38 protein-coding genes and 1 pseudogene (2 of these 39 only partly in view) are annotated in these 57,671 nt (G+C 62.4%); 21 read left to right on the top strand and 18 right to left on the bottom strand.

The window, feature by feature from the left end; genetic code table 11:
- Positions 1 to 1,074 carry the 5' portion of a Gfo/Idh/MocA family protein gene (locus ACILSR_RS03520; protein WP_395748343.1) on the bottom strand. 225 nt of this gene lie to the left of the window's left edge, so the window shows 1,074 of its 1,299 coding nt (coding positions 1-1,074); the start codon lies at positions 1,072 to 1,074; its stop codon lies beyond the left edge, outside the window.
- A 203-nt stretch (positions 1,075 to 1,277) separates the two neighbouring features.
- Here ACILSR_RS03520 and ACILSR_RS03515 point away from each other — a divergent pair, with 203 nt between their 5' ends.
- From ACILSR_RS03515 to ACILSR_RS03505, 3 genes are all read left to right on the top strand, one after another.
- The gene (locus tag ACILSR_RS03515) at positions 1,278 to 2,693 is read left to right on the top strand and encodes a dihydrolipoyl dehydrogenase family protein (RefSeq protein WP_395748342.1); all 1,416 of its coding nucleotides are present in this window, start codon (positions 1,278 to 1,280) and stop codon (positions 2,691 to 2,693) included.
- A gap of 161 nt (positions 2,694 to 2,854) precedes the next feature.
- A complete protein-coding gene (locus ACILSR_RS03510; protein ID WP_395748341.1) occupies positions 2,855 to 5,962 on the top strand; it encodes a PSD1 and planctomycete cytochrome C domain-containing protein in 3,108 nt (1,035 codons plus the stop codon).
- Between the two features lie 114 nt (positions 5,963 to 6,076).
- Positions 6,077 to 7,531: a DUF1501 domain-containing protein gene (locus ACILSR_RS03505; protein WP_395748340.1), complete on the top strand. Its 1,455-nt coding sequence runs from the start codon at positions 6,077 to 6,079 to the stop codon at positions 7,529 to 7,531.
- 474 nt (positions 7,532 to 8,005) lie between these two features.
- On the opposite strand, the gene ACILSR_RS03500 is transcribed toward ACILSR_RS03505, so the two are convergent.
- Positions 8,006 to 8,440, bottom strand: a complete 435-nt coding sequence (locus ACILSR_RS03500) for a hypothetical protein (protein WP_395748339.1) — start codon at positions 8,438 to 8,440, stop codon at positions 8,006 to 8,008.
- A 171-nt stretch (positions 8,441 to 8,611) separates the two neighbouring features.
- On the opposite strand from ACILSR_RS03500, the pseudogene ACILSR_RS03495 reads away from it, so the two are divergent.
- Positions 8,612 to 8,761, top strand: a pseudogene (locus ACILSR_RS03495) (DUF1501 domain-containing protein); the annotation flags it as partial.
- A gap of 257 nt (positions 8,762 to 9,018) precedes the next feature.
- Here ACILSR_RS03495 and ACILSR_RS03490 read toward each other — a convergent pair.
- Positions 9,019 to 9,864, bottom strand: a complete 846-nt coding sequence (locus tag ACILSR_RS03490) for a helix-turn-helix domain-containing protein (protein WP_395748338.1) — start codon at positions 9,862 to 9,864, stop codon at positions 9,019 to 9,021.
- A gap of 231 nt (positions 9,865 to 10,095) precedes the next feature.
- Between ACILSR_RS03490 and ACILSR_RS03485 the strand changes: the two genes are divergently transcribed.
- The 4 genes from ACILSR_RS03485 to hisH all read left to right on the top strand — a co-directional run bounded on the left by ACILSR_RS03485 (position 10,096) and on the right by hisH (position 16,208).
- Positions 10,096 to 13,212: a DUF1553 domain-containing protein gene (locus ACILSR_RS03485; RefSeq protein ID WP_395748337.1), complete on the top strand. Its 3,117-nt coding sequence runs from the start codon at positions 10,096 to 10,098 to the stop codon at positions 13,210 to 13,212.
- 213 nt (positions 13,213 to 13,425) lie between these two features.
- Positions 13,426 to 14,844: a DUF1501 domain-containing protein gene (locus tag ACILSR_RS03480; protein WP_395748336.1), complete on the top strand. Its 1,419-nt coding sequence runs from the start codon at positions 13,426 to 13,428 to the stop codon at positions 14,842 to 14,844.
- A gap of 141 nt (positions 14,845 to 14,985) precedes the next feature.
- Positions 14,986 to 15,588: an imidazoleglycerol-phosphate dehydratase HisB gene (hisB, locus tag ACILSR_RS03475; RefSeq protein ID WP_395748335.1), complete on the top strand. Its 603-nt coding sequence runs from the start codon at positions 14,986 to 14,988 to the stop codon at positions 15,586 to 15,588.
- Positions 15,588 to 16,208: an imidazole glycerol phosphate synthase subunit HisH gene (gene hisH, locus ACILSR_RS03470; RefSeq protein ID WP_395748334.1), complete on the top strand. Its 621-nt coding sequence runs from the start codon at positions 15,588 to 15,590 to the stop codon at positions 16,206 to 16,208. Before hisB ends, hisH begins: the two co-directional genes overlap by 1 nt.
- 349 nt (positions 16,209 to 16,557) lie before the next feature.
- Here hisH and ACILSR_RS03465 read toward each other — a convergent pair whose 3' ends face one another.
- From ACILSR_RS03465 to ACILSR_RS03435, 7 genes are all read right to left on the bottom strand, one after another.
- Entirely contained in the window at positions 16,558 to 18,435 is a 1,878-nt protein-coding gene (locus ACILSR_RS03465; protein ID WP_395748333.1) for a hypothetical protein, read from the bottom strand.
- A 612-nt stretch (positions 18,436 to 19,047) separates the two neighbouring features.
- Positions 19,048 to 19,548 carry an rRNA maturation RNase YbeY gene (gene ybeY / locus ACILSR_RS03460; RefSeq protein WP_395748332.1) on the bottom strand — a complete coding sequence of 167 codons (501 nt, stop codon included), beginning with the start codon at positions 19,546 to 19,548 and terminating at the stop codon, positions 19,048 to 19,050.
- Positions 19,514 to 21,241 (bottom strand): HD family phosphohydrolase, encoded by a 1,728-nt coding sequence (locus tag ACILSR_RS03455; RefSeq protein WP_395748331.1) that lies wholly within the window; start codon positions 21,239 to 21,241, stop codon positions 19,514 to 19,516. The genes ybeY and ACILSR_RS03455 overlap by 35 nt, the downstream gene beginning before the upstream one ends.
- Positions 21,242 to 21,275: 34 nt before the next feature.
- On the bottom strand, positions 21,276 to 22,301 hold the full coding sequence (locus ACILSR_RS03450) for a PhoH family protein (protein WP_395748330.1): 1,026 nt from the start codon (positions 22,299 to 22,301) through the stop codon (positions 21,276 to 21,278).
- Positions 22,301 to 22,762: a hypothetical protein gene (locus ACILSR_RS03445; RefSeq protein WP_395748329.1), complete on the bottom strand. Its 462-nt coding sequence runs from the start codon at positions 22,760 to 22,762 to the stop codon at positions 22,301 to 22,303. Before ACILSR_RS03445 ends, ACILSR_RS03450 begins: the two co-directional genes overlap by 1 nt.
- A gap of 30 nt (positions 22,763 to 22,792) precedes the next feature.
- A complete protein-coding gene (locus ACILSR_RS03440; protein WP_395748328.1) occupies positions 22,793 to 23,617 on the bottom strand; it encodes a hypothetical protein in 825 nt (274 codons plus the stop codon).
- Between the two features lie 171 nt (positions 23,618 to 23,788).
- Positions 23,789 to 25,246, bottom strand: coding sequence for a S1C family serine protease (locus tag ACILSR_RS03435; RefSeq protein ID WP_395748327.1), 1,458 nt, complete (start codon positions 25,244 to 25,246; stop codon positions 23,789 to 23,791).
- An 857-nt stretch (positions 25,247 to 26,103) separates the two neighbouring features.
- Here ACILSR_RS03435 and ACILSR_RS03430 point away from each other — a divergent pair.
- The 4 genes from ACILSR_RS03430 to ACILSR_RS03415 are packed head-to-tail and all read left to right on the top strand — an operon-like array spanning position 26,104 to position 32,535.
- A complete protein-coding gene (locus ACILSR_RS03430) occupies positions 26,104 to 29,577 on the top strand; it encodes a response regulator (protein WP_395748326.1) in 3,474 nt (1,157 codons plus the stop codon).
- On the top strand, positions 29,574 to 30,404 hold the full coding sequence (locus ACILSR_RS03425) for a CheR family methyltransferase (protein ID WP_395748325.1): 831 nt from the start codon (positions 29,574 to 29,576) through the stop codon (positions 30,402 to 30,404). The genes ACILSR_RS03430 and ACILSR_RS03425 overlap by 4 nt, the downstream gene beginning before the upstream one ends.
- A complete protein-coding gene (locus ACILSR_RS03420) occupies positions 30,401 to 31,018 on the top strand; it encodes a chemotaxis protein CheB (protein WP_395748324.1) in 618 nt (205 codons plus the stop codon). The genes ACILSR_RS03425 and ACILSR_RS03420 overlap by 4 nt, the downstream gene beginning before the upstream one ends.
- Complete coding sequence (locus ACILSR_RS03415; RefSeq protein WP_395748323.1) at positions 31,015 to 32,535, top strand: response regulator; 1,521 nt, start codon at positions 31,015 to 31,017, stop codon at positions 32,533 to 32,535. The genes ACILSR_RS03420 and ACILSR_RS03415 overlap by 4 nt, the downstream gene beginning before the upstream one ends.
- 367 nt (positions 32,536 to 32,902) lie before the next feature.
- Here the strand turns inward: ACILSR_RS03415 and ACILSR_RS03410 are convergent, their stop codons facing one another.
- The 3 genes from ACILSR_RS03410 to ACILSR_RS03400 form a co-directional block, all read right to left on the bottom strand.
- Positions 32,903 to 33,547 carry a hypothetical protein gene (locus tag ACILSR_RS03410; RefSeq protein WP_395748322.1) on the bottom strand — a complete coding sequence of 215 codons (645 nt, stop codon included), beginning with the start codon at positions 33,545 to 33,547 and terminating at the stop codon, positions 32,903 to 32,905.
- Entirely contained in the window at positions 33,501 to 34,841 is a 1,341-nt protein-coding gene (locus ACILSR_RS03405; protein WP_395748321.1) for a coproporphyrinogen-III oxidase family protein, read from the bottom strand. Before ACILSR_RS03405 ends, ACILSR_RS03410 begins: the two co-directional genes overlap by 47 nt.
- A gap of 371 nt (positions 34,842 to 35,212) precedes the next feature.
- Positions 35,213 to 35,650 (bottom strand): hypothetical protein, encoded by a 438-nt coding sequence (locus ACILSR_RS03400; RefSeq protein WP_395748320.1) that lies wholly within the window; start codon positions 35,648 to 35,650, stop codon positions 35,213 to 35,215.
- A gap of 330 nt (positions 35,651 to 35,980) precedes the next feature.
- Between ACILSR_RS03400 and ACILSR_RS03395 the strand changes: the two genes are divergently transcribed.
- Positions 35,981 to 41,221 carry a beta strand repeat-containing protein gene (locus ACILSR_RS03395; RefSeq protein WP_395748319.1) on the top strand — a complete coding sequence of 1,747 codons (5,241 nt, stop codon included), beginning with the start codon at positions 35,981 to 35,983 and terminating at the stop codon, positions 41,219 to 41,221.
- A 350-nt stretch (positions 41,222 to 41,571) separates the two neighbouring features.
- Here the strand turns inward: ACILSR_RS03395 and ACILSR_RS03390 are convergent, their stop codons facing one another.
- The 4 genes from ACILSR_RS03390 to ACILSR_RS03375 all read right to left on the bottom strand — a co-directional run bounded on the left by ACILSR_RS03390 (position 41,572) and on the right by ACILSR_RS03375 (position 47,593).
- Entirely contained in the window at positions 41,572 to 42,012 is a 441-nt protein-coding gene (locus tag ACILSR_RS03390; protein WP_395748318.1) for a hypothetical protein, read from the bottom strand.
- A gap of 493 nt (positions 42,013 to 42,505) precedes the next feature.
- Complete coding sequence (locus ACILSR_RS03385) at positions 42,506 to 45,061, bottom strand: protein kinase domain-containing protein (RefSeq protein ID WP_395748317.1); 2,556 nt, start codon at positions 45,059 to 45,061, stop codon at positions 42,506 to 42,508.
- A 166-nt stretch (positions 45,062 to 45,227) separates the two neighbouring features.
- Positions 45,228 to 46,898, bottom strand: coding sequence for an ArnT family glycosyltransferase (locus tag ACILSR_RS03380; protein ID WP_395748316.1), 1,671 nt, complete (start codon positions 46,896 to 46,898; stop codon positions 45,228 to 45,230).
- Positions 46,898 to 47,593 carry a PIG-L deacetylase family protein gene (locus ACILSR_RS03375; protein WP_395748315.1) on the bottom strand — a complete coding sequence of 232 codons (696 nt, stop codon included), beginning with the start codon at positions 47,591 to 47,593 and terminating at the stop codon, positions 46,898 to 46,900. Before ACILSR_RS03375 ends, ACILSR_RS03380 begins: the two co-directional genes overlap by 1 nt.
- Before the next feature lie 150 nt (positions 47,594 to 47,743).
- Here ACILSR_RS03375 and ACILSR_RS03370 point away from each other — a divergent pair, with 150 nt between their 5' ends.
- The 8 genes from ACILSR_RS03370 (at position 47,744) to ACILSR_RS03335 (ending at position 57,423) form a co-directional block, all read left to right on the top strand.
- Entirely contained in the window at positions 47,744 to 48,493 is a 750-nt protein-coding gene (locus ACILSR_RS03370; RefSeq protein ID WP_395748314.1) for a glycosyltransferase family 2 protein, read from the top strand.
- Positions 48,494 to 48,582: 89 nt separating this feature from the next.
- Entirely contained in the window at positions 48,583 to 49,104 is a 522-nt protein-coding gene (locus tag ACILSR_RS03365) for a hypothetical protein (protein ID WP_395748313.1), read from the top strand.
- Positions 49,105 to 49,153: 49 nt separating this feature from the next.
- Entirely contained in the window at positions 49,154 to 49,741 is a 588-nt protein-coding gene (locus ACILSR_RS03360) for a DUF4303 domain-containing protein (protein ID WP_395748312.1), read from the top strand.
- The gene (locus ACILSR_RS03355) at positions 49,738 to 50,130 is read left to right on the top strand and encodes a hypothetical protein (protein ID WP_395748311.1); all 393 of its coding nucleotides are present in this window, start codon (positions 49,738 to 49,740) and stop codon (positions 50,128 to 50,130) included. The genes ACILSR_RS03360 and ACILSR_RS03355 overlap by 4 nt, the downstream gene beginning before the upstream one ends.
- Before the next feature lie 14 nt (positions 50,131 to 50,144).
- Entirely contained in the window at positions 50,145 to 50,720 is a 576-nt protein-coding gene (locus ACILSR_RS03350) for a hypothetical protein (protein ID WP_395748310.1), read from the top strand.
- A 303-nt stretch (positions 50,721 to 51,023) separates the two neighbouring features.
- Positions 51,024 to 53,306, top strand: coding sequence for a PQQ-binding-like beta-propeller repeat protein (locus ACILSR_RS03345; protein ID WP_395748309.1), 2,283 nt, complete (start codon positions 51,024 to 51,026; stop codon positions 53,304 to 53,306).
- Positions 53,307 to 53,345: 39 nt separating this feature from the next.
- Positions 53,346 to 54,983 carry a PQQ-binding-like beta-propeller repeat protein gene (locus ACILSR_RS03340; RefSeq protein WP_395748308.1) on the top strand — a complete coding sequence of 546 codons (1,638 nt, stop codon included), beginning with the start codon at positions 53,346 to 53,348 and terminating at the stop codon, positions 54,981 to 54,983.
- A gap of 145 nt (positions 54,984 to 55,128) precedes the next feature.
- Positions 55,129 to 57,423, top strand: a complete 2,295-nt coding sequence (locus ACILSR_RS03335) for a PVC-type heme-binding CxxCH protein (protein WP_395748307.1) — start codon at positions 55,129 to 55,131, stop codon at positions 57,421 to 57,423.
- Between the two features lie 3 nt (positions 57,424 to 57,426).
- On the opposite strand, the gene glgA is transcribed toward ACILSR_RS03335, so the two are convergent.
- Positions 57,427 to 57,671, bottom strand: the 3' end of a protein-coding gene (gene glgA / locus ACILSR_RS03330; RefSeq protein WP_395748306.1) for a glycogen synthase. The gene runs 958 nt beyond the window's last position; the window shows 245 of its 1,203 coding nt (coding positions 959-1,203); its start codon lies beyond the right edge, outside the window; its stop codon occupies positions 57,427 to 57,429.

Below are 57,671 nucleotides of genomic sequence, written 5' to 3'. Positions count from 1 at the left end.
CGTGTGCTCAAGGCTGGCGATCAGCTTGATCGGCATCGTGCCCTCCTTGTTCGCAGGATCGCGCAGGATGGCGTCATCACTCGCTTTGATGTTGCCCCGCAGCACATGCACCCACCCATTTTCTCCGATGAAGCGCGTGCCGTGGCCGATGTCCATGTTCTTCTCGTTCACAAAAGTGATCGGTGCCGCGTTTGCATACTCAAAGCGCATCTTCCACGTCAGCACGGCATCGCAGCCGCCTTTGTCAGGGTACGTCGCCTCGCCTTCAACACTGATCGGCCCCGTCTCATCCGTGCCATTGCCCCATTGCGCGATGTCCAGGTGATGAATGCCCCAGCATGAGATCATGCCGAGGGAGAAATTCGTGATGTTCTCGTGGTTGTCCCGCTTGAGCTTTTCCACATTGAAGGCCGTCATCGGCGCAGGCCCCACCCAGCGCTCCCAGTCCACATGCTCCGGCACCGACTGCTCAGCGAAATCAGGCCCGATCTTCCCACCCGGCACCCCCACCTGGATCTCCTTCAGCTTCCCCAGCCGGCCGTTCTGCGCCAGCTCGCAGGCCCAGCGAAATTTCAGATCACTGCGCTGCTGCGTGCCGAACTGAAACACCACGCCCGTCTTCTTCACCGCCGCGCGCACATGCTTTGACTCCTGCATGGACATGCCCATCGGCTTCTCATGGTAGATGTGCTTCCCATTCAGAATCGCATCCGTCGCCGGAATGCTGTGCCAGTGCACGGGCAGAGCCATGAGCACTGCGTCGATGGACTTGTCCCGGTTCAGCTCACGGAAATCGCTCATCACTTTCAAGTCCGCGCTGCCGTAGCGCTCCGCCACCGCCTGCTGCGCGCGCTCGATGTTCTTCTTGTTCACATCACACACGGCCGTCACGCGCACATCCTCGTGATTCAGAAAGGCCTTCATGTCATGCGTGCCCTGAGAGCCCGCGCCGATGACCCCCAGCGTGATCTTGTTCGACGGTGCCGTCTGCGACCGCAGCACGTGCGCAGGCACAAACATCGGGGCGACACCCGTGGCGATGATCTGGGAGAGAAAGGAGCGACGAGTCTTCATGGAGTGGTTGGGAAAAGGCTGGAATCACGAATGCTACGAAATCCGCCCCTAGGTTTTGAAGGACAAAGTTTGGGCGAAATCAGACAAATCAAAATCCCCTTCTGCGTTCTGAAATTTTTTCAGCCCTCATTATTTTGCCCTGAAAATTCCGTTCTGACGTCCCCAGCCTTGCGTATACCCTCATCACTCTCCACACCTCCACCATGTCAGAACACTCTTTCGACTTCATCGTCATCGGCGGCGGCAGTGGTGGCTACGCAGCAGCCCGAACCGCCCACAGCGCCGGCCTCCGCGTCGCAGTCATCGACGGTGCCTCCGAGCTAGGCGGCCTCTGCATCCTGCGCGGTTGCATGCCCAGCAAGACCCTCATCGAATCCGCCAACCGCCAGCTCCACATCCGCCACGCCGAAGAGTTCGGCCTCAAGGCCACCTCCCACGGCGTTGACATCCGCACCATCCGCGACCGCAAGCGCACGCTCATCGCCGATTTCGCCGGTTACCGCCAGGGCCAGCTCGAAGACGGCCGCTTCGTCCTCCATCGCGGCTACGCCCGCTTCATCGACGCCCACACCATCGAGGTCACCCCACGCGATGGCTCATCATCCTTCCAAATCACCGCCCGCAGCTTCTGCATCGCCACCGGTTCCGAAGTCATGGTGCCCAATGTGCCCGGCCTCGCCGAAACCGGCTACTGGACCAGCGATGATGTGCTGGATGCGGACACACTGCCCAAAACCATCGCCGTCCTCGGCGGCGGAGCCATCGCTCTCGAAATGGCGCATTATCTTGAGGCCATGGGCTGCGGCGTCACCCTCTTGCAGCGCAACACCCAGCTACTCACCGGTCAGGACCGCGAGTGCAGCGATGTTCTGGTGAAGGCCTACTCCGAGCGTGGGATGAAAATGCATCTCGGCACACACCTGAGCAGCATTTCCAAGCACGAAGGCCGCAAGCGCATCTCCTTCACCCAGGACGGCCACACACACGCCATCCTCGTCGATGAAATCCTCCTCGCCATGGGCCGTGTGCCTGCGACGAAGGGCCTGAATCTCGAAGCCGCAAAAGTAGCGACCCACAAAAGCAAGGTCGTCGTCAATGACCGCATGCAGACCTCCCAGCCCCACATCTTTGCAGCGGGCGATGTCTGCAGCCCGCTCGATGTCGTGCACATCGCGATCCAACAGGGTGAGATCTCCGCGCGCAATGCCGCGAAACTTCTCCAGGACAAACCAGCCGACGAAACGATCGACTACCGCCTCACGCTCTTCGGCGTTTTCTCACACCCGCAGATGGCCGTCGTCGGTGCCACCACCGAAAAGCTCAAGTCGGAAAACATCCCCTACCTCGAAGCCAGCTACCCCTTCAATGACCACGGCAAATCCATGGTCATGGGAGAGACCGCCGGCTTTGTGAAGATGCTCGCCCACAAGGAAACCGGCGAAATCCTCGGTGCCTGCGTTGTCGGCCCCGAAGCGACTGAGTTGATCCATGAAGTCGTCATCGCCATGAACTTCCACTCCACCGTGCAGCAGTTCATGGCCATCCCGCATTATCACCCGACCCTCAGCGAAATCTGGACCTACCCCGCTGAGGAGATCGCGGATCAAATCACAGGCTGAGTCAAGAGGTCGAGGTGGTCAAGAGTCGGGCCGCAGGTTCCTTGACCGCTTCTTGACCACTCCTTGACGACCACTTGACCTCCCCTGAGCAGCATAGGACATCACAATCCCAAGAAAAGGCAGGTGGCGACGGACGTTTGCATAGACATTCACGTCCCACCATGCGTCACGCCTTTCTCATCCTCCTGGTCGTCCCCGCCCTGCATGCCGCGGAGTCCGCTAAACTCAAATACAACCGCGATGTGCGGCCCATCCTCAATGAGAAGTGCTTCCACTGCCACGGCACGGACGCCAGCCACCGCAAAGGAGACCTGCGCCTGGACCTGCGCGAAAGCGCCATCAAACCCGCGAAATCCGGAGACATCGCCCTCGTCCCCGGAAAGCCGGACTTGAGCCAGCTCATCTCCCGTGTGGAACTCCCGCACGACGATGACGACGTCATGCCGCCGGACAAAGACGGCAAGCCACTCACCGCCGAAGAAAAAGCCATCCTGCGCCAGTGGATCAGCGAAGGCGCGGAATATCAGGGGCACTGGGCCTTCATCAAACCCGAGCGCTCCCCCGTTCCGGAAATCAAGGATGCGGCCTTCACCATCCGCAATCCCATCGACTCCTTCATCGCCGAGCGCCTGAAGGAGGAAAAGCTCTCCCCGTCTCCCGAGGCCGACCGCGCCACGCTGCTGCGTCGCGTCACGCTCGATCTCACCGGCCTTCCGCCCACGCTGGAGGAGATCGCCGCTTTTGAAAAAGACACATCTCCGCAAGCCTACGAAAAGGTGGTGGACCGCCTCCTGAAATCCGAGCACTACGGCGAGCGCATGGCCATGCAATGGCTGGACTTCGCCCGTTTCGCGGACAGCCACGGCTTTCAGACCGACAGCAGCCGCGCCATGTGGCCCTGGCGGGACTGGGTCATCAAGGCCTACAACGAGAACAAGCCTTTCGATCAGTTCACAGTGGAGCAGATCGGCGGCGATCTCCTGCCCAATGCCGCGCGCGATCAGATCGTGGCCACCGGATTTAACCGCAACCACCGCATCAATGGCGAAGGCGGCATCATCGCGGAGGAATGGCGCATCGAAAACATCATCGACCGCGTGGAGACCACCAGCTTCACGTGGCTGGGCCTCACGCTGGGCTGCTGCCGCTGCCATGACCACAAGTATGACCCCTTCTCGCAGAAGGACTTTTATTCGCTCTTCGCCTTCTTTAACAACGTCACCGAGAGCGGCACCATCCAGGGCGCATCCAACCGCAGCGGCGGCAACTCCGAACCCGCCATCTCCGTACCGGATCCGGAGGAGGAGAAGCAGATGGCTCAGCTGCGCAAAAAGATCGACGCCGCTCAGGCCAAGGTCACCGAGACGCAGCTCCAGCTCCCCAATCTTGTGGCCAGTTGGGAGGCCGAAATGGAAAACCCCGCCGCTGAGAAGAAGCCCATGTGGGAGCTGCTGCCCATAGCGGAGGCCAAGTCCCAGGGCAAAGCCTCCCTGCGCAAGCTGCCGGACGCCTCATGGATCGCCGGAGGGCGCAATCCTGACTCAGACACCTACACCCTCACGGCACCGCTGGCAGAGGGCAGCTTCACCGGCCTGCTGCTGGAGGCGCTGCCAGACCCCACGCTGCCAAATCAAAGCCTGGGCCGCGCGCCCAATGGCAACTTTGTGCTCACCGGCATCGAGGCCACGCTCAGCGCCCCCAGCCTCAAGCAGCCGGTGAAAATCACCTTCGCCCGCGCCGAAGCGGACTACGCGCAAAAGGGTTACGATGTGAAACTGCTTCTGGACAAGGATCCGAAGAACGGCTGGGCCATCGATGGCAATGACCCGACGAAGCGCGTGGAGCGCAATGCCATGTTCCTGGTGGAAAAAGCGGTGCCTGTGCCCGCCGGTGCCACGCTGAGCATACGGCTGCTGCAGCAGTCCCGCTTTGCCGGACACAATGTCGGACGCTTCCGCCTTTCCACCACCGATGCCGAGCCCGCGCTGGCCAGCCTGGACGGAACCGGAGGCCCGCCTGCCGCCGTGCTGGCGGTGATGAAGACGCCCACGGAAAACCGCACGCCGCAGCAGCGCAGCGAGCTGGAAAAATACTACCGCGCCAGCGTGGACAGCCCCCTGCGCGATGCCGACTACGCACTCGCTGCCGCCAAGGCCGAGATGGAGAAATATGAGCGCACCGTCCCCTCCGTGATGGTGATGAAGGAAGGTCCCGTGCGCGATGCCTTTGTGCTGAAACGCGGCGAGTATGACAAGCCCGGAGACAAGGTCAGCATGACCACCCCCGCCGTGCTGCCGCCCATGCCGAAGGGTGCGCCGCAAAACCGCCTCGGCCTGGCGCAGTGGATTGTCTCGCCTGAAAATCCCCTCACCGCCCGTGTGTGGGTGAACCGCGCGTGGGAGAAATTCTTTGGCGTGGGCTTGTGCAAATCTTCTGAGAACCTCGGCACGCAGTCGGAGTATCCCGTCCATCCTGAGCTGCTCGACTGGCTGGCCACCGAATTCATCCGCTGCGGCTGGGACATGAAGGCCATGCAAAAGCTCATGGTCATGAGCGCCACGTACCGCCAGTCGTCCAGGCTTACTCCCGCGCTGCTGGAAAAAGATCCTGAGAACCGCCTGCTCGCACGCGGCCCGCGTTTCCGCCTGCCCGGTGAAGTGGTGCGAGATCAGGCGCTGGCCATCGCCGGACTGCTGGTGCCAAAGATCGGCGGCCCCAGTGTGAAGCCTTACATGCCCGAAGGCGTGTGGGACGAAACCAGCAAATACGGCGACCTGCGCGGTTACAAGGCGGACACCGGGGAGGGGCTCTACCGCCGCAGCTTTTACACCATCTGGAAGCGCACCGCCGCGCCGCCCACCATGCTGATCTTTGACGCGCCCACGCGCGAGATCTGCACCGTGAAACGCAGCCGCACCAACACGCCGCTGCAGGCGCTCTCATTGCTCAATGAAGTCACCTTCGTGGAAGCCGCGCGCGGCCTCGCACAGCAGATGCTCCAGCACGGCGGCGCCACGCCCGAGCAGCGCATCTCCTACGGCTACCAGCGCGCCACGGGCAAGGCCATCGAACCCGCCGCGCTCAAGCAGCTCACCGCCGGCGTAAAGCAGCGCCTCGCTGAATTCCAGGCCAAACCCGCCGACGCCACCGCCCTCATCGCTCAAGGCGCCACGAAGGCCGATGCTTCGCTGAACGCCGCGGAGCTGGCAGCTTATACCACGACTGCATCCGTCCTTTTGAATCTCGACCGCGTCATCACCCGCGATTGATCGGACAGAAATAGAACAGAAAAATTCACACTCAGAAGTCTGGAAAAATTTTTCTACCCCTAATTTTTTTACCCTCAATTCCCTCTCTCATTGAAGGTCAGCCCCCTCTCCGCCATGCACCAGCACTTCCCCTCTTCTTCGCTGCACATTCAGGACCGCCTCAACCGCCGCATCTTCCTCAAGAGCAGCACCAGCGCCATCGGCGCGGCGGCGCTCGGCTCCCTCCTCCACGACGAAGCTGCCGCAGCCTCCCCCACGCGTTACTTCCCCAACTTTGCGCCGAAGGCGAAGCGCATCATCTACCTCTTCCAGTCCGGTGCGCCGTCGCAGATGGATCTGTTCGATCCCAAGCCTCAGATGGAAAAGCATCGTGCCGAGGATCTGCCCGCCAGCATCCGCCAGGGCCAGCGCCTCACCACCATGACCTCGGGCCAGAAAGCCTTTCCCGTCGCTCCATCACTTTTCAAATTCGCGCAGCATGGCCAGGGCGGCATCTGGCTCAGCGAGCTGTGGCCGCATCTTTCCACCGTGGCGGACGAGATGTGCGTCATCCGCTCCATGTTCACGGAGGCGATCAATCACGACCCGGCGATCACCTTCTGCCAGACGGGCTCGCAGCTCGCGGGCAGGCCCAGCATTGGCTCCTGGCTCAGCTACGGCCTTGGCAGCGCCAACCGCGACCTGCCCGCCTACGTGGTCATGACCTCCTTCGGCACCGGACGCCGCGATGACCAGCCTCTCTATGACCGCCTCTGGGGCAGCGGCTTCCTGCCCACGCAGCATCAGGGCGTGCGCTTCCGCAATTCCGGCGACCCCGTGCTCTACCTCTCCAATCCCGCCGGCGTGGACCGCCCCATGCGCCGCCAGATGCTCGATGAACTCGCCGCGCTCAATCAGCGCGATTTCGAAGCCTTTGGCGACCCCGAAACCGCCACCCGTATCTCCCAGTATGAAATGGCATTTCGTATGCAGATGAGCGTGCCCGATCTCGTGGACATTTCCAAAGAACCGCAGCACATCATCGACAGCTACGGCCCCGAGGTGAAAAAGCCCGGCACCTATGCGGCGAACTGCCTGCTCGCCCGCCGCCTCGCCGAGCGCGATGTGCGCTGCATCCAGCTCTTCCACATGGGCTGGGATCACCATGGCGGTCTGCCCAATGCCATCCGTGGCCAGTGCTACGACACCGACCAGCCCACCACCGCGCTCATCAAAGACCTCAAGCAGCGCGGCCTGCTGGATGACACCCTCATCGTCTGGGGCGGCGAATTCGGCCGCACCATCTACTCCCAGGGCACGCTGACTCCTACGAACTACGGCCGCGACCACCACCCGCGCTGCTACTCCCTCTTCATGGCCGGTGCCGGTGTGAAAAAAGGCGCCACCTACGGCGAAACGGACGACTACAGCTACAACATCGTCCGCGACCCCGTGCACGTGCACGATCTCAACGCGACGATCATGCAACTCCTCGGCATCAACCACGAGCGCCTCAACTACAAGTTCCAGGGCCTCGATATGAGGCTAACGGGCATCGCGGGGAATGTCGTGAAGGGAGTCTTGGCCTAGCCCAATCCTCCTCTTCCTCCTACTCCTCCTCCCTTTTTCCGGCATCCCCCTCGTCGTCCTCGATCTCAAAGCCCTGCCACACGCATCAGCCTGCATCGAGGTACCACAGCTGCCAACACCAGATTAAAACCACTAATCGAACACTAATCCCACACTAATAAAGAACCATTCCGGACATTAGTGTTTGATGAGTGTGCGATTAGTGGTTCAACCATCCGGCTCCTCACCCATCCTTCCGCTCCCGCTGCCGCGCCCGAAACTCCCCCGGCCCACACCCCACCTGCCGTGCAAACATGCGGCTGAAGTAGCACGCGTAATCCTGCCCGTGACGAGCGCGTCCTTTGCGGGCGAGATTGCCCGCGCTACTCCAAGACCGGGCCTCGATAGGCGCCTGACGGGTATTGGGGGAATGTGGTAAAGGGCTTGCAAGCTTGAACCGATTTTCCGCCTTAACGTCATCCCAGCAAAAGCCCTTCAAAATCTAGCCCCTCTTAAAAACTCCTTCTGAGGCAGCAGCGCACACACAAGTTTCCAAAGCCGTTGTGCTGGCTCAAAGATGCGTTGGAAGTCATGGTAGCCACGGTAATCTGAAAGGATACAGCCTTTCACTCGGCTATACGTGCCATCCTCGGCGTGTACCTCGATCGCAAGATTACCCGCATCAAATCCTTTTCTGATACGCGCAGAAAGCCCTGGAAAATCAATGCAGGCAACTGCGCCTTCAAGCGCGGCAAAATCATTCTCACTCAATTGAGTTTCATGAGTTGGCGAGATCTCCACCCACTCTCCGCCTTTCCTCTCAGCCAAAACTTGGCGAAAAGCTCCTGCACGCGTAATCTCAACAGTGCACCGATGATGAATCGGTGAAAGGCCTGGAGAAAAAGTGATGTGTAACCAATGCGACTTCATCGGAGTCAAAGCTTAGTAAATGATTCAGCTCGCTGCACTTCTGCATGGGCAGATGCTCGACGAATAAATGGGCGCTTTTCCATCATGAATAAAGCCCAAAAAGCCATCCCTCGGAGTGTTTGATTAGTGTCCGATTAGTGGTTCCAAATCCGCCCCCCTCACCCACACTACGTCCGCGACCCCGTGCACGTGCACGATCTCAATGCGACGATCATGCAACTCCTCGGCATCAACCACGAACGCCTCAACTACAAATTCCAGGGCCTCGACATGCGCCTCACCGGCATCGCGGGGAATGTCGTGAAGGGAGTCTTGGCCTAGCCCAATCCTCCTCCTCCTCTTCCTCCTACTCCTCCTCCCTTTTTCCGGCATCCCTCGTCCCCATCCCCCTACTCGTCCTCGATCTCAAAGCCCTGCCACACACATCAGCCTGCATCGAGGTATCACAGCTGCCAACACCAGTTTAAAACCACTAATCGAACACTAATCCCACACTAATAAAGAACCAGAATCTGGATTCTGATTCCGGACATTAGTGTTTGATGAGTGTGCGATTAGTGGTTCAACCATCCGGCTCCTCACCCATCCTTCCGCTCCCGCTGCCGCGCCCGAAACTCCCCCGGCCCACACCCCACCTGCCGTGCAAACATGCGGCTGAAGTAGTGCCGGTTTGGAAACCCAAACTCCACCGCGATCTGCTCGATCGTCTTGTCCGTCAGCGCCAGCGCCTCTCCCGCCAGCCGCAAGCGCGTGCCCAGCACATACGCAGCGGGCGTCTGCCCCGTGTGCTCGCGAAAGGAGCGGATAAATCTCTCCACGCTCATGCCCGCACGCTCCGCTAAAAACGGATTCGTCAGCCGGCTGTGCGGTGCGCGTGTGATGAGGGCCAGCACTGCCGCCAGACGTTCGGGCAGCGCAGGTGGTGAGCTGGTTTCCAGTGCGGCAAACACCGTGTGCAGCAGTGCCGCGCTGAAATGGTGCAGGCGATGATCCCGCAGCTCCGTCTGCTCTTCGCGATGGGTGGAAATCAGCCGCGTCAGCATGGGCCGCAGCGCATCATCCACCGCGATGACGATGGGTTCCGTCGTCATCGTCACGCCCGGCCGCGCCGTGGTGAAGTGCAGCCAGAAGTGGCTCGCCTTCACCGGCCCGCAGCAGTCAAAAACCGTGTCTGCCGGGATGAGCACCACGCACTGCGGCCCCAGCGGAATCTTGCGCCCCTGATAGAGCAGATGACACCCCGGCTTCGGATTGTGGTAAAAGCGCCAGAAAGGCGAATCCACGCCGTGATGGTTCCAGTTTTCCAGCGCAGGCTGGTAGCCGCTCTCATGGATCAAAAATGGCGTCCAGCCCGACTGTGCCACACGCGCCAGATCCACGCCCCACGGCGTGGTGTAGTTCAGGTATTTGCGGCGGGTGGGCATGCGTTCTGTAGAATCAGATACGCCAAACCGCGCCGCATCTACCAGCTATTCCAGACCACCTCAGCAGAATAAGACATAAATCATCCACAAAGAGGCACAGACGGGGAGCGTTGGTTCTGGGAGTCTACCCCCGGCCCGCCCTTAAACGCAAATCTTTGCCGCAGCGCTGCTGCCATCCGAAATCATAAATCGTAAATCATAAATCATAAATCATAAGTTTCCCCGCTCCGCATGCCCCGCCTTCTCCTCATCCTCCTCGCCTTCCCCGCCCTGCTCTCAGCAGCCGCGCCTGCCAAGAAGGTGAAGTTCAACCGCGATGTGCGCCCCATCCTCTCGGACAAATGCTTCTTCTGCCACGGCCCCGACCCCAAGAAGCGCGAGGCCGACCTCCGCCTGGATGTGCGCGAGGCTGCCGTGGAGGCCAGGGCCTTCGTGCCCGGCAAGGCGGACATGAGCGAGCTCATCGAGCGCATCCTCACCACCGATGCCGATGACCACATGCCGCCCGCCAAGTCCAAGCTCGGCGACCTCACCGCCGAAGAGACCGCCATCCTCAAGCAGTGGATCAATGAAGGCGCGGAATACGAAGCCCATTGGGCCTTCATTCCGCTGAAGGCCGATGCCTCAAATCAGCGCAGCATCGACGACATCGCCAGCGCCGAACTCGCAGAACGCAGTCTCAAGCTCCAGCCTGAAGCCGCACCGGAGACACTCATCCGCCGCCTCAGCTTCGACCTCACCGGTCTGCCCCCCACCCCCGAGGAGATCAGCGGCTTTGTAGCCGAGCATCAGTTCGATCCAGCATCGAGCATCCAGCATCTCGTCACTCGCCTCCTCAACTCCCCGCACTATGGCGAGCGCATGGCGGTGGACTGGCTCGATGTGGCCCGCTACGCCGACAGCTACGGCTTCCAGGTGGACCGCGAGCGCGAGGTCTGGCCCTGGCGCGACTGGGTCGTCAAAGCCTACAACGAGAACCTGCCCTTCGACCAGTTCATCACCTGGCAGCTCGCCGGCGATCTCCTGCCCAAGCCCACCGACGAGCAAATCCTCGCCACCGCCTTCAACCGACTGCACCAGCAGGAAAGCGAAGGCGGCAGCGTCGAAGAAGAGTACCGCGTCGAATACGTCGCCGACCGCGTGCAGACCGTTGCCACCGCCTTCCTCGGCCTCACCTTCGAGTGCTCCCGCTGCCATGACCACAAGTATGATCCCGTCACGCAGAAGGATTATTACGGCCTCTTCTCCATGCTGCAAAACATCGACGAAGCAGGCCTCTATTCCTTCTTCACTCCTTCGCCACCCACGCCCGCGCTGATGATGATGGACGCGCCCGCGAAGGAGAAGCTGGCTGCGCTGAATGCCAAAGTCACCGCACTCGAAAAGAAGCTAAGTGATGCGGGCACTCCTGCCCGCATTGCCTTGGAAAGTGATGTGGGCACTCTTGCCCGCAATCTTCCGGAACTGCAGGCAGGAGTGCCCGCATCACTGGAGGGCCAGCTCGCCCACTTCACCTTCGACGAACTCAAAGGCAACAAACTCGCCGACTCTCTCCATCCAGCCCCACCGCCTGCACCTCCACAACCAAAGCCCGTCGCCGATGCCAAGGACAAAACACCGGCCCAAAAAAAGAAAGAAGCCAAGGCCCCGCCTCCCGGTCCTGAAGCCATCCTCAAAGGCGAAAACAAACTCGTTCCCGGCAAACTCGGCAATGCCATCCAGTTCACCGGCGACGACGCCTTGGACACCCCTCTCGGCAACTTCAATCGCCACGATCCCTTCAGCATCTCGCTCTGGATTCAGACGCCGGATGAAAAAGAACGCGCCGTCGTCCTGCACCGCTCCCAGGCATGGACAGACGCCGCCAGCCGCGGCTACGAACTGCTCATCGAAGAAGGCCGCATCAAGTGGTCCCTCATCCACTTCTGGCCCGGCAATGCCATCTCCATCCGCACGCAGGCCAAGGTGCCGCTCAAGGAATGGACCCACGTCATCGTCACCAACGACGGCAGCAGCCGCGCCTCCGGCCTCAAGATTTACATCAATGGCCAGCTCGCCGCCGTGGACATCATCAAAGACCACCTCACCAAGAACATCACCGGCGGAGGCCATGACCACATCAGCCTCGGTGAGCGCATGCGCGATCGCGGATTCAAAAACGGACTCGTGGACGATTTGCGCATCTTAAATCGCGATCTCTCCCTGCCCTACGATGCCAAGCTGCAGCCGCTGCTGGCCGAGCTGCAGGCCGCACGCGCCGAGGTCACCGCCTTTGCCGATGCACAAAAAGAAATCATGGTCATGCAGGAACTGCCGCAGCCCAAGAAGGCCTACATCCTCACGCGCGGCGAGTATGACAAACGCGCGGAAGAAGTCGGCCCCGTCACGCCCGCCTTCCTCTCCCCCTTCCCCAAAGACGCGCCGAAGAACCGCCTCGGCTACGCGCAGTGGCTCACCGCACCGGATCATCCGCTGACCGCGCGCGTCACCGTGAACCGCATTTGGCTCAGCCTCTTCGGCCGTGGCTTGGTGAAGACCACTGAGGACTTCGGCAGCCAGGGCGAGCGGCCTTTGTATCCCGAACTGCTCGACCACCTCGCGCTAAAGTTCATCCAGAGCGGCTGGAATGTGAAGGCGCTTATTCAGGAGATCGTCACCAGCCGAGTGTACCTCCAGCAGAGCATCGCCGATGCCAAAACGATGGCCGACGATCCCGACAACCAATGGCTCGCCCGCGGCCCGCATTTCCGCCTGCCCGCGGAGATGATTCGCGACAACGCCCTCGCCGCCTCCGGCCTGCTCAAGCTCACCATGGGCGGCGCCCCCGTCTATCCCTACGAGATGACGGAAGCCTTCAAGCCCGTGGGCCCCAGCGCAGGCGATGCCGTTTACCGCCGCAGCCTCTACACCAACTGGCGCCGCACCAGCCCCCCGCCCGCAATGGTCGCCTTCGATGCCCCACGCCGCGCCGTCTGCATCTCCAAACGCGAACGCACCGACTCCCCCCTCCAGGCTCTCATCCTCCTCAACGGCATCCAATACGTCGAAGCCGCCCGCGTCCTCGGCGAAAAGCTCCACCTCGAAACAAAAGGCAACCTCCCCAAGATGATCGAACTCGCCTTCCTCCGCTGCCTCAGCCGCAAACCCGATGGGAAGGAAATCCAAATCTGTACGCAGCTCTACCAAGAACAACTCACCCACTTCAAAGCCGTGCCGAAAGAAGCGGAGGAACTGCTCAAGGCGGGGAATGCTAAACGTGATGCCGGGATTCCGCTTCCTGAAGCAGCCGCGGCGGCCATTCTAGCTCAGGCGTTGCTCAACCACGATGCGAGTGTGGTGAAGCGCTGAACCTTTGAACCACTCTCCAATGCAACCCGCTTCAAACACCGGAAAGAAGGTAGAAAAATTAGGGGTAGGAAAATTTTCCCAGACTTCTGATTTTGAAATTTTTCTACCCCTAATCTTTCTACCTTTCTCTGAAACGCTGACTCACAAAACTCACGCCTAATCGAGTGCCACTTCTGACTGCCGTTTGGATCACTCCTTTTTTCTTTCCGCTCCATGAATCCCATCAGTCCCCTCAACCGCCGCACCCTCCTCAATCGCTTCGGCATGGGCCTCGGCGGCATCGCGCTCAATGAGCTTCTCGCCCAGGGCTCCGAGCCCGCGGACCATGGCGTGCTCGGCGGCACGCACTTTGCGCCGAAGGCCAAGCGCATCATCTACCTCTTCATGTCCGGCGGGCCGTCGCATCTGGATCTGTTTGACTACAAGCCGCTGCTCAACAAGCGCAATGGCGAGCAGCTTCCAGACTCCGTGCGCGGCACCCAGCGCCTCACCGGGATGTCAGGAAATCAGTCCTCCATCCCCATGGTCGGCTCCCCTTTCAAATTCACCCAGCATGGTCAGGCAGGCGGCTGGTTCAGTGAGCTGCTGCCGCACACCGCCAGCATCGCGGATGATATTTGCGTGGCGCGTTCGATGTTCACGGAGTCCATCAACCACGGCCCGGGTGTGACGTTTTTCCAAACCGGATCACAGATCGCCGGACGCCCCAGCTTCGGTTCATGGTTGAGCTACGGCCTTGGCGCGGAGAATGCGAACCTGCCTTCGTTCACGGTGCTGATCACAAAGGGCAAAGGCGGCCAGCCGCTCGGCTCCCACCTCTGGGGCAGCGGCTTCCTGCCCACGAAGCACCAGGGCGTGCTCTTCCGTGCTGCCAAAGATCCCGTGCTCTACCTCGGCAACCCCGCAGGCGTGAGCGCCGACAGCCGCAGGCAGATGCTCGACCGCCTCAAGGAGCTGCACGAGCACCAGTTCGCCGGCACGCCCGATGCGGAAATCATGAACCGCATCGACCATTACGAGATGGCCTTCCGCATGCAGACCAGCATCCCCGAAGTCACCGACCTCAGCGACGAACCCCAGCACATCCTCGACAGCTACGGCCCCGATGTGAAGACGCCCGGCACCTTTGCCGCGAACTGCCTGCAGGCGCGTCGGCTTGCGGAAAAAGGCGTGCGTTTCATCCAGCTTTACCACCAAGACTGGGATCACCACGGCGGCCTGCCGGGTGCGCTGCCAAAGCTCTGCAAAGAAACCGACCAGCCCGCAGCTGCATTGATCAAAGACCTCAAGCAGCGCGGCCTGCTGGATGACACCCTCGTCGTCTGGGGCGGCGAATTCGGCCGCACGGCGTACTGCCAGGGCAAGATCAGCACCAACTTCGGCCGCGATCACCACCCCCGCTGCTTCAGCGCCTGGTTTGCCGGCGGCGGCATCAAAGCCGGCTCCGTGTACGGCGAGACCGACGACTTCGGCTACAACACGGTGAAGGACGGCCTCCACATCCACGATTTCCACGCCACGCTCATGCACCTGCTCGGCATCGACCACGAGCGGCTGACGTACAAGTTCCAGGGCCGCCGCTACCGCCTGACGGATGTGCATGGGAAGCTGGTGAAGGGGCTGCTGGCGTAACAGGTCAAGTGGTCAAGGGATGGTCAAGAGGGTCAAATGTCGAGCCTTGACCATTCCTTGACCTCTTGACCTCTTGACCTTTCCCCCCACCACCCTCCCGCTTGCTCTACGGCCAAACCCGTGTTCATTACCCCTCCCCAAATGAGCCAAGCCCGCACCGCCAAACAGCACCGCAAAACCGCCGAGACGGACATTGAGATCGAGCTCAATGTCGATGGTTCCGGCAAATCACAGATCGCCACCGGAGTGCCGTTCTTTGACCACATGCTCACGCTGTTTGCCAAGCATGGGCTGTTTGATCTGAATGTGAAGGTCGTGGGCGACATCGAAGTGGACTACCACCACACGGTGGAAGACACCGGCATCGTCCTGGGCAACTGCTTCCGCGAAGCCCTCGGCACCAAGGCCGGCATCACACGCTACGGCTTCTTTCTCCTGCCCATGGACGAGACCCTGGCCGAAGTGGCAATGGACCTCAGCGGCCGCGCCTTCCTGAGCTACCATGCGCCTGAGCGTGTCGAGGCCATCGGCGGCGTGAACCGCTTCAGCTACCAGCTTGTGGAGGAGTTCCTCCGCGCCTTCTCCTCCAGCCTGCTGGCCACCCTCCACGTCGAGATCCGTCGTGGCCGCGATGCCCACCACATGGCCGAGGCCATCTTCAAAGGCCTCGCCCGCGCACTCGATGCCGCCACCAAGCTCGATCCCCGCGTCACTGGCATCCCTAGCACGAAAGACGTACTGTGATGAAACTTGGAGTGCTGGATTACGGCGCAGGCAATCTGCGCAGCGTGTTGAATGCCTTTGATGCCATCGGAGCGCATGCGAACCTCGTCACGAAGCCGGAAGACTTCGAGGCCATCGATGTCCTCGTCTTTCCCGGCCAGGGCGCCTTTGGCGACTCCGTGCGCATCCTGAAGGAAACCGGCCTGTGGGAGCCGCTGCGAGCCTGGCTGAAGGCTGAAAAGCCCTACCTCGGCATCTGCCTCGGCTATCAGCTCCTGTTTGAAAGCAGCGAGGAATGCCCCGGCGTGGAAGGCCTCTGCGCCGCCGCCGGGAAGGTGAAAAAGTTCGATGCTGCCAGCGGCCTGAAAATCCCGCACATGGGCTGGAATGTGGCGCAGTGGAATCCCGAGAAAGCCGATGTGTGGCAAAACTTGCCGAATCCGACACACATCTACTTCGTCCATTCATACTATCCGGACGTGCAGGACGAGTCCCTCGCCCTCTGCCGCACCGACTACGGCGTCAGCTTCATCAGCGGCATCGCGAAGAAGAACCTCGTGGCCGTGCAGTTCCACCCGGAAAAGAGCCAGGAAGCCGGCCTCACCCTGCTGCGCAATGCACTGAAAGTGCTGGCCCAGTAAAGTAGTCGAGAACTTTAGTTCGGTCTGGCAGAGGCGCACGCGCTTCCCAGAACGAGCTGAAGCTCACGAGTACTCAGGAATGAAAGCGCTCGCGCAGTAAAGTAGTCGAGAACTTTAGTTCGGTCCGGCAGACGCGCACGCGCTTCCCAGAACGAACTGAAGCTCACGAGACTCTGCGCTGAAGGTGCTGGCGCAGTGATGAGCTTTGAGTGGCCGCAAGAAGACGCAAAGAGGCGCAAAAAACGGATTGGATTCTGACCTGAGCTTTTGTGCTTTTTGCGGACCTTTGCGACCATCTGGGAGATGCAGACGCTTTTTCCAGAACGAGCTGAAGCTCAGGACTACTTTTCTATTGAAACTTCTGCGCGATGTCGCGGATCATGGCCTGGTCTTCGGCGGAGAGGCGGGAGAAGGGCACTTCAAAGCCCTGGCCATCCGCGCGCTTGAAGTAGCCGGTGTCCTTGGCTGGGGAGGTGAAGCGCTCCAGCGAGGCCTGCATAATGCGGCCGGTGCTGTCCTTCCAGTCGCGCACAGGAGTGGGCAGCAAGGGGGGCGAAGCTGGCGCGGCTGCCACGGCGGGTGCGGCAGCAGGCGGAGGTGCGGCGGGTGGGGCCGGGCTCGGGGCTGGCGTGGAGGGAGAGGCCTTTGCCTTCAGGTCGGAAGCTGCAGGCGGGATGGCCGATTTCACCAAGCCGGTCACTTTTTTGGACGCGTCCATTTTCATCAGCGGCTTGGAGGACGCTTCCAAATAAGGCGTCAGCACCTCCCTGCCCTGCTCGCTCAGAAAATCCTTCTCCACGAGCCAGTCGGTGCCTTCCTGATTCTGGGGTGAGCCGACGCGCGTGCGGCTCATCTTTGCCTCATTGAATGTCACGACCGCAACGTGCACGGGCAGGGGCGACATCCAGACAGCAGTCGCGGCAGCCCCATTCCAGGCTTCGTTCTCGAAGAGGGCCACCGCCTCGGGCGTCAGCTCAGCGCCGGGAGACAGCGCCAGGAAGAAGAGCATGGTGTCGTCACGCACATGAAGGTAGGCGGCGAAGGCGGGATCCGGCAGCGACATGCCGCCGAGCGCCGGATTGGCCGACACACGCTTTTCGACATACTCGGCATACTTCCGCGCGATCTGCGTCTGCGCCTTGCCATTGCCGCCTGCTCCACCCGCCTTGGTGGTGGGAAACCACTTGAGCAGCGCTTCGAGTTTTTCCTGCGCATTCATTCCCTCCTGGATGGGTGAGCCGTCCGCCATGTCGGAAGCCGGAGCTTTGGGAGCGGTGGTGCCGGCGGTCTTTTTCTCAGGCGCATCCTCCGCAGTCCCGCGCTTGGGGAGATCGGCAAGCGGAGTCTTCGCTATCACAAAATACGCCCCAAGGGCGTTCTGCGAGCTGTTGCCGCTGTGGCGCTTTTCGATGCCGGCATCCGCGTCCTCCTCCTCCGGCACCACATGGCCTTCGATGACGGTGTCATACAGGAAGGCGCCGCGTATGCCGACGGCAAGGCGCTTGGGCCGAGGCTTCAGCTCCAAGGCGGAATCCATCGCGACAGACCAGGCCACGTCGGCGATGTACTCCTTGGCATCCTTGCTGAATTTGCGCAGGTCCGGCACATGCACCATGAAGGCGCAGGAGTCGGGGTTGATTTGGCAGTAGGTAAGGAATTTGCCATGAGAGAGGCTGATGGTGGGTTTCTTGCCCGCCTGAATGCCGAGCCGCCGCCCGAGCTTGACCATCTGGGCAAACTCCGCCGCCATCTGCTGCGCCTCAGGGGTGTTGCCAAAGGCTTCCTGGCCTTTGTCCATGGAGATCAGCTTGTTTGCCTTTTCAAATTCGCTGCCTCCCGCAGAGGAGATGGCCTCATTCGCCATGCCTTTGTAGTCAAAGGTGGAGGCAGGGACAATGACGGCAAAGACCGAGACCAAGCAGGCGAGCACCGTGGCCAGCACGGCCCAGGGCACTGGAGGAATGAAAAAGAACGAGTGCGAACTGGTGATGACCACCGGGCGGTGCGTGGCCGGGTCCAGCAAGGTGCGCTCCGTGGGCTTGCCCATGGTTTTGGCATAAAGCCAGATGGCAGCCGCTGCTCCCCAAAAGGGGGCACACATGGCGAGGCGGCCGAGCAGCGCCGACTGTGTGGCTGCAAACAGCATGCCGGTCAAAACAGCCGTGGCGACTGCACCCGCGACACCAAACACCAAGATCAAGATTCCGTGGCCTTTCCAGATAAGCATGCGTTCGTGATAGCACGGCTAACAGAGCATGGTAAAGCGTTTTTTGTCCACAATACCGCAGGGAGCCTAAGTCAACCATGGAAAGCCGCACTCCTACCTAAGACGCGGAAGCAGCCACTGCTTGGCTGGCCGCAAAAAGGCGCACAGGCTCGTAAAAACAAACATTCACAGCAGCGCACGTCTCCGGAGGTGTTTGCCCGTCCGTGGGATGGGTGTGGCGGCGTACCGTCCGGTCTCTGAGCGTGCGGCAAAACTCTGCGGCGTATGGATGTCCTCGCGCTCGGCGGCTTGGCGGCTTGGAGTACGATAGGCACTCCTGCCTGTCGGCCAGCGTGCGGAAGACACTCCATGTCCACGCGCCCCTCCCCAATCGCCAGTTTGGCGGATGCCTACGATCCTTCGGAACGAGTTGGCCTGAGTGAGCGCTGATCGACAGGCAGGAGTGCCTATCGTACTTCCCGAGCGAGGCGCTGCATGCTGTTACCCCAACTGGCTGTTCCGCCTGTGTGTCTGCCAGGCCTACTCTGGAGAGTGCGGGTATTCTCGCAATCGGGCGGAGTGTGAGGTGGAACGTGGGGATGCCCTCGACACCACAAACACCCCAGCCTGCGCCTATTTTTGCGGCTTCTTGGGTTCCATTGCGGCCAAGGCCCCTTGCAGCACTGTCTCCTGCCGCTGTGCCATTTCCCTGGCCTCCGCTTCTTCGTGGTCGTCCCAGCCGCCGAGGTGCATGAGGCCATGGACGAGATAGAGGGCGACTTCGTGGTCCAGGGACTGGCCGTGCTCGCCCCCCTGGCGCAGAGCGGTGTCCGCACTGATGAGGATTTCGCCGTGGTGAAAAGTGATGACGTCCGTGGGCGTGGGATCGTCGAGGAAATCGCCATGCACACGGGCGATGTCCGCGTCATCAACGATGGTGATCTCGATCTCCTCCAGCGAAGCGAGCGGGGCATCAGGCGACTTTGCGGCGGCGAGGCAGCCGGGCAGCGCGGCCTTGCCGATGCGGCGCAGCCAGGGCAGCGGGATGGCGTGCGTCTTCTGGCGGTTGTAGATGCGGAGCTTCGGCAGCGGCATCAGATCAGGCGGCAGAGGCGGGAGGCGATTTCCGGCCACGGGTGGTCTTCTTGACCACGACCTCGGCGGCAGGGCCGGTGAAGGAGGCTTCCACGATCTTCGCCGAGTCTGCCTCCGTGAGAACATCATCGCCCGCCAGCACGGGCCGGGAGTCATCGCGCACCGGGGCCGGAGCATGGTGCGCGGGCTTGGACTCGAGCGCCTTCTGGTACTTGATGCGGCCGTGCATCATGCTCAGCAGCGTCTTGGCAAAGCTGGCCTTCACCTTGGCAAGTTCGGCGATGGTGAGGTCGCACTCATCCAGCTGGCCGTCCGCCATGCGGGTCTGCACGATGTCATCGATCATCGTTTCAATGCGCGAGGCGTTGGGCTTTTCCAGCGTGCGGGAGGCGCTCTCCACCGCGTCTGCGAGGGAGATGATGGCGGATTCCTTGAACTGCGGGCGCGGGCCGGGATAGCGGAAGGTTTCCTCGCTCACCTGCGGCACGTCGTCCTCCTTGGCCTTGCCGAGTTTGACCAGACGCTCCATCTCCGTCTTCTGGTCCAGCGCCTGGCGGTAGAAGAAGAAGGCCAGCGAATTCCCATGATGCTGCTCGATGACGTCGATGATGCGGGAGTTGAGGTTGTGCTTGATGGCGAGATCCACGCCGTCCTTCACATGCGCGATGATGACCAGCGCGCTCATGCGCGGGGTGAGGTCCTCGTGCGGATTGGCCGAGGGGTCCATGTTCTCGATGAAATACTCCGGCTTGCTGAGCTTGCCGATGTCATGGAAGTGGGCGCACACGCGGCACATGCTGGCGCTGGCGCCGATGGTCTCCGCGGCGGCCTCGGAGAGATTGGCCACGACGAGGCTGTGATGGTAGGTGCCGGGGGCCTCGATGCTGAGACGGCGCATGAGCGGGTGGTTCATGTCTCCGAGCTCCAGCCAGGAGACATCCGTCGTCACACCAAAGACGCTCTCCAGCACCGGGAGCAGGCCGCCCACGACCATGCCGGTGATGATGCCGCTGAACAGCGGCCAGCCCACCATGCGGCCAAGTTTTTCCTCCATGATGACGCCCGCGGCCTCATGCAGCAGCAGCGAGTAAACCACGGCCACGGCACCGACGTAGAACCCGGCCATGATGAGGCGCTTGCGGTCGCGCACGCTCTTGGTCAGCAGCACGCCGGTGAAGCCCAGCACGGCCGATGTGGCCAGATACGTGGGCGCGGAGATGGAAATGCAGACCAGCACGCCAAACAGCGTGGCGTAGATGGCCCCGAACAAACCGATGCGCCGCCCGAGAATGACCGAGAGCACCATGGGGGCAAAGGCATGCGGCAGCACAATGGCCTTGAGCGTCTTGCCCCAGCTCTGGCTGATGGGCGAGTCCAGCATGAGCACCACCAGCGCGAGGTGGGTGAGCACCGTGCCCAGCACCAGCAGCAGCACGCCATTGTCCCGCACCTCCTGCCGCAGCACCACGCGCTCATGCACCACCATGGCAAAGCCGATGGCTCCGGCATACAGCATGTGCAGCCAGGTCACGGCAGGCAGTCCGGCCTCCACCTGGGTGCCGAGGCGCATCAGCAGCCCGATGCCGATAAAAAACAGCACATAGGCCCCCACCGCTCCTGCGGGGTGCGTCCGCAACTCATCGAGGAAATCTCCCTCCTGGTGCTTCCGTCGGGTTTTACCGCAGGAAAGCCCTTCGCGTTGCAAGCGGGCGCGCCGAATGGACTCAAACATGGGTTAAGGGGAGGAAAAGATGGCTCGCATCTTATCATACATCGGGGTTCGGACAAGAATCTTTCCCCTCACCTGCATCTTGTGTGTGCCGTTGTGGCTCATTCTTGCGATTACGACCTGATTGATAGGCCTCAATGATACGCTGCACCACCGGCAGGCGAACGATGTCTTTTGGCGCAAAGGCCACAAATTTCACTCCTTCGACGTCCTGCAGCAGCTCCACGGCCTCCTTCAAACCGGACTTCACATGCCGGCGCAGGTCGATCTGGGAGGGATCTCCCGTGACCACGCAGCGCGCGCCCTCCCCCAGGCGGGTGAGAAACATCAGCATCTGCTCCGTGGTGGTGTTCTGCGCTTCGTCCAAGATGATGAAGGCATTTTTCAGCGTGCGCCCGCGCATGTAGGCCAGCGGGGCGATCTCGATGCTGCCGCGCTCGATGAGGCGCTCTGCCTCCTCAGGCTCCAGCATGTCGTAGAGGGCGTCGTACAAAGGGCGCAGGTAGGGGAAGATCTTCTCCTTCAGGTCTCCGGGCAGAAAGCCAAGCGCCTCTCCTGCCTCCACCGCCGGGCGTGTGAGCACCAGGCGCTGCACGAGTTTTTCTTTGAGGTAATGCAGGCCCTGAGCCATCGCGAGATAGGTCTTGCCCGTGCCTGCAGGGCCGACGCCGAAGACCACCTCGCACTCACGCATGGCCTGCACGTAGGCGATCTGCCCGCGTGTCTTGGCCAGCACGGGAGGGCGCTTTCCGGAGCCCAGCAGCTTGAGCTGCATGATGGCGTCTGCCGGGGCATCACCAGAGTCCCGCTGCACGCTTTCCACCACCAGACGCACCATGCCGGAGGAGACGTCACCGCCATTGCGGCGCACCTTTTCCAGCTGGGTGAAAACTTCGCGCACAGCGGCGATCTTTTCGGTGTCTCCCTCCAGCCGCACCCAGCCTTCCCGGCTGGTCACACCCACGGCAAAGGTTTCCCCCATCAGCCGCAGACTGCCAAGATCATTGCCGAGCAGTTTCTGCAGAAACTGGGGCGTCTCATACGTGAGTGTTTCGACGGGCATCAGTGGTAACCATAGGCCAGCGCCCAGAGGACGCCCGGCGAAGACTTCGACTTCAGTTCGAAGACGATCTTGTAAGTGCCGGTTTTCGGCGGGAGGACGCGCACGCTCATGAAGTGCTTGTCCGACTTCGTGTCGATCTGCACCGGCTGATTTTTTTCATCATAGACCTTCATGTCCATGGTGACGCCATCCTGGCTGGAGCCGAGCCAGAAAGCGTATTCGTTCCCTTTGAAAAGCTGGTGGGTGATCTGGAGCTTCTGGCCGCTTTTGACCTCGCCGTTCCAGTAGTCCTCACGCACGATGAACCCTTTCTCCACAAAGGGAGTGGCGGCCTCCATGGCGAAGTCATGGGACTCGTCCACGGTCGCATGCAGACTCGCGGATCCAAGCAGCAGGGCACAGGCGGCGGCGAGAGCTTGAAAGCGGGACCAAGGGCGGTTCATTGGGGAGGTTCTTTCCATGGGAGAGATCATGCAGGTGGGAGGCGCCAGTTACTTTTTGGCCAGGATTTCCGAGAGCAGACCGTCGCAGGTCTTGCCGATGTCCGAGACGGCGTCCTTGGTGAAACCGTCCACGGCGCCTTCCATGTTTTGCAGCACGGAGGCGAGGCCTTTCTGCACCGAGCGCACCAGGTCGTGCTCACGGGTGCTGGCGGGCATCTTGGAAATGGAACCGAGGAAGTGCTCCACCAGCATGGGCTGGTTCAGCAGCTCCGCGCGGTCCGCGGAGAAGCTCTTCTTCACCACGGAGGTCACGGAGGCGGTGCCGCGCAGCCAGCCGCCAAGGCTGACGCATTGGGAAAGGTCCACGTCCTTCATGTTCTCCATCGTGTCCCGCACCGTCTTCTGCGTGAGGTCAAACTCGCGGCGGATGGCGCTCCAGTTTCCTTTGTCCGCGGCGTCCAGAATCGCCTGGGCGTGGGGCAGCACGGACTTGCTGAGGCCGAGGCTCTTCGAAAGGGAGATCACGTCATGGCCGATGTCCTTCACGGCTTCCTTGTCCTGCGCCTGCACGGCCACAAAACCTTCCGCCACGGTGTAGCCAAACAGCAGCGAGAGCTTGGTGCGGTCGCTGGTGGTGGGCATGTCCTGCTTGCGCAGTTCGGCCTGCCAGTTTGGCTCGCCCAGCTTGTCCAGCACGGAGAAGACTTCGCTCGGTACGGGGACGATGACGTCGTCCACGACCTTGCCGGGGAAGGCCTGGGGATCAAACTCCTCCACGCCTTTCGTACCTTTCGGAGCAGCGGTGAGTGGCAGGGTGCCGACCAGCAGCAAAGCAGCCGTCAGGGTGGGGCGGATAAACAGGGAGCGTTTCATGACAAAGGTCCGGGGTGAGAGCAAAATTGATACGCATCAACTCAACCTCATAACCCCTAAATCGCAACTGGTTTGACCGTGGCGGTAACGAAGTGCATTAAAAATCCGCACGCCGGGAAATTCGCCATGCTCCGGCACCCGCACTTTCAAAAGAGCGCGCCGCCTTCACGCTCAACGGTCCGGCACCATGATGAACACCGTGGCGCCGCGCACTTCGGAGGCCATCGTTTCCATCTCCGTGCTGGCCGGCGTCCTGACCTGTGGCGTCGTTGCGAAGGCGGGAATGGTCTTGAGCAGATTCATGGCCACCGCGGTCTTGATGGCGTAGGTCACATTCTCCCGCCCGCGCAGCACGGAAGCCACGATGCCCACCACGCCGCCGGTTTTCACATCCACCAGCGGACCACCGGAGTTGCCGGGCTGCACCGGCACGGTGATCTGATAATGATCCCGGTCATCGCGCAGGCCGCTCAGGCTGCTGATGCGGCCATCGGTGAACTTGGGCTCCACGCCCTGCGTTTCGGCATCCGGATAGCCAATGGTGAAAACGGCCGCGCCCATGGTGCCTTCCTGCGCCGCAAGCGGCAGCCACTTCGTCGCGGAGCCCTTGACCTTCAGCACGGCCACGTCTCCCTGCACATCCGTCTTCACCACCTGCGCGCGGCGGATCACGCCATCCGTGCCGCGTACGTCCACTTCGGGTGCATCTTTGACCACGTGCTCATTGGTCAGCAGCCAGCCATCTCCTGAGATGAAGAAGCCGGTGCCGGTGGCGGAATAATTTCCCGCCATGAGAAAGTCCGCCACCTTCCCCTGCGGCCTTCTGCCGGGCTCCTCCTGGCCAAACATGATGGCGCAGAATTTCTTGGGTGTGATCCTGCCGCCGAGCCAGTTGAAGATGATGGGATTGGCACGCATGCGCGGCTCCATGTGCTCGGCCAGAAACGCTCTGATGTCCTTGGGGTCGTTGTTCATGTCGGCGTCGGAGTAGAGCTTGTCCGCCTGGCCTTGCACGGCCTCCACTTCTTTGATGATCTCTCCCGCGACCTTCTCGTTTCCTTCGCAAAGACTCTCGCTCAGCAGCTTGCGCAGGCCTGCCATCAGCTCCGCTTTTTCCTGCTCCTCCTCCTTTTGCGCCTTGGCCACGGCGGCGCGCTTGGCCTCCAGCATGCTCTTCACTTCGTCTCCCAATCCTTTCTCTGCCATCTCACGTTTTTTCAGCATTCCATTCACGAGATAGAAGCCGCCCATCAAGACGAGGACTCCCACCACGGCCAGCCCGATCATGAGCAGCGCCGCCGAGCCGCCGCCCTCCTCCGGTGCCTTGGCAGGTGTCCGTCCAGCGCCAGCAGGCCGGGTGCCGGGCTGCTGCGGCCTGCCGGGCTGCTGCGGTCCCGGAGCAGCACCGGGGGCTTTCCTCACGGGAGCGGGTGCAGTCATGCCATGGGTGGGCGGTGCCTGCACAGGGGCAGGGCCGGGCACCACGCGTGCCTGCACCACCGGCACCACAGGCGGCGGCGCCACCGCAAACACCTGGGCACAAATGGGACACTGCATCTGGCTCCCTGCAAAGCGCTGCTCGATCGACAGAAGGTTTTGGCAGAAGGGGCAGTTGATTTGCAGATTCATGACTAATCGGCGATCTAAGCAAATCGCGCATTTGGACGCAAGGCCATTCGATGGAATCGTGGTTCCCGCCGCCACAGGGCGTGACGAGCGAGGCTGTAGCGCGGAACCGGAGCGAGCGCGGCTGTAGCGCGGTATTCCGATACCGCGACGGCACCGACTCGGTATCGGAATACCGAGCTACATCGCCGCATGTCTCCGCCTTGGCAAAAGTACAACCGGAAGATTGAGTCTTACCATCCACCCCTCAAAAAAACCCATCTTGACGCCTCACGCGTTACAGATTTCGATGCCTCATGAAAACTACCGCTGCCTCCAAGAAGAAGCGCCCGGGTGCAGCGCGCTCTTCTGTCACACGGCAGGCATCGGCGTCATCGGTTAAGAAATCCAAATCCTCCCCCCGCTGGGTCTCTTGCGGTTCTGCAACAGGCACACTCACCCGTGAAGCCATCATCGCCGCAGACGAAGCCTTCCTGTCACTGATGAAAGCAGGCCGCCGAACCACCAAAACCGCTGCCACACTCGTGCGAGAAGCGAGACGATAACGGGTTCTCGAGCACGCGCCTTCCGGTCGTAGGTCGGCCGTGTTTGGCGCTCAAAGCATCCCACGTTCCAGCGTTTCCCCGCCAAACCGCCCGACTTCGAGGACGTTGGTACACCCCTCGGTTTGCAGCACGCTCACAGACGGGCGGGCTGTCGCCACGACCGTCCTACGTCCATGCACGCACCTCAGACCGTGTCTCCGTTCGTCACCCCCGCCACCACGTCATCAGGGTTTCCCCGAGAGTGCCAACAGGGAGCGGGTCAGGTTGCGGTGGTTTGCGTGCTTCGCCTAGTCTGGTTTTTTCGTCTGCAACCTTATGATGACGCCTCAATTCGAAGCACTGAAATCCAGCTCTCGCTCCCTCAGATCCGCGCGGCTGCTTTCAGTTTCGGGGCTGCTGGCGGCACTCGCTTTTTTCATCGGCAGCACGGCCATCTCGTTCTTCAACATCCAGAGCCTGCGCTCGCTGACCGGAGAGCTCACCCAGACGCATGATGTCATCCTCGGACTGGAGGACGTCCTCTCCACCGTCAAGGACGCCGAGACCGGGCAGCGCGGCTTTTTGCTGACGGGGGACGAGCGCTACCTGACACCTTACGAGGCCGCCGTGGCACGCGTGGAGGAGCGCTACAGCAGCATCAAAGGACTGACCGTGCAGAACGCCCAGCACCAGGAGCTGCTGCCCGTCATCAGAACCCAGATCGACCTCAAGCTGCAGGAGCTCGCGGAGACCATCGCCGTGCGCAAGCAGAGCGGTTTTGAGGCGGCGCTGGCCATCGTCAAAACCGACCAGGGAAAGGCGACGATGGACGCGCTGCGGAAAAACATCACCACCATGCAGCAGGAGGAAAGGACGGTGCGGCGGCAGCTCTTTGCCGAGGTGGAGGAGGCGTTTCAAACGGCGGTGAAAAGCACCGTCGCCGCCGGGGTGCTCGGCATGGTCCTGGCCCTGGTGGTGTTCTCCCTGCTGCGGCGGAATGAGCATGTGCGGCAGCAGCAGCAATGGCTGCAGAACGGCCAGGCGCAGCTCTCGCAGAAGCTCATCGACGAACACCGGCTGAACCTTCTGGGAGAAAACGCCCTGTGCTTCCTGTGCGAATACCTCGGAGCCCAGGTGGGCGCGATCTACCTCGAAGACTCCGGGAAGTTCAAGCGCTGCGCCACCTATGCCATGCCCACGGGTGCACGCACGCCTGAGATCGTGGGCATTGGCGAAGGGCTGCTGGGCCAGGCCGTCAAAGACCGCCGCCCCATTCTGCTGCACGACGTGCCGGAGGACTATTTCTCCGCCAGCTCCGCTCTCGGCGCGGCCCGCCCCAGACACCTCATCATCGTTCCGGCGGTCAATGAGACCGTCATCACCGCCGCACTGGAACTGGGCTTTTTCCAGCCCATTTCAGACGCGGCCATCGAGCTGCTGAGGCGCGTGTCCGGCTCCATCGGCACCGCCGTGCAGGCCGCGAAATCCCGCGCCCTCATCGAGGAGCTGCTGGAGGAAACCCAGCGGCAGGGCGAGGAGATGCAGATGCAGACCGAGGAGCTGCGCGTCTCCAATGAAGAGCTGGAGGAGCAGAGCCGCGTGCTGAAGCTCACCCAGTCCCAGCTGGAGCAGCAGCAGGCGGAGCTGGAGCAGAACAACCTGCAGCTCGAGGCGCAGACCCGGCTGCTGGAGGTGCAGAAGGACAATCTCCTGCAGGCCAAGCTCGGACTGGAGACGCAGGCCCGCATCGTGCAGCAGGCCAGCCATTACAAGTCCGCCTTCCTGGCCAACATGTCCCACGAGCTGCGCACGCCGTTGAACTCCGTGCTCATCCTGGCGCAGCTGCTGGCGGAAAATCGCGGCGGCAATCTCAGCGAGGAGCAGATCAAATACGCCCGCACCATCCAGGGCTCCGGCAATGATCTGCTGGGCCTCATCAACGACGTGCTGGACCTGGCGAAGATCGAGGCCGGGCGCATGGACATCAAGCCGCAGCACATCAGCATCCCCGGTCTGCTCGAAAGCCTGCGCAGCCAGTTTGAGCCCGTGGCGGACAAGCACGGACTGGCGCTCAAGCTCGTGACCCTGCCCGGCGCACCGTCCAGCATCCAGACCGACCCGCAGCGACTCGACCAGATCCTGCGCAATCTCATTTCCAATGCGCTGAAGTTTACCGAGAAGGGCTCCGTGACCGTGGAGGTGGCCAGCGTGGCGGAGGGCCTGATGTCCTTCAAAGTACAGGACACGGGCATCGGCATCACCCCGGAGCAGCAGGGCACCATCTTTGAGCCCTTCTGCCAGGGAGACGACACCACCAGCCGCAAGTATGGAGGCACCGGGCTGGGCCTTTCCATCTCGCGTGAGCTGGCGCGTCTGCTCGGCGGGAAGATCCAGCTCAGCAGTGAACTGGGAAAAGGCAGCACCTTCACGCTCGTGCTGCCCACCGTCGTGACGGCGGAGTCCGCTGCGGCCTCCGCGGCCACCTTTTCCGCTTCTGCTCCGGCTTCCGCCACGGACTCAGCACCCGCCTCTGCCACGCTCTCCCCTGCCCCGGCTGCGACCAAACCCGCCAAGCCCGCCGCTCCGATGGTGGCGGATGACCGCGACCAGCTGACGCCCGCGATCAAAAAAGCCATCCTCGTGGTGGAGGATGATCTCGCCTTTGCGCAGGTGCTGGCAGACACCGCACGGCGGAAGAATTTTCAATGCCTCGTGGCCACCACCGCGCAGGCCGCCCTGGACCTCGCGCGCCAGCACCTCCCTGCGGCCGTGCTGCTGGACATCGGCCTGCCGGACGACTCCGGACTGCTGGTGCTGGAGCAGCTGAAAAGCGACCCGCGCACCCGCCACATCCCCGTGCATGTGCTCTCTGGCAGCGACTACGCGGAGAAGGTGCTCTCCATGGGAGCGATGAGCTACCGCATGAAGCCCGTCTCCCAGGAGCAGCTCATCGAGGCCTTTCAAGATCTGGAAAAACACCTCGCCCACAGCCTGCGCCGCGTGCTGGTGGTGGAGGATGATCCTGTGCAGCTGAAGTCTCTCTGCGAGCTGCTTTCCTCCCGCGATGTGGAGGCCGTCGGCGCAGTGAATGCCAGCACCTGCCTGGAGCGGCTGCGCGCAGGCACCTTTGACTGCATGGTGCTGGACCTCAGCCTGCCCGGCACCAGCGGCTTCGCGCTGCTGAAGGAGCTCAGCGAGAACGAGGCCTACCCCTTCCCGCCCGTCATCATCTACACCGGCCGCGAGCTCACGGCGGATGAAGAGCAGCAGCTGCGCCGCTACTCAAAGGCCATCATCGTCAAAGGCGTGAAATCTCCCGAGCGCCTGCTCGATGAAGTGGCGCTCTTCCTCCACCAGGTGGTGCGGGAGCTGCCACCGGAGCAGCAGCGCATGATCGAAAAAGCCCGCAGCCGCGAGGCCGCGCTGGAAGGCCGCCACGTGCTAATGGCGGAGGATGACGTGCGCAATATCTTCGCCCTCACCAGCATGCTGGAGCCGCTGGGCATCAAGGTCAGCGTGGCAAGAAACGGCCGCGAGGCCCTGACTGCGCTGGAGGACCGCCAGAAGTCGGACCACCCCATCGACCTCGTGCTGATGGACGTGATGATGCCGGAGATGGACGGGCTGGAAGCCACGCGCGCCATCCGCAAACGCCCCGAGTGGAAGAAGCTCCCCATCATCGCCCTCACCGCCAAGGCCATGCCCTCAGACCAGGAGCTCTGCCTCGCCGCAGGCGCCAGCGACTACCTGGCCAAACCCCTCAACGTGGAGAAACTGCTCTCCCTCATCCGCGTGTGGATGCCCCGATGAAGAACCTCTCTGACGACACCGAAGCCATCGAGCTGGATCTGCTGGTGCAGGCCATCTTCCGCAAGTACCACTATGACTTCCGGGACTATTCCGCCGCCTCCCTCAAACGCAGGCTCATCCAGGCGCGCGAGCATTTCCAGTGCCGCACCTTCTCCGCCCTGCAGGAGCGCGTGATGCATGACGCCAATCTGCTGCCGGAGCTGGTGGGCTTCCTCACCATCCAGGTCAGCGAGATGTTTCGGGACCCCGGCTTCTTCCGCGCCGTGCGGGAGCAGGTGGTGCCGCACCTCCGCACCTACCCCTCTCTCAAAATCTGGGTGGCAGGCTGCAGCTCCGGGGAGGAATTGTACTCCCTGGCCATCCTCTTCCGCGAGGAAGGCCTGGAGGAGCGCACCATGTTTTACGCCACGGACATCAACACCGAAGCCCTGCGCAAAGCCGAGGCCGGAGTGTATGATCTGGAGCGCATCTCCCTCTTCACCGCCAACCACCAGAAATCCGGCGGCAAGTCCTCCCTCTCCGACTACTACACCGCAGCCTACGGCGCCGCCGTCTTCGACAAGTCCCTGCGCAGGCGCACCGTCTTCTCCGACCACACGCTCGCCTCGGACGCCGTCTTTGCGGAGGTGCACCTGGTGTGCTGCCGGAATGTGCTCATCTATTTCAACCGGGAGCTGCAGGACCGCGCGGTCGGCCTCTTTAAAGACTCCCTCGTGCGCCGTGGCTTCCTCGGGCTCGGGTCCAAGGAAAGCCTGCACTTCTCCGCCCATGCGGGAGATTTCGCCGAGTTCAGCCGCGAACAACGTCTCTACCAGAAGCGCCAATGAACCGCACCAAACCCCGCACCCAGCCCGTCATCCAAGCCCTCGTGATCGGAGGCTCCGCCGGAGCTGTGAGCGCGCTGCTCCAGCTGCTGCCCGTGCTGCCCGCGGACTTCCCTCTCGCCGTCATGGTCGTCATCCACCTGCCGCCGGAGGACAACGGCGCGCTGGCCGGATTTCTCAACAGCCAGTGCCAGATGCGCGTGAAGGAGGCGGAGGACAAGGAGCCCGTGGTCCCCGGCGTGGTCTGCCTGGCTCCGGCGGGCTACCATTTGCTGGTAGAACCTGATTTCCACCTCTCCCTCTCGCAGGATGATCCCGTGCTCTTCTCGCGCCCGTCCATCGATGTGCTCTTCGAGTCCGCCGCGGACGCCTACGGCAGCTCCCTCGCCGCCGTCATCCTCACCGGAGCCAGCGCGGACGGCGCGCAGGGCCTGCATGCCGTGCACCGCGCCGGAGGCCGGACCTTCGTGCAGGAGCCCTCCACCGCCGCCGCGCCCATCATGCCGCAGGCCGCGCTGGACGCCTGCCCGGACGCGCAGAGCCTCCCTCTGAGCCAGCTGGCCGGAGTGCTCAGCTCCCTGGCGCGCGCCGCCGAACCCCACGTCCCGAATTCATGACCGCCCCCACCATCAAATTCCTGCTCGTGGACGATCTGGAGGCCAATCTGGACGCCCTGGAAGGCCTGCTGCAGCGGGACGGGCTGGCATTGCTCAAAGCACGCTCCGGCCCCGAGGCGCTGGAGCTCTTGCTCATCCACGATGTGGCGCTGGCGCTGCTGGACGTGAACATGGCCGGCATGGACGGCTTTGAGCTGGCCGAGCTCATGCGCGGCACGGAGCGCACCCGCCGCGTACCCATCATCTTTCTCACCGCCGGCGCCATCGACCAGCAGCGGCGCTTTCGCGGCTATGACGCCGGCGCGGTGGACTTCATCTTCAAGCCCATCGAATCCCACATCCTGCAGAGCAAGGCGGGCATCTTCTATGAGCTGGCCATGCAGCGGGAGACCCTCCGCATCACCGCCGAGGAGGCGCAGGCCGCCAACCGCGCCAAGGACCACTTCATGGCAGCGCTCAGCCACGAGCTGCGCACCCCGCTCACCCCCGTGCTCATGGCCGTGGCCTCCCTGCAAAATGACTCCGCACTGCCCCAGGAAACCCACGACCTCCTGGACATGATGCGCCGGAACATCGAGCTGGAGGCGCGCCTCATCGACGACCTGCTGGACGCCTCCCGCATCCACAACGGCAAGCTCACCTTCCGCCCCTCCCGCGTGGACGTGCACGAGCTCCTGCGGCACTGCCAGGAAAGCATCGGCTGGGAGGTGCAGGACCGGCGCTTCCACTTCATCGCCGAATTCAACGCCACCCGCCACCACGTGCATGCGGACCCCGTGCGGCTGCAGCAGGTGTTTTGGAATCTCCTCAAAAACGCCGTCAAATTCACCCCCGGGACCGGCAGCGTGACCCTGCGCACCTTCAACCCCGACGACAGCCACATCGCCATCCAGGTGCAGGACACCGGCGTCGGCATCAGCCCCCAGGCCATGCCCCGCATCTTCGATGCCTTTGAGCAGGGAGACGCCAGCGGCCAGACCCGCTTCGGCGGACTCGGCCTCGGGCTCTCCATTTCCAAAGCCATCGTGGAAGCCCACGCAGGGACCATCGCGGCGGACAGCCCCGGCCCCGATCTCGGTTCCACCTTCACCGTCACCCTCGCACTCATGGAAGCCGCCGGCCATGCGCCCGCCGCCCCCACCGAGTCCGTCTCCGCCTCGCGCCCGCTGCACCTCCTCGTCGTGGAAGACCACGCCCCCACCCGCTCCATCCTCGGGCGGCTCCTCACACGTCACGGCCACCACGTCATCACCGCCAGCACCGTCGCCGAAGCCCTCGCCGCCTTCAGCGCCCACCCCTGTGACGTCGTCATCACCGACCTCGGCCTGCCCGACGGCAGCGGCCTGCAGCTCATGGAGCAGCTGCGCAAAACCCGCCCCATCACCGGCATCGCCCTCAGCGGCTACGGCATGGAAACCGATCTGCAGCAGACCAAGGAAGCAGGCTTCAGCGCCCATCTGACCAAGCCCATCCAAATGGAGGAGCTGCACCAGATCCTCGCACGTCTGAAGTCCTGAGCGGAGCGGGGACGCCCGCGATGCGGATGCGCCTTCGCTTGCGCGAAGCGTTTTGGAGTGCGGTCGCGCAGATGCAAGGCGCAAGCCTGCATCGGAGCTACCGCTTTCGCTGCGGTAAAGAGTGAGCAGGGGCCTAAACTCTCCGTCTGCCATGCGCACGGGTGCTTTCGAAAAGCATCGAAGTTCTCGCATGCCGTCCAGCCTGCAGAAAGCGGCAGCTGCGCTCATTCTTCGCTTCGCGACCGCACTCCAAATGCAATGACCGCTCCGCTACCACGCCATACCATTCGCCCCCGTCATCCCCCCCCAACGCCGGAGGGCTGGGGACAGCCCTCCCTAGCTCCTCACGCTGGGAGCACACCGGCCCTCATACCATCCTCGGCAACACTTCGACCACATCCGCGAGCACTCTGCCGCTGCCGTGGCGCAGTTCGTTGCAGCGGCCAAAGAGGATCTGCCCGCTCGTCGCGCCCAGCAGATCCGCAAGGCGCTGGTCCACCGAAATGCGGAAGTAGCCGCGCGGGTGGCTGGAGTGGGGCACCTGGTAGCGCTCCAGGATGGCACCGAAGGGCACCAGACCCTCCAGCACCAGCTTCTGCGCTTCTTCAGGCAAAATATCGAGATGAATGCCGATGGCGCCAAACTCGATGGGCATGCCGTCTTTGCGGCGATGCAGCACGGAGGCGCGCACGAGGTAGTTGCCGATGCGGGCGCGGGCGGCGACGTCGAGGTCGATCTCGCTGCCGTGATATTCGCGCAGGTGGGGTGTCATGTCCTTGTCATGCACCAGGAGAAAGCGCTCCTGCTCCGCCAGGTCCTGCGGCTCCACAAAGGTGACGCGCGGCCGCACGCTGCCGATGCCGTAGAAAAAGATCAGCGGCGCGAGGATGTCCTCGTCCTGCCGGGGGGCCGTCTCATTCACCGCCGCCATGGTCGTCGTCGTCGTTGGGCTGCCGCGTTTCGGCTCAAGTGTAGCGGGCATATTGGCGATGCTGTGGGAGGAAGAAGTCATGCAGCAGACGGTCCACCTGCAGCAGGCCATCGCGAGAAAGTGTGATGCCCTTCTCATCCAATGTGGCAAAGCCTTCCTTGGCCAGGTAGTCGAGCTGCGGGGCAAAGTGCTTGCGCGGATCTTCGCCGAATTTTTGCACGTAGTAGTCGAACTCGCTGCGGCCCAGCTTGAGCTTGAGAATGAACTCGCGCACAAAGCGGTCTTCGGGTGTGGTCTGGTAGGCGCGGAAGATGGGCAGCTTGCCCGCATCCACGGCCTGCATGTAGGGGCCCACGTCCGCCTGATTCTGGTAGTGCACGCCGCCCAGGTGGCCAAAGGAAGCCACGCCGCAGCTCAGCAGATCCGCCCCTTCCCACAGGGAGTCGCGATACACAAACTTGATGCGCTGCGGATCCTTCACCACGGTGTAGGCGCTCGTCACGGTGTAGCCGTCCTTCGCAAATTCATCGAAGGCGTAGCTCACCCAGTCACGCTTCGTCTGCCAGTCGGCCACAGGCGCAGTCACCTTGCCTTCGGCCTTCATCTGCTGGTACATGGTGGTGTTGTAGGGCACCTCCATCTGGTAAATCGTCACCGCATCCGGCTGCATGGCGATGGCCTTGGCCACGGTGACTTTCCAGTTCTCCCAGGTCTCGTTCATCATCCCGGCGATGAGGTCGATATTGATGTGCTCAAAGCCCAGCGTACGCGCAAAGCGGTACGCCTTTTCGATCTCGCCGCTGCGATGCGCGCGGCCGTTTGTTTCGAGAATGTGATCGTCGAAATTCTCCACGCCGAGGCTCAGGCGAGTGACACCGATCTCGCGGATGCCCGTGAGCTTCACTTCATTCAGCGTCCCCGGTTCCGCCTCGAAGGCCACCTCCGCCGCTTCGTCCCACGGGATCATAGCCTTCATGCGGTTGGTCAGGTCCTTGAGCTGCGGCACGGAGAGGTAGCTCGGCGTGCCGCCGCCGAAGTACACGAAGTGCGCCTTCCGCCCCTTCAGATAGGGCTGGCTGGTGAAGTGCTCCATCTCGCGCATGCCGGCGTCGATGTAGGCCTTCACCTCGGCGGCGTTCTTGTCCGTATAGACCTTGAAATAGCAGAAGTGGCAGCGCTTGCGGCAGAAAGGGATGTGGAAATAGACGCCCAGCGGGATGTTGGCGGGCGCAGGCTGCTGCAGGATGGCCTCCACAGCGGGCACCTGATCCGGCTTCCAGAAGGAAAACGGCGGGTAGTTGGAGACAAAATAGTTCCCGGCCTCCGTCTGTTCGACCTTCTTTTCGTGGGCGGGAGTTTCGAGCGCGGTTTGCATGTGGGGGTGTTTAGAATTACGGCTGCCGATGCTGGTTCTACGATCAAACTGAACCGGTGGGGCCGCAAATGGGAAATGAGGCCCGGATTTCGCCTGTGGTGGAGACCGCTAGGAGGTAGGCATGAAGACGCAGCGCATTTTGGAGTGCGGTCGCGCAGCGAAGAATGAGCGCAGCTACCGCTTTCCGCAGGCCTGCTGCCACACGAGAACCATCAGCGCTGCCGAAAGCACCCACCCGCATGGCGGACAGGACCGCAGGGCCCCAGCGATCTCTTCACCCCACGAAAGCGGTAGCTCCGATGCAGGCCTGCGCCTTGCATCTGCGCGACCGCACTCCAAGACGCTGCCGCGCTCGCGATCGCACGCGCCCCTCAAAACACCGGGCGGTCCCCGCTCTGCCTCGCCGCCTCCAGAGCACCGGGCAGCTTCTCCTGCACCTCCGCGCCGCCATCGATGCAAAAGCAGTGCTGCTGGCCGTCCACCTGAAACGACAGGAAATGGGCTCCCATCCAGTTCTTCTCGAATGCGACGTTTGTCATTTTCCACAGCGGCAGGTGCAGCTCCACGGAGGAAATCAGGCCGGTGTTGAAATACGCGAATCGGCGGGTGGTAAGAATCACGTCTCCGGCGGTCGAGCCGAACATCGCGCCCGGTTTGGAGACCGTGCGTCCGCGTTTCGAGCACAAAACCTCCTCGTCCTCCGTGCCCCCTTTTTTCATGATCTTCTTGGGCAGCGCCTGCTTGCGGAACTGAGCCCCGATCAGTTTCGCACCGCCATGGAGGATCGCTTTGGTGAGATGGTGCATCATAGGAGGTCTAAAGTATATGCTGGAGCAGCAGGCCCTGGAGAACGCGGAAGAGCCATCGAAACTTGCTTTCAGCAAGCGCGGCATGAGGGCAGCCCCCCTTGGTCCTCAGCCTCACGACCGGGTCATTTGCCTAAGCAACGTAAATCCAGCGGCGCACAAAGACCCTCGCAGCCTAATTCCTTTACCATCTAATAAAGGAGATCAAAGCGTTGAAATAAGATATCAGACCCCACGTTCGCTGGTGCGGGGGTGTCCCCCGTCATTTTCCTTGAGTAATCTTTCCTAACGGCAACTATCACCCCCGGATTCCAAACCTAAGGCCGCTCCACCATGAACGTGTTTCGTCTTCATCTTTTCACACTGGCGGCTTTGACGCTCGCCATTCCAGCCCACGCCGCGCCGCTCTCCGGCACCCGGACCATCGGGCCCACGGGCGACTATGCCTCCGTGACCGCCGCCATCGCGGATGTGCAGATGCAGGCGCTGGGTGGCGCGCTCGTGCTGGAACTGCAGGCCGCATACGTGAGCACGGTGGAGACCTACCCGCTCACCATCCCTGCCCTGAACGGAGCCAGCGCCACCAACACGCTCACGCTGCGCCCGCAGGCAGGCGCCACGGGCCTTTCCATCTCCAGTTCCAACACCACGGCGGCGACGGTGGACTTGAATGGCGCGCAGTTTGTCACCATCGACGGGCGGCCCGGCGGCACAGGCACGGCGAAGCAGCTCACCCTGGCCAATACGAGCACCTCCGGCGTGGCGCTGCGTTTCATCAATGAAGGCAGCAACAACACCATCAGCTACATCACGCTCCAGGGCGTGAACACCAGCGCCAGCAGCGGCACCGTGGTCTTCAGCACCACCACAGGCACGAACGGCAACGACAACAACACGCTGGACACCTGCGACATCCGCGATGGCGCCACCACTCCGACCAACGGCATCTGGGCTCTGGGCACCGGCACCACCACGGCCAGCAACAACAGCGGCAACGTCATCACCAACTGCAACATTTTCAATTTCTACCGCAGCACCGCCGTCATCACCAGCGGCCTGTCTCTCACCAGCGGGAACACGAACTGGACCATCTCCGGCAACAGCTTTTACCAGACCGTCAGCCGCGCGGGAGTGGCCACCACGGTGCGGGCCATTTACCTGAGCAACACCTCAACCAACAGCCACACCGTCAGCGGGAACTTCATCGGCGGCAGCGCGGCCGGAGCGGGCGGCACGGCCTGGACGAGCACCGGCACCACGGCGGCGTACAACTTTGTGGGAATCTGGCTGCGGGTGGCCAGCAACGTCGCCACCAGCGTGCAGGGCAACACCATCAAAAACTTCTCCTGGTCCACCGCCGGCACCGCGACGTCCCAACCGGGCGTGTGGGCGGGCATCTATGTAGAGTCTGGCATGTCAAACATCGGCACCGTCACGGGCAACACCATTGGCAGCGGCACCGGCACGGGCTCCGTCTCCGTGACCACCTCAGGAGACGGCGGCATGACCTTCGGCATCTGTTCGGACACCAGCGTCCCGGTCAACATCAGCAACAACACCATCGGCTCCATCACCACGGGCGGCACCACCACGGGCATCAGCGCTTCGATCATCGGCATTCAGGTCACCAAGGGCACGAACACCATCTCCGGCAACCTCATCGGCAGCACCACCACCGCCAGCAGCCTGAACGCCTCCACCAGCACCTCCTTCAGCGGTGCTTCGCAGCTGGTCACGGGCATCGATTGCACCAATGGCGGCACCAACAACTGCACCATCACCGGAAACACCGTGGCCAATCTCATGAACAAAAGCACCCGGACCAGCTCCCTGATGCGCGGCATCGTCACCGTCACGGGCACCAACACCATCTCCGGCAACACCGTCCGCAATCTGACCTCTCCCTGCATGAGCACGGGTGCTTCCGTGGTGGGCATCTGGCAGCTTTCCTCCGGCAGCGGCCAGACGATTTCCCAAAACGTCGTGCATTCCCTTTCCAACACGTCCAACGCGGCCATCACCCCCGCCCAAAACGTGGCTGTGGTGGTCGCGGGCATCTATTTCGACGGCGGCATCAGCGGCACCAATCTCATCGAGCGCAACTTCGTGCACAGCCTCTACCTTGACTCCCTCAATACCGCGGCGGAGCTGAACGGCATGCTCTTCGGTTCCGGCGGCACCTTCACCGCGCAGAACAACATGGTGCGCGTGGGCCTGGACGCCAGCGGAGCCAGCACCGCCACCGGCGCCACCGTGCGCGGCTTTCATGACAATGACAACGGCGCGAGCTATGCGAGAAACTTCATCCACAACTCCGTCTATGTGGGCGGCACGGCGACTTCCGGCGGGGCCAACTCCTTTGCCTACAGCAGCTCCAGCCAGTACAATTCCCGCGACATCCGCAACAACATCTTCGTCAACGCCCGCAGCAACAGCGGCGGCACCGGCAATCATTACGCGATGACCAACGGCAGCGTCAGCGCACCGCCCCCGGGCCTGAATTCAGACTACAACATCCTCTACGTCACCGGCAAAGGCGGCATGCTCGGCCTTTTCAATGGGCAGGACTACGCCACCCTCGCCGAATGGCAGGCCGCCACCGGCATGGATGCCAGCAGTGCCGTGCAAGATCCCCGTTTCGTCAATGCCACAGGCACGGCGGCTGTGGTGGATCTGCATCTGCAGTCCAGCAATCCTGCCGAGGGCCAAGGCGTGCTCATCGCCTCCATCACGAAGGATTTCGACGGCGAGACGCGCAGCAGCCTCACCCCCGTGGACATCGGCGCGGACGCCGGCAGCTTCACCTACGATCCCGCCCCCGCCATCAGCCTCCCGCAGCTCTCCAGCGGCACCATGGCAAACCGCGTTCTCACCGGCTGGGCCACCATCATCGACGACGGCGGCGGCGCAGTCTCCGGTGGTGCCAGCGCCCCGCGGCTCTACTACAAGAAGGCCACGGACGCCGATGCTTTCAAGGGCAACACCTCGGCGGACAACGGCTGGAAATACGTCACCGGCACAGACATCGGCGGCGGACAATACAGCTTCACGATTGATTACTCCCTCATCATCGGCGGCGTGGTGACCCCGGGCCAGACCATCCAGTATTTCGTGGTCGCCCAGGACGCATCAAACAACCTCAGCTCACTGCCAGCCGGAGCAGCAGCCTCGGCCAGTCCCCCGGTGCAGCACATCAGCGCCAAGCCCGCCTCCGGCGTGTACAGCTACAGCATCCTGGACACGCTGGGCGGCACCGTCACCGTCGGTCCTGGCGGCAGCTACTCCAGCCTGAGCGGTGCGGGCGGACTCTTCGAGGCTCTCAACAACGGCTCGCTCAGCAGCAACCTCACCGTGAACATCACCGGCGACAGTACCGAGGACGGCAGCGTGGCGCTCAACGAGCCCAGCTCAAACACCTACCCCAATGCCTGCACCGTGACCATCCAGCCGGACAGCGCCACGATGCGCACCATCACCGGCACCGGCACCAACGGGCTGCTCCGCTTCAATGGAGCGCAGCGCGTGATTTTGGACGGCAGCTTCGGCGGCAGCGGGCGCTACCTGACTTTTCGCAACACCAACACCGGCAGCCTGGCGTGCACCCTCATTTTCATCAACGACGCCAGCAACAACATCGTGCGCAACTGCGTGCTCGAAGGCGCATCGACCCCCTATGGGGTGGTGACTTTCCGGGCGGGCGCAGTCACCGGCAACGACGGCAATACCATCTCGGGAAATCAAATTCGCGACCGCAGCGATGCCACGAGCGTGCCCTCCTATCTGGTCAGTTCGCTCGGCAGTTCGGACTGGGTGGCCAACAGCGGCAACACCGTTTCCGACAATGACATGTTCAACTTCACCGGCACGGGCATTGGCGTTTTTTCCGGCAACAGCTCCTGGACGATCACGGGCAACACGGTTTACCAGACCGCCGCGCGCACGACCACCCTGAACGGCATTTATGTCAACAGCGCGGGGACCAACGCGGTGCTCAACAACATCGTCCACGACCTCACCTCCAGCGGTGCCACCACCGGCATCACTCTCGGCACCGAATCCGGCAGCACTACCGTCTCAGGCAACCGCCTTTGGAACATCGGCAACACGTCCGGCAGCACCAATCAGGCCTTCGGCATCCTCTGCCAGCAAACTTCAGGCCAGAGCGTCACGGTGGTGAACAACATGATCGCTTTGAGCTCATCCGGCACCACGGCGCAGATCCTGCGCGGCATCTATGACAGCGGCACGTCCGGCAGCACGACCCTCATCGCGTACAACAGCGTGCTCCTCACTGGCACCGGCGGCGCGTCTCGGGACACCTGGGCCTTCAGCTATGACGGCAACTCCACCGCCACCGTGAAGAACAACATCTTCCTGAACCTGCGCACCGGCGGCAGCAACCATTACGCCGCAAACTTTTCCACCGCCAGCACCGGCACGCTGGCCATCGACTCGAACGTCTATGCCGGAACCGGACTGAGCACCGCTGCGAACTTCTTTGATGCCGGTGATGGCAGCACTTTCAGCGACATCCCCATCAGCTTCGCACAGTGGAAGACCAACCTCCCCGGAGACACCCACTCCAGCGCCGGAAATCCCGGCGGCCTCTACAGCAGCGCGATGTTCCTGGCCCCCTCCACCGCCCGCCTGTACCTCACCGCCGGCGGCAACGCCCTGGTGAACGGCGCGGGTGTCCCCGTTGCCGGAGTGACCACGGATTTCGACGGCGATCCCCGCAGCGCCACCGCGCCAGTGATCGGCGCGGATGAGATCCCGCTGCCCGACATCGCGGTGGCGCAGACCAGCGCCCTCGTGGACGGCGTGGGCAGCGTGAATTTTGGCAGCGTCGCCCTCGGCGGCAGCGGCACCACCAAAACCTTCACCATCACCAATCCCGGCAGCGCCACTCTGGCCAGCCTCAGCGTTTCTGAAGACGGCACCCATGCCGCCGACTTCACCATCAGTTCTTTGAGCCGCACGAGCCTTACCACCGGCTCCAGCACCGCCACCTTCACTGTCACCTTCAGTCCGGGAGCCAGCGGGACACGCAACGCCGCACTCCACATCGCCAGCAATCTGCTCGGAACAAAGAACCCGTTTGATATCACCCTCATCGGTACGGGCCTCACCGCAGCCGACGCATGGCGGCAGAGCAAGTTCAACACCACCAGCAACACCGGCAACGCCGCGGACGGCGCCGACCCCAACGGCAACGGCATTGTCAACTTGATGGAATACGCGCTCAATGGCGATCCCACAGGCAGCACCGTCGGCACCGGCATCCTGCCCACGGCCTCTGCGGACGGAAGCAATCACCTGCAGCTGGCCTTCACACGCTATCTGGATCGCAACGACATCACGCTCACCGTTCAGGGATGCGACACGCTGACTGGCACATGGGTCGATCTCTCCCAAAGCGTCAATGGTGCTGCCTTCACCGTGCTGGCTGCCGGTGCAACTGTGAATGAAAGCGGTACGGGCAACACCCGCGCAGTAACGGTGGGCGATCTTTATCAGATGACTGATCCCGCCCATCCGCAGCGCTACCTGCGCCTGAAAGTGACGAGGCCGTGAGATTGTTGCCAGCTACCTTCACCCCACTCACTCATCCCACTGACAGTCGAAAGCGAGTCTGGCAGCCACTGTGCCCCCCGAAAGACCCAGCGCATTTTGGAGTGCGGTCGCGCAGCGAAGAATGAGCGCAGCTACCGCTTTCCGCAGGCCTGTCGGCACACGAGGACCATCAGCGCTGCCGAAAGCACCCACCCGCATGGCGGACGGAGGGCCACGAAAACAGCACACGCCTCTCCCCACAAAAGCGGTAGCTCCGATGCAGGCCTGCGCCTTGCATCTGCGCGACCGCACTCCAAGACGCTCTGCGCTCGCTTCACCGTACAACCTAGAGCGTCATCGGTTCTACTCCCTCAAAAAATCGGGTGATCGCTGCCCTGAGCCGCTGCCTCCATAGCCACGGACAGATTTTCCGCCAGTTCATCGCCGCCTTCGATGGCAAAGCAATGCTGCTGGCCGTCCACTTGAAATGACAGGTAGCTGTTGAGCAGCAATCCCCCTTTTCGAAAATCGACGTTGCTGATCTTCCACAGCGGCAGGTGCAGCTCCACGGACTTGAGCAGGCCGTTGCCAAAATAGGCCAGGCGACGGGATGTGAGAATGATGTCGCCTTTGCTGGAGCCAAAAACAGCGCCCGGTTTTGCGACGGCCCCGCCTCTCTTCGAGCACAAAACCTCCTCGTCCTCCGTGCCCCCTTTTTTCATGATCTTCTTGGGCAGCGCCCTCTTGCGGAGCTGGGCCCCGATCAGTTTCGCGCCGCCATGGAGGATCGCTTTGGTCAGATGGTGCATCATAGAGCGTCAGAGGTGGAGTGCTGAACTGTAGCCGTTGCGACCTGAGCCTGGAGCCGAAAAAAACGCAACTTCATTTGAGCAGCCGTTGGTGTGGCAGAGCAATGCGGGACCGGATGGTTGAACCACTAATCGCACACTAATCAAACACTCATGGTAACTATTCAGGTCCGTAGTGATGGGACGAAAGAGGCTGCGCAAGGGGCTTTGAAACGCCCCTCACCCGGCCTCTCCCCGAAGTTAGCATTCAGCTATCAAGCCTGGGGCGGGGAGAGGGGATTGGCGCTGGTAGGCTTTAAAATTTAGTCGGAGTCGCGACGCGAAACTCCTCTCCCCGCCCCAGACTTCGCAGCTCTGGGCATCCTTCGGGGAGAGGCCGGGTGAGGGGTAAAACAAATCCCCCAAGTAGTTGCCCCCAGATTCCCTTCGGACCTGAGATTTCCGGCTCATGATGAGTGTTCCATGAGTGTCCGATGAGTGGTTTCAAAGTCTGACATTACTTCCCCCTCGCCAGCACCACACGAAATCCGATGGTATTCCTCCGCGTCTCCGGCGGCACGGGCATTCTTGCTGAAGAAAGCAGTTCATCCTGGGAGGCGCTGCGCCAGTTGCCGCCGCGGGTGGTGCCGAGCACGGGTTTTGCAGGCTCGTCCGGCTTGGCCGAGGGCACGGGGGCGAAGTCGGTTTCGATCCACTCGGACACGTTGCCTGCCAGTCCCGTGATGCCGCGGTCATTCGGGGGCAGCGCCGTCACCGGGGCGAGGAAGGGATATTTGTCGTCATAGCCGGGGATGGCGCTGTCGAGTCCGGCTTTGCGTGCTCCGCTGATGTCCGCGAGGTTGTCCGCGTCCTCCGGTGGCGGCCATTCAAAGCCCCAGGGGTAGATGCCGCGGATGCGGCCATTGCGTTCTTCCGGTGTGGTGCCGCGCTCCAGCGGCAGGCCCACGGCGCGGCTCCATTCCTCATCGGTGGGCAGGCGGTAAACATCCTTCGGGCCGATGAGGCCTGCATTGCGCTCGCGCTCGGTCAGCCAGGCGCAGAAGGCGCGCGCCTCGATGCGGTCCACACCCACCACCGGCACAGTCCCGCCGCCGCCTTTGCTGGCACCGCCGTCCAGCCGCGAAGGCCGGCGCGCCTGCGTGGCCTTGCAGTACTCCAGGTAGTCGCGGTGCCGCGTCTCCCACGCGGAGAACATCACGTCTCCCAGCGGCAGCAGATTCATCCCGAGGCTGTTCGCCTTCCACTGGCGGCCAAACGTCACCGCCTTGCGCGTCTGCATGTCGGCAAAGAGTTCGGACTGCACCCCTTCCCGCACCTCGCCCTCCAGCACCACATCGGCAAAGCCCTCCTCGCGCAGCTCGAACTCCACCGGGCCCGTGCGCACGCGCGGCAGTTCCAGCGGTGTCTCGCCCAGGAACTGATCGTGCTGAAACACGCGCACCTTTTCCGGCTGGCTGGTCACCACCACGCTGCCGTAGGTCTGGCGCTCCACGCGCAAACTGAAGGCGCGCCAGTTTTTGTCCGCCGCCTGGTCCTCCTTGTCAGCATCGCGGCCGTCCGGCATGTCATCCGGCGCGGGCTGCCCGCTTTCCACAAAGTAGAAGGGCTCCACTTCATAGTGATGCTCCTGGCTCAGGTAGGCCTCGCTGCGGTCACGATCCGTCAGCCAGTAGCGGAAGGCCTCCGCGTCGCCGTCCGGCACCACCACCAGGTAGGCGCTGTCCTGGTCCTTGCCGCGCTGGAAGCGCACCACCTTCCCCTCAAAGGAGCGCCCCGTGGACTCCAGAAAGCGTTTGAAAAACTTCATCTCCACCGGCTCCGCACTGATGTGCCCTCCCGGCCCCGGCTTGAACACCATGCCCAGGCTGTTCAGCCAGCGCTCGCCTTTCTGCGGCAGCTTGGAAGGCTCCAGCTTCAGCGTGAAGACCGCCGGCTTCTCATCATGCGCGATGTGGTCGATCTCCACCTGCTTGTAGCCCGGCAGCCGCAGTTGGTAAATCACCGGCACCCCCTCTGCGGGATTCAGCTCCAGCGGCGTGATGCCGAGATTCTCCTCTCCCGCAAACACCACCGCGCCCGGCGGCGTCGTCACGATTTTGAGCCGCGGCGCGTTGTTGTTCATCGCCATCAGCGTCTGCGCCCGGTGCCCGCGCGCCAGCCACATGCCAAAGCCCACCGCCAGCAGCAGTGCCACGGACCCTGCGGCGATCCACGACCACATCAGCCGGCGGGAGGAAGGCAGCGGCTCGCCCCGCAGCGCCAGCGCCATCTCCCGCGCGTTCACAAAGCGGCCCTTGGCCTTCGGCGCGCAGGCCGTGCACACCACATCCTGCAGCCTGCGCCAGGAGTCCAGCGGCGCACCCGTTTCAGAGCACGATGGCAGATCCGGGAAATCCAGGCGGTCCTTTCCCGTGCTGGCTTCGTAAAGCACCATGCCCAGGGAGAAAATGTCAGACGCCGCCGTGCCCGGCCCTTCCGGAGCCACAAAGCCCTCCGTGCCCACAAAGCTGCGCTGCCCCAGCAAAGCCACCAGCCCGATGTCCGCCAGCCGGCAGATGCCATCGATGAAGATCAAATTCGACGGCTTCACATCGCGGTGGATGAGCTGATTGCGATGCAGGTAATCCAGCCCCTCCGCGATGGTGGCCCCCAGCTTGATGCACTGGTTTGCGGCCACACGTTTGTCCCGCTTCATCTGCAGGCCCAGCGTGTGCGGTTTGTAGGTGTCCGCATGGATCTCGCGCCCCGTCTCCAGGTCATCCGCCAGCTCCATCACATAATAATAAAAGCCCTCCTTGTCCGAGCGGCCCACCTGCAGAATCGGCACCAACGCCTCATGCCTGCGCGAGATCGGCTCGAAGCGTTTGATCGCCTCAAACTCCCGCTCAAACGAGTCCGGCCTGTCGTAGTCCTCCCGCCACACCACCTTCACCGCGCGCAGCACCCCGGTCACACTCCGCGCCAGCCACACCTCCCCAAACGCCCCCTGCCCGATCAGACGAAGCGTCTCGTGATCACGGATTTCGGGCGCTGTACGTGACTTGATCTGCATGCGTGCGGGTTGGGACGGGAGATTACACCGCAAGCGGGCCGGACTGTCAATCAGAGGTCAAGGCGTGGTCAAGTTGTCAAGGAGGGTCAAGAGTCGAGCATTGACCACTTCTTGACCAGCACTTGACCTCTTGACGAATCCTTGACCACCTTTTGACTTATCCCCCTCACGGCTTCCCGCCCTTGATCCGCACCAGCATGCGGCCTCCAAGGGTCTTGAGGATTTCCAACTGGCCCTGCAGCGGCGAGCCTGGGGCTTCCAGGGTGTCCACGTCCTGCTTCAGGAAGATGCAGAGCACGCTGGGATAGTCCTTGGCAAGCTCCTGGGCAGCGACGGCATTGCGCAGCATGTGCAGCGGCGGGTGGGCGGTGAAGTAGGGATGCAGCTTCAGCGGATCCACGGAGAAGTAGATCACGCCCTGGGGCATTTCGCCGGTGTAGTACGTGACGGCACGGGCGATGAAGCTGGAGGTGATGACCGGCTCGCCTGGCTTGCGCGCCTTCACGGCCTCAGCGGCGATGTCGCGGGTGGAGGTGTAGGTCGGGATCTTGTCGTCCACGCCGTATTGCATCAGCATGACGAGAGCCGCCGTCACCATGACAGTGCTGGTGGCCCAGGCGGCAATGCGCTGCTTCAGCATGAGCACCATCGGGATGCTGATGACGCCCGCCAGAACATAGATGACCGGCACCAGATCCTTGATGAAAACATTGCTCTCCTTGGGCGGCAGGATCACCGAGATGAAGGGGCCTGCGAACATCACCAGCGCCGTCTGCAGCACCACCAGCGTGGCCACCAGAATGCGCTCCCCTTTGCCACGGAAGCCGCTGCTGATCCACTGGTCCAGCGTGTGGCCCATGATCAGCGCCAGCGTCACGAAAAGGAAGAAGGTGTAGGTGGGCAGCTTGCTGTTGCAGATGGTGAAAAACACGATGCTCGGCACAAACCAGCAGGTCAGGAAAAGCAGGCGATTGTCGGTCTTCAGCCCCTTCACGGTGCGCACCACGGCGGCGATGAGCAGCGGGATCCACGGCAGGTTTCCACCCACGTGAATGGCGATGTACCACCACCAGTGGTTGCTGTGCGGGTGCTCGGAGCCGGTCAGGCGCTCCCAGTTTTCATGCACAAAGAAGCGGTGCCAGTACTCCATGCCGTACTTCTGAAACATGACCGCATACCACGGCCCGGCGATCAGCAGCCAGACGACGAGTCCCACCCACAGACCTTTTCCACGCCAGGGGGAGCGCTTCTTGGTCAGCCACAGGTAGCAGATGGAGCCGAGCGTCGGCACTAGAATACCCACCGGGCCCTTCGTCAGAAACGCGAACGCCGAGGCCGCAAAGTGGAGGATCATCCACTTGTCCCGTTTGTCCTCCTCCTCCGTCGCCAGCCAGAAGAAGAACACGGAGGCGCTGATGCACAGCGCCAGGCAGATGTCCGTGAGCATGAGCCGGGACATGATGGCATACTCCACCCCGGAGGCCAGCACCACGGCGGCCCAGAAGCCGGCGCGCGGCGAGAACATGCGGCGGCCAAACCACCACGTCAGAAACACCAGCAGCGTCGCGGCCATGGCGGAAGGCGCACGGCAGGCAAAGGGATTGTCCCCGAAGATCTTCATGGCGATCATTGACTGCCAGTAAAAGAAGATCGGCTTTTCAAACTGCCGCTCGCCAAAGATGATCGGCGTCAGCCACTCGTTCTGCTGCACCATCTCCCGCGTCGTCTCCGCATAGAACGGCTCATCGGGATCGATCAGCGGCAGGTGCCCCAGACGCCACCAGAACATGACGGTGCAGATGGCAAGCAGGGCGAGGAATTGGGAGCGGATGGACATCAGGCAGGGGTGGAAGAAGTGGAGGAGGGAATAAAGATTTCCTGATCGCGTGCATACCCGCAAAACCGGGCGCTGCTAAGGAAAAGTTGAGTCTCGTGGCACTCGATGGCCGCCAGCTTGCGCGCCTTCTGCCGGAGCGTGAGCTCCAGCGTCATGCCGGACGCCTCCGGGCAGAACCAGCGGCGGTGAATGAGGTAGGCCCATTGCGGCAGGGCCATGCCAGCCCGTTTCATGGCCTCCTGGATGAGCGCGTATGAGCCTTCGTGGTCCGGGTGGTTGTCGTCCTGGGAGGGCACCACCAGCAGCGTGGGGCGGAAAGTTTCCAGCTCGGCCACATGCAGAGCCAGCGCAGCTTCATCCCGCTCATCCCACAGCCGCGTCAGCCCCTGGTCTGGCAGGCCAAAAAAGACCGCGTCCTCCGCCTGCAGGCCGAGGGTTTGCACCGAGCGCCCGGCCTCCAGCCGCCGCCGTGCGCCCCAGCGCCGCCGGCAGTCCTCATCGATGCTCCAGCGCTGCTCCACATAGCGTTGCGGCCAGGGGTTGTTGTCCCCGTCGGTTTGAAACACCACCCGCACCGCAGCCCCCAGCGCCACGGCGTGCTGGATCAGTCCGCCGCAGCCCAGTGCTTCATCGTCCGGGTGGGGGGCAAACACCATCACGCGAGCCTGCGGGGAAAGCGTGTGGAGGAAAGGCATCAGGGTGGGGATCGGGATGGGAATGAGGGCTCGGGGGCCGCCTTCCATACCCGGCTTCTCAAAGCGTGCCAGATGAATTGTCTGTGACCCGATATTCTGGTTGGACATCGACCGGGAAACCGTGGAAGCTTGGCGTTCCCCCTATATTACATGCAGGCTCCCAGCCAGACCGCTCCCACCTCGTGCAAGATCGCCGCTCTTATTCCGGCGTATCGTGAGGCTGCCGCCATTGCCGATGTCGTGGGCCGCACCCTCCCGCAGGTGGATCTGGTGCTGGTGGTGGACGATGGCTCTCCGGACGACACGGCCGCTCTCGCGCGCAAGGCCGGGGCCGAGGTGATCGTCCACACCGTCAATCAGGGCAAGGGCTCCGCCATGAAGACCGGCATGAAGACCCTGGCCGAGCGCGGCTACGACTACATCATGCTGCTGGACGGCGACGGCCAGCATGCGCCGGAGGAGGTCGCCCGTTTCACCGCCCTGGCCCGCAATGGCAGCGCCTACGTGGTCGTTGGCAACCGCTTTGAAAACGTCAAGGGCATGCCCATCGTGCGCCGTTTTGTGAACAGCCTGATGTCCCGCATCATCAGCAATGCCTGCGGCGTCCGCATCCCGGACACCCAGTGCGGCTTCCGCCTCATCCGCTCCTCCCTTGTGACGTACATCATGGGCAGCAGCGACCACTTTGATTTTGAGACGGAAATGCTCCTCCTGGCCAGCCGCGCCGGATTCACCATCCAGAGCGTGCCTGTGAGCACCATCTACGGCGCGGAAAAAACGAAAATCCGCCCGGTGCAGGACACCATCAAGTTCATCAAGCTCATGCTCCGCTGGCGCAGGCAGGCAGCCGCCATGCCCGCGGCAGCCCCGCTGAATCCGTCCAAGGCAACGGAGCTCTGATCTCCTTCTGCGCGGTCTGGCAACCTCCGGCTTGCAGAGCACTCAAGGCATCCGGTATTCTGATGCCTTTATTTCTCTAAACCGCCACGATGAGCCAGGGCATCGACTACTCCAAGCTTCATGAATCCGAGCGCGTGGAGCTGCACCTCCCGCAGCCCGTGCCGGTGAGGCAAGCCGCACGCACTCTGCAAGCGCAGGGATTCGAACTGTGCGAGGATGTGTGCAGCCTGCCGCGAAAAGACGCACGTCAGAGCCACCAGCCGGACTCGATCACCACCGTAAGCTTCGTGTCCGCTGGCGTCGAAAAAACCACCTACCTGGAGGACGACGATGAAGATGATGACGGGTCGGCCCCTGAGTGCGACGTGCTCGTCTTCGACTACCTCTTTGCCTCTCTCCCCAAGACGCTCATCCCCGAGTTTCTGGCGATGCTGCAGCGGGTGCAGCCCGTCTTCGGCGGCACGCTAAGGCACCGGGGAGCGCCCGTGGAAATCCCAGCACTGGAGACCTTGTTTGCAAGCTACGTCTCCGACATCTGGGAGGAGCTGGCCGAAGAACCCGGCGGCGACCTGCTCCGCCGCATCATCCATGAGTCTTACCCCCGCAGGTAGAGACCTGATCCCACGTTCCCCTTCCCTCATCTCCGCAATCACGACCCGCATGAGCCGCATCCCGCCAGATCAATTTGAAGAGCTGATTTACCAGAGCCTCCGCAAGGCCTTCGCCACTTTGCTCTCCGCCAGCCAGGGGCAGACACTCTATGCCTTTGCCCTGTTCACCGATGACAGCCTTCAGTTTCTCAACCCTGTGGCCAATTCCGAGGAGGCGCTGACGGCAGCCGTGACCCGCTACCAGACCAAGGTGGATCCGAAGTACGGCGGCACCACCACGCGCTCCAGCCTGCGCTGGTCCTACGGCGACTGGGGCTTCTTTCCGAACGTGGACGAAGGGGCCTTCCAGGAAGCGAACGAACTCCTCAGCAGGAACTTCGACCAGATGATGGAAGACGACAGCTTTGACGGCGATGTGGACCTGCTTTTTGCCGCGATGCTCAAGGGCTTCCAGCGCGCCGAGGCCGAGGGAGTGTTCAGCTCCGCCATGCCTCGCGGCAGTCTCGTCCTGCTCCTCGTCGGAAACCTGCCTGCTTCGCTCACGGACCCGTGGGTCACGGCGCTGAATCCGCCGGAGACGGCCTCCATGTACCTCCACTGGATTCCTCCCGGGACACCTGAACTCCGCCCCCCATGAATCCGCACGCGCTCACGAAAGAGGATTCCAGCACGCTCGGCTTTGTCGTGTCGTGCCTTTTTGAGCAGGCTGTTTCCATCGAGGAACTGCAAACCTGGGCGGGAAATGTGCTGCTGGCGGTGGATCCCAGCCCTCTCTACATCGTGGACCTTTGCACCTTCGAAGGGCCGCTGTTCAAGATCTTCGATGTCATCGGCTTCGTCACCAGCGGCGATCTTTCGGACGAGGAAAAGACCGCGCTGGTGGGGATCGCCCATCTCCGGGGTGTGACCCCCTATGAGGCGGAGACAGACCGCGCCCAGGCTCTCGCCGCACTTGCAGCGCACCCGCAGGTGCTGGCAGATTTCCGCGAGACCTTTCCCTTCATCGAGCTTCCCCAGAACGTTTGATCACCACGCTCATCATGCCAGCCAAACCACCCCCCACACTCGAGGCCCATCCCGGCATCAACGCCAGCCACATCACCTGGTATGTCACCGACCGACTCAAGGCAGGCACCATCAATCTCTACTCGGCCTATTTGCTCATGCATGAGGCGCTGCGCTTTGAGCGCCTGCTGTACCTCCAGTCCGGGTGGAAGCAGACGCTCGAAATCAGCGGCCTGCTGGACATCTACTACGACCACATCACCGCCAGGGCGCTGGGCTGCACGGTGGAGGCGGACGAGTCGGCAGACTGGTTCCTCGCGGACACCCCGCTGCTGAAGGAGAAGCGGAAACACTTTCTCACCGACCGGCTGGCCGAAGGCAAAAGCCTGCTGGCAGACGCCGCTTTTCACCGCCTGCTGGCGGACCTGCGCCGGCGCTACGACTCCCTCCCAGATGCCCAAGGGCCTTACCCACAGGGGGCCTTCCCTTTTCATCTGGCAGCGCCTGAACTCGAACTGCTCCAGCCCGGCTCACAGCCAGCCTTTGCACCCGGGCAGGAGCTGGACGCGGAGAGCGCTGACTTCTACGTGCAGCTCCAGCTTGCCCGCTGAGGGGTCTTCCAGTGTGGCGGATTTGCCTTCAGTCCCTGTCGCGGGGTCCGAACATCTGGGTGGCGGAAGCTTCCTATGCGCCGCCTGTTTCCCCTGCGAAAGGCCCCTGCCATTTGCCCACGTTGGCAAATATCATTCTCCACACGCACGGAGTTTGCAGACGTAAGATTGCAAGATGCCTCCGGGCTGCCGCGTTCGCCTCATCCCCCCGAATCAGCATGCTCCGCCTCCCTTGCGAAAGGTTTGAAAATCGCATTGAAGCGCGGCGCGTGCTCACGATGTTTCGTTCCCATCCTTCACTCCATGCACAACCGCCCTCGCACCTCTTACGGCTCCTTGCTGGCCGCCACTCTGGCCCTGACTGGACTCTCTCAAGCGAATGACTGGACCAGCTGGCGCGGCCCGCTCCAAAACGGCGTGAGCCTGGAGCACTACACCAAGGCAGGAAAACTTGCAGACAAGCCCGCCTGGAGCGCCCCCATCCGCAGCCGCGGCACCCCCGTGGTGGTGGACGGCAAGGTCATCCTCTGGGGGTACAAAGGAGAAACCTCCGACCTCATCGAGCTCCTCACCTGCATGGACGCCAAGACCGGCAAGATCCTCTGGCAGCACGAAATCCCCGACTACCTCAGCGACTCCATCTACAACCGCTACTCCATCGGCGCTCCTACGGTCGATCCTGAAACGAAGCGCATCTACCTCACCAGCAACGCCGGCAACTTCGTCTGCTATGAACTCGACGGCACCAAGGTCTTCGAAATTCCGCTCATGGAAGAGTATGGCCGCATGACCTTCCCGAACTCCCGCGTGGGCAGCCCGGTCATCGAAGGCGAGTTCGTCATCATCCACTTCATCTTCTCCAACTGGGGCGCCGACGGCCCCGCCGCGGACCGCGTGTACGGCTTTGACAAAAAGACCGGCGAGCTTGCGTGGTGGTCCCTCCCCGGCGTCAGCCCGCCCGTGGACAGCTCCTTCTCCACCCCCGTGCTGGAAACCCGCGACGGCAAGCGCGTGGCCTACTTCGCCACCGGCTGCGGCAATGTCGTCTGCGTCAACACGCACAACGGCAAGCCTTACTGGAAAATGCCCATCTGCAAAAACGGAGTGAACGCCTCCGTGGTACTGCACAAGGGCAACCTCATCGCCATCCACGGAGATGAAAACGTGGACACCTCCGAGAAGGGCCGCATGGTCTGCATCAAGCTGCCCGAAAAACTGGCCGCCCCCGTGCCTCCCGCTTTGGAAGCCACCACCCTGGAGCCAGGCGTCGAAGTCTGGCGCAATCCCATCGGCGCCACCAGCAGCTCCCCGGTGCTCGTGGGAGATGTGATCTACCAGCTCACCGACGGCGCAGAACTCTACGCCATCGACGCCAACACCGGCGTGGACATCTGGAAGATGAAGCTGAGCAATGCCAACCTGCACTCCTCCCCGCTGTATGTGGACGGCCTGCTCTACTGCCCGATGCTTGATGGCAAGCTGGTGGTCGTGAAGCCCGGCAAAAAGTCCGGCGAAGTGGTGCAGGAAATCAAGCTGGAAGGCAACTGCCTCGGCTCACCCACGGTGTGCGACGGCACCCTCTATGTGACCACCACGGAAGGCTTCCACGCCTTCCCCATCCCGAACAAAGGCATCAAGGTGGACGCCGCTCCGAAGGCGGAAATGCCAAAGGCCGGCAAGGCCGTGGCCCTGCAGATCATTCCCGCCGAAACCGTCATCATGACCGGCAACAAGCAGAGCTTCCGCGTTCGCAGCTTGGACGCCAACGGCTTCGTCGTCAGCCCTGATGTCAAAGGCGTGAAGTGGGAAAGCTTCATCCCCCCGACCGCCAAGGTGAAAGCCACCATGGACGGCAAGTTCAACGACGCAGGCGAGCTCGTGGTCGCTGCGGATGCCAAGTCCAGCGCCGGCGCCTTCAAGGCCACCGCTCCGGACGGCACCTTTGGCACCATCCGCGGCCGCGCCCTGCGCAACCTGCCGCTGGTGGAAAACTTCGACGAATACGATCTCAAAGACGAGCAGCCCACCGAGAAGATCATGTTCGCCTATCCTCCCCTTCCCTGGATTGGCGCACGCTTCAAATTCGACGTGCGCGAGATCGTCGGTGCTCCAGGCAACAAGGTCTTCGCCAAGACGTTCGACCGCCTGCTCTTCCAGCGCGCCACCGTTTTCGTGGCCCCTTCCAATCTCTCCAACTACTCCATGCAGGCAGACGTGATGACGGACGGCAGCGCCCGCTCCAAGTCCGACATCGGCCTCATCAACCAGCGTTACCTCATCTGCGTCCGTGGCAATGCCGGCAAGCTGGAAATCAGCTCCAACCCCGAGCGCCTCAAGCAGGAAGTGCCCTTCAAGGTGGTGGCCAACACCTGGTACACCCTGAAGACCAAGGTGGACGTGGCCAAGGACGGCAGCGGTGTCGTCATGGCCAAGATCTGGGACAAGGCCCAGCCCGAACCCTCCGCCTGGACCATCGAAGTGAAAGTGCCCCGCGCCCACAAAAACGGTTCCCCGGGCATTTTCGCCCTCACCCCGATGAACCAGAAGCGCGTTTATCTGGACAACCTCAGCGTCACCCCAAACTGATCCGCCGCCCTCCTAACCCAACTGCTTTCAACGTCATACATGAGAACGAAACTCACACCCATCCTCGCTGCGGCTCTGGCTGCCACAGCAGCCCTGAACGCCGCCGACTACTCCCAGTGGGGTGGCGGCAACACCCGCAACATGGTGTCTGACGAAAAAGGACTGCCCACTGACTTCAACCCCGGCAAGAAATACGGCCCCAAGGCCGCACCGAAAGCCGCCGGCCGCCTCCGCCCCAATGCCCAGGACGCCAACAAGGCCCCCGGCGCTGAGGACATCGACATGAGCACCACCAAGAACTGCCTCTGGGTGGCCAAGCTCGGCTCCCAGACCTACGGCACGCCCATGATCGCCAACGGCCAGGTCTATGTCGGCACCAACAACGAGTCCCCCCGTGATCCCAAGAGCATCGGCGACCGCGGCATCATGATGGTGTTTGACGAATACACCGGCCAGTTCAAATGGCAGATGGTTTCCCCCAAGATGGGAAGCGGCAAGGTCAACGACTGGGAATACCTCGGCATCTGCGCCAGCCCCACCATCATCGGAGACAAGGCCTACGTGCCCAGCAACCGCTGCCAGATCGTCTGCCTCGACGTCAAAGGCATGTCCAACGGCAACCAGGGCATGCAGGACGAAGGCGCCTTCATGGCCCCTCTCGACAAAGACGGCAAGCCCACCGCCCCCCTCACCCCTGGCGACACGGACGCGGACATCCTCTGGGTCTATGACATGTACAAAGAACTCGGCGTCTTCCAGCACAATGCCACCGCTGGCTACCCGCTGGTGATCGACGGCAAGGTCTTCGTCCCCACCTGCAACGGCGTGGACTGGACCCACACCAACATCCCCGCCCCTAACTCCCCCAGCTTCATCATGCTCGATGCCGAAAACGGCACCCTGCTGGGTGAAATGGATCACGTCGCCTCCGAGCGCGTGCTGCACTGCTCCTGGTCCTCGCCGAACTCTATCGAGGTGAACGGCAAGAAGCAGATCATCTTCGCCGCCGGCGACGGCTGGGTGTACTCCATGGCCCCTGAAACCCACAAGGACGCCGAAGGCCTGGACATCCTCAACGAGTTCTGGCGCTACGACGCCAACCCGCCCGAGTATCGCAAAAACTCCGCTGGCGAGCCCATCAAGTACGTTGAATACGACGGCCCCAGCGAAATCATCGCCACCCCCACCGTCGCTGACGGCCTGGTGTATGTGAACATCGGCCAGGACCCTGAGCACGGCGAAGGCGTCGGCTGCCTGAGCTGCATCGACCCCAAAGGCAGTGGTGACATCACCGGCAAAGCCTTGTGGACCTTCAAGGGCATCGAGCGCACCATCTCCACCCCTGCAGTGAAGGACGGCCTCGTCTATGCCGCCGACTACACCGGACGCGTCTTCTGTCTCGATGCCAAGACCGGCAAGGAATACTGGAAGTTCGACACCAAAGGCCACATCTGGGCCAGCCCCCTCGTCGCCGACGGCAAAGTCTGGATCGGCAACGAAGAAGGCGAGCTCTTCATCCTCGCCGAAGGCAAGGAACTCAAGGAACTCGGCACTATCGAATTCCCCTCCCCCCTGCTGAGCAGCGTGGTGGCCGCCAACGGCGCGCTCTACGTCACCACCCACACCCACCTCTACTGCTTCAAGGAAGGGTCCAAGACGCCCGAAGCTGCGAAGTAACAGCACAGTCTAGTTTCAACGCGAAAGGCGGACCGGAAACGGTCCGCCTTTTTTCATGCTCACCGATCGGCCCAAGTAGCGCTGAGCATTTCAAGATTGCCGAAGCGGAGCACGTAATCTCCTGATGCGGCCCCGCCTTTCCTGCTTGATTCATTCCGCCAGCCTTCGCTCATCAGCGCTGGCGCTTCTCTCCGCCGCCGCTGTGCATGGAGAGATCCCCAAACCGGATGATGCCCCGCAGCCGCTCTCTCCCGCAGAAAGCGCGAAGCTTTTCCAAGTTCCTGCCGGTTATCGGATCCGCCTGCTGGCCAGCGAGCCGCTGATCCGCGAGCCCTCCGGCATCTGCTGGGATGACAAGGGGCGCTGCTTTGTGTGCGAACTTCACGGCTACAATGTCGAAGGACAGTACGACATCGAAGAACTCAACAAGTCGGGGCAGCTCGATCTCGAAGTTCGCCGCATCCAGGCGAGCGAGGCCGCAAAGAAGAAGGCCGAGGCCGAAACCTACGGCACCGTGAAGCTGCTGCGAGACACGGACGGCGACGGCGTGATGGACAAAGCCATTGTGTGGGCGGACCGCCTGCCACCATGTTATGGTATCGCTACGGCGAATGGAGGACTCCTCGTGGCATGTGCACCGCACATTGTCTTTCTGAAGGACAGCGATGGCGACGACAAGGCGGACGTGAATGAGAAGCTCTTCACCGGCTTTGGCACGGGCAATCTGGAGCGCGGCATCAATGCCCCCACGCTCGGGCCGGATGGCTGGTACTATTTTGGGCGCGGCTGGGCGGGAGGCCAGATCACAGGGCCGCATCTGGCGCAGCCCGTGACGCTGCCTGCCACGGACTTCCGCATCCGTGCGGATGGCAGCGCCATCGAACCCGTGAGCGGCAGCACCAAGACGATGGGCATGGCCTTCACGCCCGGCGGCGAGCGCTTTGTCTGCACCACCACGCATCCCGGACTCTACGTCACGCCCATCCCGTGGCGCTACCTCACGCGCAATCCAGACGCAGCGGCTCCTCTGCTGGATGCCCCTGCAAGCGATGACACGCGCGTCTATCCCATCTCCAAACCGCACCCCTGGCGCACCAAGCGCGAGCAGCATGCAGAGTACTTTGCCTTCTACCGCAAGATCAGCCTCAGCGATGCCGCTGCTTCCGGCTACTTCACCTCCGCCTGCGGTCCGCTGGTCTGGCGCGGCCAGTACTTCGTGTGCGAGCCCGCGCAAAATCTCATCCACCGCGCCAACATCGTGCGTGACGGCACACGAATGCGGCTGGAGCGCGAGAAAGGCGAGGAGCACAGCGAATTCCTTGCCTCGCGGGATTCCTGGTTTCACCCCATGAGCCTCGCTCGCACGCCGCAGGGCGGCATGGCCATCTGCGATTTCTACCGCGAGATCATCGAGGACTACTCCGCCATCCCGCGCCACCTTCAGCAGCAGTATGGCGTGATCAACGGCCACGATCGCGGCCGCATTTGGATCCTTGAGGCGAAGCAGCCCTACGACACACCGCAGCCAACCTCCAGCGAAGCTCTTGTGCTGAAGCTGCGCAGCGCGGATGACCAACCGCTCGATGCCGCAACGCGCACGCTCTGCTTCAGCAAGGACCTGGAGCCCAGCCTCGCGTTGCAACTGGCGCTCAGCGCTGGCGCAGACAAAGAGGCGCTCCTGGCACTGGCACGGAATCATGGGCAGCTCAAATGGATGGATGCCGCCATCGCCAGCTCCGCCCATCATTTGGAAAAAGACCTGCTGCTGGCTTTGGCCACAGAGCCCGGCCAAAGTCAGCCGGTGATGACCAACCTGGCCGGCATCATCGCCAGCCGTGGAAATGCGCAGGAGATCTCCGGCTGCCTCGCGGTCGTCACTTCGGACAAAGCAGGTGAAATCCTCCGCCTGGGCCTGGAAGAAACCAAGCCGCTGCCACAGCAGGCGGAGCCTCCCATGCCCGCCGCCCCCAGCGCCGAACAAAACGCCGCATGGGAAAAGCGCGTGCCCGCCGTGCTGGCTGCACTGAAACAGAAACCGAATCTCGAAGAAGGCCGCGTGCTGTTTCAAAGCATCTGCGGTTCCTGTCACAAATCCCACGGCATCGGCGTCAGCGTAGGGCCGGACCTGGATGCGGAGTTTCAGCGTGCGCCTGAGGTCATTCTGCGGGATGTGCTCTTCCCCAGCGAGGCCGCCCGCCCGGGCTATGAAACCCTGCACGTCAAAACGCAGCGCGGAGAGACGCTCCTCGGCATCGCCGCATCAGACTCGCCCACCAGCGTGACTCTGCGGCTGCCAGGCGGTGCGGAGCGCACCGTCCTGCGCAAACGCGCGGAGATCCGTACTCTGCGCAATGTTTCTCTCATGCCCGCAGGGCTCGGCGATGCGCTGAAGCCGGAGCAGGTCGCCAGCATCATCGCCTTCCTGCGCTCAGCACCGTGATCCCTATCCCGCCAGCGTCTTGTACAGCGCCAGCGTTTTGCGTGCGATGCTCTTCCAGCTGAAGTGATCCTCCGCGCGCTGGCGGCCGGCCTGGGCCATGCGGTTGCGCAGCGTGGGGTCGGCCATGAGCTTGTTGATGCCGGCGGCGAGGTCGCGGGCGAATCTTTCCGGATGCAGAGCTTCGAACGGACTTTCAGTCTGCTGCTCCAGCGGCACGAGGATGCCCGTCTCGCCATCGACCACGACTT

It is taken from the genome of Prosthecobacter sp. (assembly GCF_044222565.1).
Classification (GTDB): domain Bacteria; phylum Verrucomicrobiota; class Verrucomicrobiia; order Verrucomicrobiales; family Verrucomicrobiaceae; genus Prosthecobacter.
This window is presented reverse-complemented; position numbering and strand designations above follow the sequence as displayed.

Excerpts from the sequence above, each read along its gene's own strand:
- ACILSR_RS03400 (WP_395748320.1), bottom strand. The coding sequence starts at position 35,650 with ATGATGCACCATCTCACCAAAGCGATCCTCCATGGCGGTGCGAAACTG.
- ACILSR_RS03350 (WP_395748310.1), top strand. The coding sequence starts at position 50,145 with ATGCCAGCCAAACCACCCCCCACACTCGAGGCCCATCCCGGCATCAAC.
- ACILSR_RS03365 (WP_395748313.1), top strand. The coding sequence starts at position 48,583 with ATGAGCCAGGGCATCGACTACTCCAAGCTTCATGAATCCGAGCGCGTG.
- ACILSR_RS03380 (WP_395748316.1), bottom strand. The coding sequence starts at position 46,898 with ATGTCCATCCGCTCCCAATTCCTCGCCCTGCTTGCCATCTGCACCGTC.
- ACILSR_RS03465 (WP_395748333.1), bottom strand. The coding sequence starts at position 18,435 with ATGCTTATCTGGAAAGGCCACGGAATCTTGATCTTGGTGTTTGGTGTC.
- ACILSR_RS03415 (WP_395748323.1), top strand. The coding sequence starts at position 31,015 with ATGACCGCCCCCACCATCAAATTCCTGCTCGTGGACGATCTGGAGGCC.
- ACILSR_RS03485 (WP_395748337.1), top strand. The coding sequence starts at position 10,096 with ATGCCCCGCCTTCTCCTCATCCTCCTCGCCTTCCCCGCCCTGCTCTCA.
- ACILSR_RS03480 (WP_395748336.1), top strand. The coding sequence starts at position 13,426 with ATGAATCCCATCAGTCCCCTCAACCGCCGCACCCTCCTCAATCGCTTC.
- ACILSR_RS03410 (WP_395748322.1), bottom strand. The coding sequence starts at position 33,547 with ATGACTTCTTCCTCCCACAGCATCGCCAATATGCCCGCTACACTTGAG.
- ACILSR_RS03440 (WP_395748328.1), bottom strand. The coding sequence starts at position 23,617 with ATGAAACGCTCCCTGTTTATCCGCCCCACCCTGACGGCTGCTTTGCTG.
- ACILSR_RS03505 (WP_395748340.1), top strand. The coding sequence starts at position 6,077 with ATGCACCAGCACTTCCCCTCTTCTTCGCTGCACATTCAGGACCGCCTC.
- ACILSR_RS03340 (WP_395748308.1), top strand. The coding sequence starts at position 53,346 with ATGAGAACGAAACTCACACCCATCCTCGCTGCGGCTCTGGCTGCCACA.
- ACILSR_RS03515 (WP_395748342.1), top strand. The coding sequence starts at position 1,278 with ATGTCAGAACACTCTTTCGACTTCATCGTCATCGGCGGCGGCAGTGGT.
- ACILSR_RS03345 (WP_395748309.1), top strand. The coding sequence starts at position 51,024 with ATGCACAACCGCCCTCGCACCTCTTACGGCTCCTTGCTGGCCGCCACT.
- ACILSR_RS03425 (WP_395748325.1), top strand. The coding sequence starts at position 29,574 with ATGAAGAACCTCTCTGACGACACCGAAGCCATCGAGCTGGATCTGCTG.
- ACILSR_RS03455 (WP_395748331.1), bottom strand. The coding sequence starts at position 21,241 with ATGTTTGAGTCCATTCGGCGCGCCCGCTTGCAACGCGAAGGGCTTTCC.
- ACILSR_RS03375 (WP_395748315.1), bottom strand. The coding sequence starts at position 47,593 with ATGCCTTTCCTCCACACGCTTTCCCCGCAGGCTCGCGTGATGGTGTTT.
- ACILSR_RS03500 (WP_395748339.1), bottom strand. The coding sequence starts at position 8,440 with ATGAAGTCGCATTGGTTACACATCACTTTTTCTCCAGGCCTTTCACCG.
- ACILSR_RS03490 (WP_395748338.1), bottom strand. The coding sequence starts at position 9,864 with ATGCCCACCCGCCGCAAATACCTGAACTACACCACGCCGTGGGGCGTG.
- ACILSR_RS03370 (WP_395748314.1), top strand. The coding sequence starts at position 47,744 with ATGCAGGCTCCCAGCCAGACCGCTCCCACCTCGTGCAAGATCGCCGCT.
- ACILSR_RS03390 (WP_395748318.1), bottom strand. The coding sequence starts at position 42,012 with ATGATGCACCATCTGACCAAAGCGATCCTCCATGGCGGCGCGAAACTG.
- ACILSR_RS03355 (WP_395748311.1), top strand. The coding sequence starts at position 49,738 with ATGAATCCGCACGCGCTCACGAAAGAGGATTCCAGCACGCTCGGCTTT.
- ACILSR_RS03405 (WP_395748321.1), bottom strand. The coding sequence starts at position 34,841 with ATGCAAACCGCGCTCGAAACTCCCGCCCACGAAAAGAAGGTCGAACAG.
- ACILSR_RS03510 (WP_395748341.1), top strand. The coding sequence starts at position 2,855 with ATGCGTCACGCCTTTCTCATCCTCCTGGTCGTCCCCGCCCTGCATGCC.
- ACILSR_RS03450 (WP_395748330.1), bottom strand. The coding sequence starts at position 22,301 with ATGCCCGTCGAAACACTCACGTATGAGACGCCCCAGTTTCTGCAGAAA.
- ACILSR_RS03360 (WP_395748312.1), top strand. The coding sequence starts at position 49,154 with ATGAGCCGCATCCCGCCAGATCAATTTGAAGAGCTGATTTACCAGAGC.
- hisH (WP_395748334.1), top strand. The coding sequence starts at position 15,588 with ATGAAACTTGGAGTGCTGGATTACGGCGCAGGCAATCTGCGCAGCGTG.
- ACILSR_RS03420 (WP_395748324.1), top strand. The coding sequence starts at position 30,401 with ATGAACCGCACCAAACCCCGCACCCAGCCCGTCATCCAAGCCCTCGTG.
- ACILSR_RS03385 (WP_395748317.1), bottom strand. The coding sequence starts at position 45,061 with ATGCAGATCAAGTCACGTACAGCGCCCGAAATCCGTGATCACGAGACG.
- ACILSR_RS03430 (WP_395748326.1), top strand. The coding sequence starts at position 26,104 with ATGATGACGCCTCAATTCGAAGCACTGAAATCCAGCTCTCGCTCCCTC.
- ACILSR_RS03445 (WP_395748329.1), bottom strand. The coding sequence starts at position 22,762 with ATGGAAAGAACCTCCCCAATGAACCGCCCTTGGTCCCGCTTTCAAGCT.
- ACILSR_RS03435 (WP_395748327.1), bottom strand. The coding sequence starts at position 25,246 with ATGAATCTGCAAATCAACTGCCCCTTCTGCCAAAACCTTCTGTCGATC.
- ACILSR_RS03395 (WP_395748319.1), top strand. The coding sequence starts at position 35,981 with ATGAACGTGTTTCGTCTTCATCTTTTCACACTGGCGGCTTTGACGCTC.
- hisB (WP_395748335.1), top strand. The coding sequence starts at position 14,986 with ATGAGCCAAGCCCGCACCGCCAAACAGCACCGCAAAACCGCCGAGACG.